The organism is Halorubrum sp. DM2 (assembly GCF_901686465.1).
GTDB lineage: Archaea > Halobacteriota > Halobacteria > Halobacteriales > Haloferacaceae > Halorubrum.
The window spans coordinates 1,227,830-1,285,500 of record NZ_LR594487.1 but is presented as its reverse complement, the minus strand read 5'-3'; the positions used below and the strand labels follow the sequence as shown (position 1 = coordinate 1,285,500).

44 protein-coding genes and 1 pseudogene (2 of these 45 running past the window's edge) are annotated in these 57,671 nt (G+C 55.8%); 19 read left to right on the top strand and 26 right to left on the bottom strand.

Annotation, left to right across the window (positions count from 1 at the left end):
• Window positions 1-692 carry the 5' portion of a helix-turn-helix domain-containing protein gene (locus QOL69_RS06525; protein WP_283402526.1) on the bottom strand. It extends 226 nt beyond the left edge of the window, so the window shows 692 of its 918 coding nt (coding positions 1-692); it begins with the start codon at window positions 690-692; the stop codon falls past the left edge of the window.
• Between the two features lie 138 nt (window positions 693-830).
• On the opposite strand from QOL69_RS06525, the gene QOL69_RS06520 reads away from it, so the two are divergent.
• Complete coding sequence (locus QOL69_RS06520; RefSeq protein WP_283402525.1) at window positions 831-1,154, top strand: DUF6788 family protein; 324 nt, start codon at window positions 831-833, stop codon at window positions 1,152-1,154.
• Between the two features lie 376 nt (window positions 1,155-1,530).
• Here QOL69_RS06520 and QOL69_RS06515 read toward each other — a convergent pair whose 3' ends face one another.
• From QOL69_RS06515 to QOL69_RS06505, 3 genes are all read right to left on the bottom strand, one after another.
• Window positions 1,531-2,937 (bottom strand): Cdc6/Cdc18 family protein, encoded by a 1,407-nt coding sequence (locus QOL69_RS06515; protein ID WP_345782495.1) that lies wholly within the window; start codon window positions 2,935-2,937, stop codon window positions 1,531-1,533.
• A 971-nt stretch (window positions 2,938-3,908) separates the two neighbouring features.
• Window positions 3,909-6,059, bottom strand: coding sequence for a type B DNA-directed DNA polymerase (locus tag QOL69_RS06510; protein ID WP_283402523.1), 2,151 nt, complete (start codon window positions 6,057-6,059; stop codon window positions 3,909-3,911).
• A gap of 288 nt (window positions 6,060-6,347) precedes the next feature.
• Window positions 6,348-6,950 (bottom strand): DUF7509 family protein, encoded by a 603-nt coding sequence (locus QOL69_RS06505; RefSeq protein WP_283402522.1) that lies wholly within the window; start codon window positions 6,948-6,950, stop codon window positions 6,348-6,350.
• A gap of 94 nt (window positions 6,951-7,044) precedes the next feature.
• On the opposite strand from QOL69_RS06505, the gene QOL69_RS06500 reads away from it, so the two are divergent.
• Window positions 7,045-7,500, top strand: a complete 456-nt coding sequence (locus tag QOL69_RS06500; protein WP_283402521.1) for a MarR family winged helix-turn-helix transcriptional regulator — start codon at window positions 7,045-7,047, stop codon at window positions 7,498-7,500.
• 32 nt (window positions 7,501-7,532) lie between these two features.
• On the opposite strand, the gene QOL69_RS06495 is transcribed toward QOL69_RS06500, so the two are convergent.
• From QOL69_RS06495 to QOL69_RS06470, 6 genes and pseudogenes are all read right to left on the bottom strand, one after another.
• The gene (locus QOL69_RS06495) at window positions 7,533-8,189 is read right to left on the bottom strand and encodes a ribonuclease H-like domain-containing protein (RefSeq protein WP_283402520.1); all 657 of its coding nucleotides are present in this window, start codon (window positions 8,187-8,189) and stop codon (window positions 7,533-7,535) included.
• The gene (locus QOL69_RS06490) at window positions 8,186-8,503 is read right to left on the bottom strand and encodes a DUF8156 family protein (protein WP_283402519.1); all 318 of its coding nucleotides are present in this window, start codon (window positions 8,501-8,503) and stop codon (window positions 8,186-8,188) included. Before QOL69_RS06490 ends, QOL69_RS06495 begins: the two co-directional genes overlap by 4 nt.
• Before the next feature lie 2 nt (window positions 8,504-8,505).
• Window positions 8,506-9,435: a hypothetical protein gene (locus QOL69_RS06485; protein WP_345782477.1), complete on the bottom strand. Its 930-nt coding sequence runs from the start codon at window positions 9,433-9,435 to the stop codon at window positions 8,506-8,508.
• Window positions 9,436-9,729: 294 nt separating this feature from the next.
• Window positions 9,730-10,389: a helix-turn-helix domain-containing protein gene (locus QOL69_RS06480; protein ID WP_345782494.1), complete on the bottom strand. Its 660-nt coding sequence runs from the start codon at window positions 10,387-10,389 to the stop codon at window positions 9,730-9,732.
• 131 nt (window positions 10,390-10,520) lie between these two features.
• Window positions 10,521-12,422 (bottom strand): annotated as a pseudogene (locus QOL69_RS06475) (DNA methyltransferase); the annotation flags it as partial.
• A 78-nt stretch (window positions 12,423-12,500) separates the two neighbouring features.
• Window positions 12,501-13,787 carry a tyrosine-type recombinase/integrase gene (locus tag QOL69_RS06470; protein ID WP_283402516.1) on the bottom strand — a complete coding sequence of 429 codons (1,287 nt, stop codon included), beginning with the start codon at window positions 13,785-13,787 and terminating at the stop codon, window positions 12,501-12,503.
• Window positions 13,788-14,131: 344 nt separating this feature from the next.
• Between QOL69_RS06470 and QOL69_RS06465 the strand changes: the two genes are divergently transcribed.
• Window positions 14,132-16,123, top strand: coding sequence for an Eco57I restriction-modification methylase domain-containing protein (locus QOL69_RS06465; RefSeq protein WP_283402515.1), 1,992 nt, complete (start codon window positions 14,132-14,134; stop codon window positions 16,121-16,123).
• A 55-nt stretch (window positions 16,124-16,178) separates the two neighbouring features.
• Here the strand turns inward: QOL69_RS06465 and QOL69_RS06460 are convergent, their stop codons facing one another.
• Together QOL69_RS06460 and QOL69_RS06455 are read right to left on the bottom strand one after the other, a co-directional pair.
• Window positions 16,179-16,844: a hypothetical protein gene (locus QOL69_RS06460; protein ID WP_283402514.1), complete on the bottom strand. Its 666-nt coding sequence runs from the start codon at window positions 16,842-16,844 to the stop codon at window positions 16,179-16,181.
• Between the two features lie 48 nt (window positions 16,845-16,892).
• Window positions 16,893-17,411 carry a hypothetical protein gene (locus QOL69_RS06455; RefSeq protein ID WP_283402513.1) on the bottom strand — a complete coding sequence of 173 codons (519 nt, stop codon included), beginning with the start codon at window positions 17,409-17,411 and terminating at the stop codon, window positions 16,893-16,895.
• A 65-nt stretch (window positions 17,412-17,476) separates the two neighbouring features.
• Here QOL69_RS06455 and QOL69_RS06450 point away from each other — a divergent pair, with 65 nt between their 5' ends.
• Window positions 17,477-17,638 (top strand): restriction endonuclease, encoded by a 162-nt coding sequence (locus QOL69_RS06450; RefSeq protein WP_283402512.1) that lies wholly within the window; start codon window positions 17,477-17,479, stop codon window positions 17,636-17,638.
• A gap of 39 nt (window positions 17,639-17,677) precedes the next feature.
• Here the strand turns inward: QOL69_RS06450 and QOL69_RS06445 are convergent, their stop codons facing one another.
• A complete protein-coding gene (locus QOL69_RS06445; protein WP_283402511.1) occupies window positions 17,678-17,980 on the bottom strand; it encodes a winged helix-turn-helix domain-containing protein in 303 nt (100 codons plus the stop codon).
• Window positions 17,981-18,364: 384 nt separating this feature from the next.
• Between QOL69_RS06445 and QOL69_RS06440 the strand changes: the two genes are divergently transcribed.
• The 4 genes from QOL69_RS06440 (at window position 18,365) to QOL69_RS06425 (ending at window position 23,310) form a co-directional block, all read left to right on the top strand.
• Window positions 18,365-18,664: a helix-turn-helix transcriptional regulator gene (locus tag QOL69_RS06440; RefSeq protein ID WP_283402510.1), complete on the top strand. Its 300-nt coding sequence runs from the start codon at window positions 18,365-18,367 to the stop codon at window positions 18,662-18,664.
• A gap of 222 nt (window positions 18,665-18,886) precedes the next feature.
• On the top strand, window positions 18,887-19,408 hold the full coding sequence (locus QOL69_RS06435; protein WP_283402509.1) for a DUF8112 family protein: 522 nt from the start codon (window positions 18,887-18,889) through the stop codon (window positions 19,406-19,408).
• A gap of 490 nt (window positions 19,409-19,898) precedes the next feature.
• Window positions 19,899-22,709 (top strand): MarR family winged helix-turn-helix transcriptional regulator, encoded by a 2,811-nt coding sequence (locus QOL69_RS06430; protein WP_283402508.1) that lies wholly within the window; start codon window positions 19,899-19,901, stop codon window positions 22,707-22,709.
• A complete protein-coding gene (locus QOL69_RS06425; RefSeq protein WP_283402507.1) occupies window positions 22,702-23,310 on the top strand; it encodes a hypothetical protein in 609 nt (202 codons plus the stop codon). The genes QOL69_RS06430 and QOL69_RS06425 overlap by 8 nt, the downstream gene beginning before the upstream one ends.
• Window positions 23,311-23,813: 503 nt before the next feature.
• Here QOL69_RS06425 and QOL69_RS06420 read toward each other — a convergent pair.
• Complete coding sequence (locus QOL69_RS06420) at window positions 23,814-24,755, bottom strand: metallophosphoesterase (protein ID WP_283402506.1); 942 nt, start codon at window positions 24,753-24,755, stop codon at window positions 23,814-23,816.
• A gap of 132 nt (window positions 24,756-24,887) precedes the next feature.
• Here QOL69_RS06420 and QOL69_RS06415 point away from each other — a divergent pair, with 132 nt between their 5' ends.
• Window positions 24,888-25,904 carry a helix-hairpin-helix domain-containing protein gene (locus tag QOL69_RS06415; protein WP_283402505.1) on the top strand — a complete coding sequence of 339 codons (1,017 nt, stop codon included), beginning with the start codon at window positions 24,888-24,890 and terminating at the stop codon, window positions 25,902-25,904.
• A 98-nt stretch (window positions 25,905-26,002) separates the two neighbouring features.
• On the opposite strand, the gene QOL69_RS06410 is transcribed toward QOL69_RS06415, so the two are convergent.
• From QOL69_RS06410 to QOL69_RS06400, 3 genes are all read right to left on the bottom strand, one after another.
• The gene (locus QOL69_RS06410; protein WP_283402504.1) at window positions 26,003-26,341 is read right to left on the bottom strand and encodes a DUF8153 family protein; all 339 of its coding nucleotides are present in this window, start codon (window positions 26,339-26,341) and stop codon (window positions 26,003-26,005) included.
• Window positions 26,342-26,743: 402 nt separating this feature from the next.
• Window positions 26,744-27,355, bottom strand: coding sequence for a hypothetical protein (locus QOL69_RS06405; protein ID WP_283402503.1), 612 nt, complete (start codon window positions 27,353-27,355; stop codon window positions 26,744-26,746).
• A gap of 913 nt (window positions 27,356-28,268) precedes the next feature.
• Window positions 28,269-31,814 (bottom strand): UvrD-helicase domain-containing protein, encoded by a 3,546-nt coding sequence (locus QOL69_RS06400; protein WP_283404217.1) that lies wholly within the window; start codon window positions 31,812-31,814, stop codon window positions 28,269-28,271.
• A 279-nt stretch (window positions 31,815-32,093) separates the two neighbouring features.
• Here QOL69_RS06400 and QOL69_RS06395 point away from each other — a divergent pair, with 279 nt between their 5' ends.
• The gene (locus QOL69_RS06395; protein ID WP_283402502.1) at window positions 32,094-34,307 is read left to right on the top strand and encodes a DEAD/DEAH box helicase; all 2,214 of its coding nucleotides are present in this window, start codon (window positions 32,094-32,096) and stop codon (window positions 34,305-34,307) included.
• Between the two features lie 91 nt (window positions 34,308-34,398).
• On the opposite strand, the gene QOL69_RS06390 is transcribed toward QOL69_RS06395, so the two are convergent.
• From QOL69_RS06390 to QOL69_RS06370, 5 genes are all read right to left on the bottom strand, one after another.
• Entirely contained in the window at window positions 34,399-34,767 is a 369-nt protein-coding gene (locus tag QOL69_RS06390; protein WP_283402501.1) for a DUF7344 domain-containing protein, read from the bottom strand.
• A 492-nt stretch (window positions 34,768-35,259) separates the two neighbouring features.
• Entirely contained in the window at window positions 35,260-35,691 is a 432-nt protein-coding gene (locus tag QOL69_RS06385; RefSeq protein ID WP_283402500.1) for a TRAM domain-containing protein, read from the bottom strand.
• Between the two features lie 497 nt (window positions 35,692-36,188).
• Window positions 36,189-38,564, bottom strand: coding sequence for a methyl-accepting chemotaxis protein (locus QOL69_RS06380; protein WP_283402499.1), 2,376 nt, complete (start codon window positions 38,562-38,564; stop codon window positions 36,189-36,191).
• Window positions 38,561-39,820: an ABC transporter substrate-binding protein gene (locus QOL69_RS06375; RefSeq protein ID WP_283402498.1), complete on the bottom strand. Its 1,260-nt coding sequence runs from the start codon at window positions 39,818-39,820 to the stop codon at window positions 38,561-38,563. The genes QOL69_RS06380 and QOL69_RS06375 overlap by 4 nt, the downstream gene beginning before the upstream one ends.
• A gap of 136 nt (window positions 39,821-39,956) precedes the next feature.
• Complete coding sequence (locus tag QOL69_RS06370; RefSeq protein WP_283402497.1) at window positions 39,957-40,736, bottom strand: transcriptional regulator TbsP domain-containing protein; 780 nt, start codon at window positions 40,734-40,736, stop codon at window positions 39,957-39,959.
• Window positions 40,737-40,991: 255 nt separating this feature from the next.
• Here QOL69_RS06370 and QOL69_RS06365 point away from each other — a divergent pair, with 255 nt between their 5' ends.
• Window positions 40,992-43,268: an Aq_aa27 family P-loop NTPase gene (locus QOL69_RS06365; RefSeq protein ID WP_283402496.1), complete on the top strand. Its 2,277-nt coding sequence runs from the start codon at window positions 40,992-40,994 to the stop codon at window positions 43,266-43,268.
• 552 nt (window positions 43,269-43,820) lie between these two features.
• Here the strand turns inward: QOL69_RS06365 and QOL69_RS06360 are convergent.
• The gene (locus QOL69_RS06360) at window positions 43,821-44,315 is read right to left on the bottom strand and encodes a hypothetical protein (protein WP_283402495.1); all 495 of its coding nucleotides are present in this window, start codon (window positions 44,313-44,315) and stop codon (window positions 43,821-43,823) included.
• Between the two features lie 116 nt (window positions 44,316-44,431).
• On the bottom strand, window positions 44,432-44,743 hold the full coding sequence (locus tag QOL69_RS06355; RefSeq protein ID WP_283404266.1) for a hypothetical protein: 312 nt from the start codon (window positions 44,741-44,743) through the stop codon (window positions 44,432-44,434).
• Between QOL69_RS06355 and QOL69_RS06350 the strand changes: the two genes are divergently transcribed.
• Window positions 44,633-45,460: a VOC family protein gene (locus QOL69_RS06350; RefSeq protein WP_283404216.1), complete on the top strand. Its 828-nt coding sequence runs from the start codon at window positions 44,633-44,635 to the stop codon at window positions 45,458-45,460. The genes QOL69_RS06355 and QOL69_RS06350 overlap by 111 nt on opposite strands.
• Window positions 45,461-45,683: 223 nt before the next feature.
• Here the strand turns inward: QOL69_RS06350 and QOL69_RS06345 are convergent, their stop codons facing one another.
• Window positions 45,684-46,136 carry an HVO_A0114 family putative DNA-binding protein gene (locus QOL69_RS06345; RefSeq protein WP_283402494.1) on the bottom strand — a complete coding sequence of 151 codons (453 nt, stop codon included), beginning with the start codon at window positions 46,134-46,136 and terminating at the stop codon, window positions 45,684-45,686.
• A 203-nt stretch (window positions 46,137-46,339) separates the two neighbouring features.
• On the opposite strand from QOL69_RS06345, the gene QOL69_RS06340 reads away from it, so the two are divergent.
• The 5 genes from QOL69_RS06340 to QOL69_RS06320 all read left to right on the top strand — a co-directional run bounded on the left by QOL69_RS06340 (window position 46,340) and on the right by QOL69_RS06320 (window position 50,481).
• Window positions 46,340-46,894 (top strand): winged helix-turn-helix domain-containing protein, encoded by a 555-nt coding sequence (locus QOL69_RS06340; RefSeq protein WP_283402493.1) that lies wholly within the window; start codon window positions 46,340-46,342, stop codon window positions 46,892-46,894.
• Window positions 46,895-46,918: 24 nt separating this feature from the next.
• A complete protein-coding gene (locus QOL69_RS06335) occupies window positions 46,919-47,203 on the top strand; it encodes an AbrB/MazE/SpoVT family DNA-binding domain-containing protein (protein ID WP_283402492.1) in 285 nt (94 codons plus the stop codon).
• 135 nt (window positions 47,204-47,338) lie between these two features.
• Entirely contained in the window at window positions 47,339-48,472 is a 1,134-nt protein-coding gene (locus QOL69_RS06330; protein ID WP_283402491.1) for a serine hydrolase domain-containing protein, read from the top strand.
• A gap of 380 nt (window positions 48,473-48,852) precedes the next feature.
• On the top strand, window positions 48,853-50,223 hold the full coding sequence (gene xseA, locus QOL69_RS06325; protein ID WP_283402490.1) for an exodeoxyribonuclease VII large subunit: 1,371 nt from the start codon (window positions 48,853-48,855) through the stop codon (window positions 50,221-50,223).
• Between the two features lie 42 nt (window positions 50,224-50,265).
• On the top strand, window positions 50,266-50,481 hold the full coding sequence (locus tag QOL69_RS06320; RefSeq protein WP_283402489.1) for an exodeoxyribonuclease VII small subunit: 216 nt from the start codon (window positions 50,266-50,268) through the stop codon (window positions 50,479-50,481).
• 63 nt (window positions 50,482-50,544) lie between these two features.
• Here the strand turns inward: QOL69_RS06320 and QOL69_RS06315 are convergent, their stop codons facing one another.
• On the bottom strand, window positions 50,545-51,381 hold the full coding sequence (locus QOL69_RS06315; RefSeq protein WP_283402488.1) for a hypothetical protein: 837 nt from the start codon (window positions 51,379-51,381) through the stop codon (window positions 50,545-50,547).
• 232 nt (window positions 51,382-51,613) lie between these two features.
• Here QOL69_RS06315 and QOL69_RS06310 point away from each other — a divergent pair, with 232 nt between their 5' ends.
• Together QOL69_RS06310 and QOL69_RS06305 are read left to right on the top strand one after the other, a co-directional pair.
• On the top strand, window positions 51,614-53,125 hold the full coding sequence (locus tag QOL69_RS06310; RefSeq protein WP_283402487.1) for a DUF8128 domain-containing protein: 1,512 nt from the start codon (window positions 51,614-51,616) through the stop codon (window positions 53,123-53,125).
• 29 nt (window positions 53,126-53,154) lie between these two features.
• Window positions 53,155-57,671 carry the 5' portion of a TraM recognition domain-containing protein gene (locus QOL69_RS06305; RefSeq protein WP_283402486.1) on the top strand. 439 nt of this gene lie beyond the right edge of the window, so only the first 4,517 of its 4,956 coding nucleotides appear in the window; it begins with the start codon at window positions 53,155-53,157; its stop codon lies off the right edge, out of view.

The window sequence follows — 57,671 nt, the reverse complement described above, 5'->3', positions numbered from 1 at the left end:
GTGTGACAGCAGAGGTCCGCTGGGGAGAGGATATCGAGTTCCTCGGAATAGAAGTAGTAGCGGTGGTCGGTGAGCAGAAATTGAAGGTCGAAGGCCGTAAATCGAGCGAGCCCGGTTTCGTGGAATGCCTCTATGCCGATCTCGGTCCTGGTCTGGGCGAGGAACACGTTGTAGTCCTCCCAGAGAATCGTGCCCTTCGAGGCGACGGTTTCGAGACGTTGGCGATGGAGATGGTGTGTGAGTTGACGGGCGAACTTGTGGAGGCGGTCGAAGTCGGCGTTGAAGTCATAGCGGCCGTCGTCCACCCCGACGAGGCCGCGGTCGCGAAACCGCTTGAGGACACGGTTGACCGTATTGCGGTAGTTGTCGCTCCGGTCAGCGATCTCGGCGACAGTTCGCGGCTGGTCAAGGTAGTAGAGCACCTCAAGTGTCTTCCCGGTCAACAGCTCGGGGAAGTCGATATGGGAGTACTGGCGGACGAGGTCCTGGTAGAGTTCGACGGCGCGGGCAGCTGACAGAACGACCCGCTTTCGGCGGCCGTCGCGTTCCGTGTAGATGAGTCTCTTCTCGACGAGGTCGCCGACGCCACGAGAGAGGTAGCTCTCGCTGTAGTCGAGCTTCGTCGCGAGCCCGGAGATCGTGTCGCCACGATCGACCGTCGCGAGGATCTCAAGTTCGATGCGCCGTAGCATAGTGTAACATGATTTGAAACTAACTTATAAAGAAATTTTGAGTGGTGTTGCAGCCAGCAGGCGCGGGAGCCGATCTCATCGGTTTAACCAACATGACTATGGTTTAGTGGGTTATGTTGGTTAACACGTGAACAGTCGATGTCTTACGAACCCCCGACCCCACCCGCGACCCTTACGACGGAGATCGTCAACACGCTCAACGAGTCGACCCCGGAGCAGCTCCGAGAGATTGCGACGTACGCCGAAGCACTCGCCGAGCACAAGGAACGTGAGGCCCGTCTCAAGGAGTCGGCTGACGAGAAAGCAGTAGAGGAGCGACCAGACGACCTTCCGGACGACGTCCCTGCCAAGGCAACGATCACGATCAAAGAGATCAACGACAATCTCTACTACTACTGGCAGTGGCGGGAAGGAGAGAAAATTCGCTCACAGTACAAAGGGCCGGTTAACCCGGACGAGTAAAACTCGAGGAGGGAAGACACCCACCCCACGTTTCCGTCGTAACTGGATGTTGAGGGAAGGGGGTGAGGAAGATTCCGAAGGATCCCCACCCCCCGCATTTCTGTCGTTTCTCTACGGTCTCCGCATCATCAATAGTACCGACGAGAGAAAAATCGCAGGGCACCCCCCGTTGTCGAGTTGTATATGGGAGAGGGCTAAGTGATAACACAGTTGATCTACCGAGCCGTCGAATTCTCGACTCACCCACCCCCCGTTTTCGAGTAGTAACGAGATATCCCTGCGACTGACACCCCCCATTTTCGAGTTGTAACGCATCACTCGATGTATGAACACTCCCCGTTTTCGAGAAGTAAGTGCGGAGAGAATACGGGTAAGATTAGTTCTTACTCCGGAACTGGTTCAGCCGTTCGCGGACAACCGCGCTGATAGTCGCCTCCTCCTGAGCTAGATCCTCGAACCGGGAATCCTCCCGAATCGTCTCCATGATCGTTTCCGGATCTTCAGAGAGGGAGAAATACATATGCACTCCTCTGCCTCGGCCTTTACCCCGTCGCTCGAAGTCCAACACACCGTACGTGCTTTGCTCGGTGACGTGATTGACGAACGTCTCGCGACTATACTGGTCCGCATCCATCGTATCAGCAATGAACTGGTACGTCTTGAACGCAGGTCCAGCAGGGATCCACTCAGGATGTTCTCTTGCGTAGCTGGCCGTCGCCGCCACGGCATAGATAGAGAGTTTCTTTTGAGTCGAAATACCGCTGATATGGCGGAGCTTGCGGTTTTCGGTATATTTCTCCTGAGCATCACGAACATCAGTCTCGGTGACCGTGTCAGCCCCACGCCGCTCGGCTAATTCGCCAGCCCATCTAAGGAGATCAATCGCTTTCCGCGCATCCCCGTGTGTTTGGGATCCGAACGCAGCAACAAGCGGAACAACGTCATCTGTAAGTGAGTCTGGCTTGAAAGCGTCCCGCCGATTGCGGAGAATACTACGGAGTTGGTTCGCATCGTAATCATCGAAGAAGATGTCGTCAGGGTTGTAAGAACTCTGTGCGCGGCTGTTGAGATCCTTCATGAAGTCGGCGTAGTTCGTAATCGTTGTGAGCGATATAGGACCATCAAAGTCGGCGAGTTTGCGAGCTCGTGAAAGCTGGTAGATAAGAGAATTGTACTCTGCTTCCTGATACGGCCCCTCGAGCATATCGATCTCATCGAGGATGAAGATGACACCATCGTAATACTCTCGCATGAGTTCGTACAGTCGCTCGAGTTTCTGATCCGTTGAGACGCCGGTTTGGGGAACGCCAGGATCGACACCGAGGTCGTCGGCAGCAGCTTTAACTAACCGGTAGACGGCCCGATCTGCAGTCTTCGGTCCCTCGCAGTTGATAGAGAGGACCCCGAAGGTCTTGTCTTGGGATTCACATAGTTCGATGATCTGTTTACACACTGCATGAATGATGAGCGATTTCCCCGTTCCAGATGGTCCGCTCAGGAGCATATCGGGGATCCCCTCATTCTGGAGGACCGGTTTTAGATTGTCGACGACACGGCCCAGTTGGTCGTCACGACCGACGATACGATCCTCGTCGATGATAGTATCTGACCGGACGAGGTCTTTGTTTGTGAAAACACCACCGGACGACTCAGTTTGTAGCCGATCACGAATTGAGATGCCGCCACCGTCGCCATTGGTTGCCTCCTGAGACGAATCGGCAGAATCTGATCCGTTTTCGAACGTCGTTTGTGACGTATCAGGAGATGCGACCTCCTCATCCATCGATTCAAGATTTTCAGGATCAGCAGAAGAAGATTCACGATCTCCCTCACCTTCTGGCTTATTCGATCCTGCTCTACGTCCCTCTCGTCCCATTATGAACCCCCTCGAACTCTGGGTATAAAAATATGGACCCTTGTGGAGTTGTATCCGGTCGAAAACAGGCAATCCAACGACAACAGCCTCGTATCTTCTGTATGAGTCAGAGACCGTTTTCGGAATCTATCACCCACCGTTGTCGAGTTGTAACGGTTCGACGAAGATCTATCGTCGATTGCCTCGATGACCCAGACCCCCCATTTTCGAGTTGTAAGGCGTTAAGGAGCGGTAACACACCTCGCTTGATTCTTCCATCTACCTCCCACCCACCCCGTTTTCGCGTTGTAAGGAGAAGTGAGCCAAGGTGGTCTCAGAGCAAAATCCTCATAATCCGGATTTCCTGAATGATACGGTCTTTCTCATACACCCCGTTTTCGAGTAGTAAGCCCCAGATCGGTCGCGAAAGAATGAGACTCGTAGGACCTGTTCACGAATGAGAAGAATAATTGGTGAGCTGCTTTAGTGATCTCGAATGTTTTACCCTCTCCCCCCTTTTTCGAGTTGTAAGTCGCTAGGAACAGGCTACCCTAGATGTAGTGTAGCGAGAGGTGAGGTGACTAAAGTGGGTATAGAGGCGGCGAAATAAGATAGTACACGGTATTAGAACTATGGATAACATGAAGAGCTTATTTACACTCAGATATCTCAATCCTCTAGCTAAGCTAGACGATATATTATCTTTCTCTCTAGTACGGCTATGGTTAGGTAATATATTATATAAATCTTCGTATTTTTAGTTACAAGTTAGCGAATTAGATCTTCAGGCTCTCTATCATGTGTATACGCCATAATTGGCCGTTTTACAGTTCCTCTTACTATTCGCCCCCTCCCCGGTGCCATGAGTTTACAACTCGAAAAAGGGGGGAGGGGGTTCGTCAGGTCCAGTCCGTGATACTGACCACACGTGTTTCGTTGAGTTCTCGTCGGATGTCGTCCCGATCCCAGTCAAGAGGTGCCAATATGCTCTCGACAGCTCGGACCAGCTGCGTCTCATAGTACGAGGCGTCGTAGGTCTCGATCTCCTCGTGGGCGAGGGCGACCCGCTCTCGTGAGTTCTTCTCGTCGTCGACGACCACATACTCAATCTCCTGCCCAGGGTGTACGGCGAGGTCCTGGTCGTGAGCCCGTTTCAGAGCCGCCACGTTCTGGGTGTTCTGCGTGTACCCCTCCAACGGCTTGGAGACGCGATTCCGTTCGACGAGGTCCTTGACTGGGACTGTTCCAGCATAGAGGCGCGTGACGGCGTCCCGAAGACGATCGAGTACCGCGTCAGGCGACCAGGTCGCATCAAATCGCTCGAGACAGTCCAACTGGACAGCCTCGATGAACGGTGGCGTTGAGCGTTGCCGTGCTTCGATACCTCTTACTTTGAACTCGTCGGCGCCAGCGACTTTCCCGAAGTACTTCGTCAATGCGCCGGCGTCGCTCTCGCGCTGTGGAACGAAGGCGACCCAGTCGTAGTGGGCTTCGTGTTCAAGCCGAATCTCGACGTCCTCCGTGATCTCTGTCGCGAGCGCCTCGAGGTCCTCGCGGGCATCGTTGTCGACGTCGGGATCGGGCGTCACCCAGATGGAGTCAACGATGCCATGAACGACACGCCAGCCACCGGCCTCCAAGCGTTGTTTTGCCGTCAACAGAATCTCGCGAGCAAACGCGTTGATCGCCTCGTGGCACTCGATCCGCCCGAACTTCGCGTTGCTGAACCCCTGATACCCGAAGCAGGCGACGAGGATCCATTTCAGCGCACCCGACCGTCCCTCGAGCTCCACCAGTCGGTCCTCGTCAGGATCGTCCTGTAGCTGTTCGCGACGGATGGCCGCCTTGATCTCGTCGCGAGCGTCGATGATGGGTTGGAGGACATCGACGAGATAGCCACGTTCGTCGCAGATCGAGTACCCGAGGCCGGGGACGTCCTCGCGGTCGCTATGGCAGTCACACCGGATAACGTCTGGCGAGACGTTCCGGGTACAGATGATGTTCGGATACAGACTTGAGAAGTCGAGTTCGTGGACGTCCTCATGGACGCCGACCTCGGGTGCGAAGATGAAGCCGCCACGGTCGGCGTCGTGGAGCGTTCCCATCGGTTTGTAGAACTCGTGCCGCCAGGAGTTCCATGGGACGAGCACGTTGCGGTCGTGGGCCTTACAGATCTGAATCGCGGTCAACACGTTGCCGATCGATGCCCATGCTAGCTCTTGGACGGGTTTCTTTGAGCGCGAGACGAGATCGAGGACACCGTCGAGGTTTGTCTCCCCGTAGAAGAACGTGTTCGACTCGTCGATGATCGCTCGGCCAGGCACGTTGTACCGCGCCGGCGAGTGGGCAACACGACCGTAACTCGCATACGTCGACTGGCCCGCGAGTTGCTGGTAGTCGATGTCGGGCCACCGGCTCAACGTGAACTCGTCGACGCCGGCGGCCGTAGCCATCTCGTACAACGTCGGGATGATCTCACTCGTTGAGCAGACCAGGATATCGGGGTTCTGATTTTCGAGTGCTGCCTGGACTGCTGTCAGGATGTCCGTTGACGAACCGGTGACGGTGTCGCCGTCAATGGACAATTCGGTGTAGGTATTGGCTCCCGTTTCGGTCACTGGGACGCTGAGTCGGAGTGTCGACAGCTCGCCCGCCGGCGTCGGATCCACGTCTTCCTCGAGGCAGTACCGAAACTCTCGCGAGAAGTCGACGTTGAAACAGGCGAGGTCCCCAACCGGATACGCGTCCACCTGCCGTGCCTGCTGTGCGAGCGGGGCAACGCGGTCGATGTGGGTGACGTCGACGGCGAGGACTGGTTCCTCGTTGCGACGGAATCCAGGATGCTGCGTCACTATCTCGGTTCCAGCGATGTGGGGATGTTGGTCGTAGAGCGACCGAAGTGCTGTGAAATCGATGTCGGCATCCGGATCGCGAGCACCGACGTAGAACCGTGGAGTATAGTCGTCGCGTTCGGTCGCAACGGCACCGTCGGCGGTGGCGTCCCACTCGAGGACGCGCCCGTCGTCTAGGAAGTCGATAGTGAACGGCATTTGCGTAAGTCACCTACTTCCTCTACACCGAAATCTCGCATAATCGCCGGCGTGTCTATTCCGGATTTCGGGAAACGAGGATCGTCTCGATAGAAGTAGCGTGTTCTCGTGGATTCACTCCTCTATTCCACTTTCCGGAATCATTTCCGAGTTTGTATCCGGATCTCCGTATCTGTGTTAACCAACAAACTGCCTGTACTACTGATATTCGTTGGTTAAATAGACCTATTTGGATTCTCGTTCGCTGGGGGTTTCAACACGCTCTGACAACCAAAACGGAGTCTCTCGCTAGGCAACTTGGCGGATGTGAGCTTTGATAGCTTGATAGAGCCCATCAAAATCATCGAACTCGTCTACTGTAACGTGCCAACGCTCCGAAATCGCATCGATCATCGAACTTTCGACGTTCTGTTCGCCAAGAAACAGCACTTCTTCACGGAGTTCCTGTGACGAGAGATGTTCACATACAGACCCGATCTCGATACCGACACCGAGGTTGTCACCCATCGCTGGAGCAATAAAGACAGTTGTAACGGATGCCTTGGTGAATTCGATACTCTGGGTGGCAGCGTCCATTTCGTAGAGCGGAATTTCAGGATCTGTCGCGAGGAAGGCATTGACGCCTCGCTCTCTTCGGAGTCGTCGGCGGAGTTCGATGAGGAGCCAGAGTGCCTCATCCGCGTCAAAGTCAGTTTCAGTAGCTTGGAGGTTTTTGACTGCTTCGTCAAGTGTCGTTCGCGTCGTTGCTACGCCCCGATCCGCAGAGAGTGACTCGTAGGGTGGATAGGACTTGTAGGGCCCCATCAAATAGACGAGGAGTCTGGGTTTGGAGATCTCTGTCTCGCTGATGTAGGGGCTTGTTTCGAGTGCCTCGATCAACCGCTCTTCCATTATTTGTTACTCAACTCGGTGGACCAAATAGCTGGATGGTCTTGCCGCAACCATAGTAAAAAATCTTAAGACGGTTGGGGACCAACTAACTTATATGACCAACTCACCCGACCACACGTCAATTCCTGACGGTGGGTCACTCCGACGGCGTGATGACTCTAATGAGGGTGATAACGAGTTCGACCTTGATGTCGAACTCCCTGAAGACAGCCTGTTCGATCTTGAAGATTACTTGGAGATGTACGAAGTGGCGTCGAAGCCCAAGCAATATCTGATCCTTGAGGCGCTTGCGGAGAATAATCAACTCAGTACCAGCGAACTGTCAATGGTACTTGGTGAGGAGGATAATGCGCTCCACTATCCTCTCCGGACGCTCAAGGATGTCGCACTCATCAAGAACCGACGCGATCCGAATACGGGGACTGAAGAGACCTATTCGTACTACGAACTGACGGAGCTCGGACGGATCGTGTTGACCGAGGGGATCCGCGAGGGTGTCCGAATACTGGCTCGACAAGAAGCTGCTCTCGAAGACAAATACAGCAAGTAATTGTGACCGAGCCCCTCGACAGTTTCTCCGATCTATCTTCCATTACTCACTGGTTCGAGCGATTTCATCGAAAAATCTGACTTCGAGCAGTACCGTTCGGCGACGTTCATCAGCGCTCGTGTGCGCCGAATGTCGGCAACGTTGTGGAGTATTACGGCTTCAAAATCACCAGTCTGCCATGCGTCGACAGCTTGGCTGCTATCTGTAAACGGATCGACTGTGCCATGACCGGAGGCCACGAGCTCGTCGTATACTCCAGTGAGGCTGTTTTCGCTCGTATTGAAGCGTGAGGTGAAGACCTCCATTACATCGATGTACGGCAGCTCAGCGAACGGCCACTCGCGTTCGTGATGACTGAGCCGTGTCCGAAAAAACGGTAGATCGAACCCGCCCTTCCAGGTTTCCCCGTTGTAGGCCACGAGTTTGGCATCGCGCTGTGCGATCGTGGCGTCGACGAATTTCTTGACGGCATCTAACAACGCGCCCTCATCGTCATGAACGGAGAGCGTTACCGGCGTCGTGAGGCGCTCGTTCACGCACTGTTCGATGGTTGGAGCACAGGTGCTGCCGTCTGTGTTGAGGAAAACCCGCGAACCAATCTCGGCGTCGAAGCCGACGACGGTCAGCTGGTCAGTAGTCGAAAACCCTGTCGTCTCGATATCGAATGCGATCGTGGCGAGTGTGCTCATCGGGTTGTCTCGCTGGTCCCCTCGTCGGGTGACTGTTCGATGTTGCTCTGTTCGTTGAGGCGATGTTCGAGTGTTTCGAGGCGGTCTTCGTGATCTTCTAGCTTGGCCTCCTGTTCGAGATCGATACTGAACAGCGCCGGGAGGATCGGGTTCTGGTGGTTCAACAGCCCGCTCGCGTCGGCGTGCTCACGAGCGTACTCGAACAGTCGATCGAATCGCGGCTGGTCGCGACGACGGAGCGCCAGCCGGAACTCCGTCCAGCGCTCTTCGATGGCCCGGAGCGCATCTCGGTACGTCGGGTTCGTACGCCCCATCGTTACCGACCCCCAGTTGCTGTCCACGCATCTAGTAGGGGATCTGTGGTGGCTGCGAGCGTCTCTCCCTTCGCTGTGACGCCCGTTCCGACACCCTTGGGTGTCGCCGATGCCGGCGTCGTCGGTTCGACGCCGACCTGCGTAGCGCGTGCCGCGAGCAGCTGCCGCCAGTAGGCGAAGGTTGTCTGGTAGTACGCGCCGTCGTCGACAGGGTACACGAGCGTCTCGAACTCCTCGCCACGGATTCGCGGTCCCATCCGTGTTTGCTCACACTCGAGGTGGTGGGCAGCGACCGTCGCGACGGACTCGGTGAATTCGTCGATTGTACGCCGAGTAACGAGTACTGGGATGTCGTACCCGTCGGCGTACGTTGCCAACCGAGCGAGCGTTCGGGCCTGGAGGGTGTTGGCGTGCCTGTCCCCGAGAGTGTCGTTGGCGCGGTACTGGGCGTCGACAGCCGGCGCGACGATGAGCGAGGGAGTGTATGGTGATTCACCATTGCCATCCGCTGGCTGCCCATCTTGTGCGTGGTTGTTTGCCGTCGACTCCTGGATGGACTGATTCACCGCCGCCGGGAGATCGCAGACAGCGCCGTAGTGCTGGTAGGCCGTGAACCCACGTGCGACGTGGATTCGATCGAGTAATCTCCGGCTCGGAGCGATCTGGGCGAGTGTTGTCGTCGTCGCGTGTCCGTTTGCGTCGACCCAGAAGGCAGGGCCGTCATGGAGGAGGAGATGATCGAGCACGAGCGACTGTAGGAGCGGGACACCACGGCCGCCGTCCACGTCGAGCAGCGTGATGCCGTTGTCAAGCTTCGGTAATAGCATCTCATCCGTAGCTGGATCAGCTTGATCGGCGAGGGACCGATTGTGGTCAGCCCCTCGTGTCGGCTGGTCCACCACCAATCGGTTCGCCGGTGAGTGTTCTCTCATACTCAACTAGTTGTCCACAGCTCCGATAAGCCGCGGCGTGGCGCTTCCGCGTTTCAGGAAAGACACGAGGCACATGGTGACCTCTACGACTGGCTGGATTTCTGTGACTGTCCGACTGCTTCCGAGAACGCTTCCAGAATCCCATCCGACTCGCAGTGGCTATTTAACCAACAGGTGACGTTGTACGTAGTCTGTTGGTTAATATCTCACCATCGTTCTTCGCTGCTCGGACGGGACCGACATGAGATTGTCAACCGTGTTTGCTGATAAACTCGGACTGTCGCTCGCGAAGACTCATTCTGTCGCACTGTGGTGTGACGCGTCGATGTCCCTGTCGTACTCGTTAGCGATAATCTCTAAGGCGGGCTCGTACGCTGGGCGATTCTCCATCATCTGGTCGACGGCGGTATCCAACGGGATGACGGGACTGCCGTCGACCCACTCGACCTCGATATTGTTGGTCTTCGGGAACAACACGTAGTGGGTGTTCCCATTGACATCACTGGCATCCGGGCGTTCGCTGATCGTTGTGTTGATGCCAAACTGCTGGAAGAACGCAATCCACCGTTCGACATCGCGGTCGTGAACTTCGATAAACACCGGATAGTCGTCGTGACTCCGTGCGATCTGATAGCCGCCGTGCGTCCAGACGTACGCCGCGTCAATCTCCGTGTACGCGAACTCCATCCCAGCGAAGTGTGGGATGACATACGCGTCTTCTTGGGAAATGGGGTCGCGGCTGTACAACGCAGCCATCATCTCAGCGTACTGCTGGCGCATCTCGTGGTCAACGATCTGGAGTCCATTATCGGTATTAACGATAATCTCCGCGTTTTCTAACCGCTCGATCCAGTCGTATACCCATGAGTACGAGACGTCGATTTTGCTCGCGATGCGGTTAATCGAATCCCCACGTTGAGTCGCTAAGACAATCTTAGCAGCTGTGGGGTCCATGAACTCGATCATTGTCTGAATCGCCTCTTGACCACGGTAGTAGTCTCGCTTCCAATTATCTCTAAGAAGATACTAAAATATAGAAATTCTGCCTAGATCGGCTACTACATCGGCGACGCAGCCGCCGCATCGACGAGCGAGTTACCAGCTTTGAGATGGTGGTCGAGAAACGCGAGTGGCTGATCTGCAGCGAGTGTCTCCAGCCACATCGACAACTTTGCCAGTTCGACGGCCATGTCGTTGAGATCCACGCCGTAGATACTCTCCTTCGAGATCTCACGTCGGATGTCCTGCTCATCGTACGACTGAATTTCTTGTTCGCGTACGACGGCCATCACCTGCTCCGTGAGGTATCCCGTCGCCTTCGTGAGGAAGTGACCACTCCCCATGGCGGGGTCGAGCACTTTTAGATCGGTCACACGGTCGTAGAAGCGCCGGAAGTACTCCGAGTCGGTTGCCTCAAGTCCATCAGCTTTGAGGTCCTCATCAATCTCATCTATCAACGGATCGACCGTCTCCTCGACAATGTAGGTGACAACATAGTCGGGGGTGTAGTACGCACCGGTCGCTTTTCGCTCGCCCTCATCGTTGACAACGTAGAGTCCGCCGGCGTCGACCGTCTCGACAGCGTCAGCGACCGATACCTCGTCTCCTTGCTTCCACACCTGTCCGCCGTCCTCTGAGACAGCAGCCATCCCCTCATTTGGAGCGATACGGAACTCGTGTTCGAGGAGACCCTCGTATATGGTCCCGAGGTGGCGCGTGTCGAGGTCAGCGTAATCCGCGAGGACGTGCTCACCCTCCTCGTTAAGTGTTGTCGAGAGTCGGAAGATCACCTCGGCGATGTACGGATCCGACACCTCATTGTCGGCGAGGAATGTGTGGTCGTCTGTGTCAAACAATCCGCCGTTATACGGTGGGATGTCGAGGTCTTCCTCACCTTCGTCAACGAGATCGAACAGTCGAGTGAGTCGGTTCCAGATGGTTGTCGAATACTCGCTGTACTCACGGTGGAACGCATCTCCGCCAGTGACATCCTCACCTTCCAAGTCATCGAGTATCTCCGACCGCTTGGCGTCGAGACTGAAGTTTTCGTGGTATTCGGCATTCCGTTTGGGGTCGTCTGGATCGATCAGCCCGCGGGACTCCGCGTACAACACGAACATGAGCCGGTACAACAAGACGAGCGACTGCTCTTTGAGTTCGTCACGCGCAGCCTCGTCGTCCGGATCGATGTCGAGGTCGTTCGACTCAACGAACCCCTCGCCGAGGACCCGAAGCGCAGTGAAGACGTTATCTTGAAGATCCTCACCGAGTTCTTGTGCGGCTGTCTCCGACTCGTTCCATACTGTTTCGAGGAATGAGGTTCCGGCGATCTCGACGAACGCTTCCGGCCGGAAAAAGCAGTAGAAGTATTTGAACTGCTCAAGGTCGCCCGACTCTAGTAGCTCCGGAAGGTCAACTTCATAGTAAGTTTGCGTCTCGTAGTCTTTGGTACCATAGAGCCGCCATTTCCGACCATTAGTGAGGATGCCCCATTTGAGATCGGGAGGAGTGCGTTCGAGATAGTACTTGACTTGATGAGAGGCATCCCGGTATGACCGATCCTCGCTGAATCGCTGGTCAAAGTCATGTCCCCACTGTTTGGCCTCAACGAGCGCAGCGGCCTTCGCGAACATTCCTTCGGTGTCGTCTTGGAGTTTGCGCTCGGCGGCCTCTCGGCGTTTCTCATCGGACTCGTACAGCAGGCGGTCGACGTACCCGCCGCTGTCGGGGAGCGTTCCCTCGGAAATCGTGTCGAATCCAAGAACTGAGCATACCTCGGTGATCCACTGGTCGAGAAGCTCATCCTCGTTGTAGGAGCCAACGAGGTCCTTTTCGAGAGCCCACAACTCACTGAGGACCTCGAAGGCCGCCTCGGCTTCGTCGTCGCGCTCCCAGTCTTCGAGGTCGTTGACGCGTTCATCAAGGTAATAGCCGGAGAAAAGATCGGAATTCCGGTAGGGTGCGTCCCCGAGAGTTGCCTGACTCATTGAATGATATACAAAATCCCTGTGACTGTATAAAAACCTGATGTGAAGTCGTGAGAGCGAGTTACCTAAGATATGGGTCTAGTCGTACAGATTGAACTCGTAAATCCCTTCTAAGTACGGCCGTTTGATGTAGCGTTCCCAGACGTTCCAATCATCATGTCGATACGTCTGTTCTCTGACCGAATCACCTTCTGGAGCGTCACCACGAATATACGCGATGACACCCTCCGGCATGTACTGATCATGTACACCTTGGTTATGCCGATGATTGTGAGTGAAGTAGTGGCGGAAGTAGTGTGGAGTAACTTTCTCTTCTGTTGGTAATCCCCTAGACCACCAGCCGTACTGTTTCAACACGCCTTCTGAGGCACCGTTTTTTGTGAGAATCCCATAGACCGACTGCCGTGTGAGACGGTCGTTATCTCCTGATCCTTGGCGGTTGAGAAATACCGGTCGGGCCTGTTGAGGATGAGAATAAGCACATCGTCGAGTAAGCAGATACTCTAGTAGTGCTGTCTTGAGTTCATCATCTATCGGAACAAGGGTCCCACTCGGTCGTTGACGCTTATTTCCTACTGTTCTTGCCTCACCGCGGATTTCTGTGTTCGATTGATATCCACCCTGTAAAAAAACGGTATCTGGGGATGATCGAATAGCAGAATCAAGCGAGATTCCACGTCTCTCAAGTAGGGATTGGTAAATTGGATGTGATAGATTGAGACAGCACAAATCTAAGTTCACCATTTCGCCGATCCTTGCTCCGGTTTTCAGGAGAAACAGAATGATCGCTCTGTGGATCGGTGTCGATAGCCATTGTACAAATGCTCGCATTTCCGGCATCTCAATACGCGGACGCCCCGGTGGTGATAGATCGAATTCCGACTCAGGGAGGTCATTCAACGCCTTCTTTGCGGGGTTCTGAGTGAGTACACCTTCGTCCTCAACGAGCCAGTTGTAAAATCCGACAAGCTCACGGAGGTATTCGTGTCTCGTCCGGTCTATCAGATCAATTTGCTTCGGTTTTTTTGACTGTGCCCCTGTGATCGTATAGTATTGCCCTCCTGTACGGAGATGCTCATTAAATGCCGCAACATGAGTATCATCGATGTCGCACAGATGGGACCCAAAGTCTTTGAACAGGAAAGTCTCAAACTCCCGTAAAATCGCACGTGTCTTCTTGATATACTCCGCATTTTTCCCATACCGACGTTTTCGCCCGATGTACTCCCGGATCGGTTCCCGCTTGAGTTCGAGTATATTTGTTGAGGTACTAGTGTCCATTTCGAGGATTTGCTCATCAGACCATATTTGAGAGGTACTTTTATCTGCCATTTTCAGAGGTCCGATAACCACTACCAGGGACATTCTCTACCTTCTCGTCCTGTAGTAATTCATAGAGAGCATCGATAACTAACTCCTCAAATACGGCTTCTTGTAATTCGTCTAGAGTAGCGATATCATGAGTAGACAGGTGGTATACTATACAACGTTTAATCTCGGAATCCGACCTCGGTACAGTATTCTCTGACTGCTCGCTATTCTCTACAAGTTCATTTACTGATTCAAGATCAATTCGTCCGTTACAGTCCCATAGGTGAATCCCAGTGCGCAAACGCCAGCGGAGCCATTCTGAACGAGATTCTGCCCCTGATTCCTCTGCCAAACTAGTGTACTTCGCCTTTTCTTGCTCTGGTATCCCAGAGATGTTGATGTTAGCCACATTCCGCCCACTTATACCGAGTCTATTCATACCAGAAGATCCCGTCGGGGTACACAATCCTAAGGTGTTCCTCCATTGGGAACTGGAATATCCCGAAGTCTTCTTCGATCGTGACGGTGAGAAGCTGGCCGGATCCGGGTTCGATGCGGTGGTCGGGAATCCGCCGTATATTCGTATTCAAGAGCTCCGTGGTTCAAACCCTACCCAGTCGGATTATTTGCTTCAAGAGTACGAGTCTGCTCAGCGGAACTTCGATATCTACGTGAACTTCACTGAGAAGGGGTACCGACTCCTCTCCGAGGACGGCATACTCGGATACATTGAGTCGCATAAATTCTTCCAGAATGACTTTGGTGAAGGCATTCGCAGATTCATATCACGACATAAGAGTCTTCGAAGGGTACTCTCATTTGGACGGCATCAAGTGTTTGAGGGAGCATCTGTTTACACATGTGTTCTAATACTTGAGAAAGCCAAACGTGAATCATTTGAGTATGCGGAAGAAGACCCGAATGTCCTCTCAAACAGTGAAAATCTGAAATATCACACGTTGGACGCTAATTATACACAAGAGCCCTGGGTCTTTCGCTCACCGGATGATCTTCAAGTACTGGAAAAGATCAACGATTCAAAGCAAGATCTCGGTCAGATCACTTCCAAAATATACCAAGGTGTCGTCACTAGTGCTGACGACATTTATCTTGTAAGTGTTAAAGAGAAAAATGGTGAGAAGAGCCTCATAGAGAACGGAAAGGGCGAAACGCATGAGGTGGAATCATATCTTCTCCAACCATTTTTAAAGGGTCAAGATGTGAAACGGTATGCTCCGCTCAATCCACCACAGTCAATCCTTTTACCGTACAGAGTCTCAGATGGTTCTGAGCCAGATTTCATAGAAGAAGAAGACCTGAGAAGTAATTTTCCCGAAGCGTACGACTACTTTAGCACATATGAAAAAGAGTTGAGAAAACGAGACGGAGGATCGATGGATTCCGATCGGTGGTATGATCTAACACGGAATCAAAATATGGCCGAATTTGGTAAAGAGAAAATAGTAACACCCGAAATAAGCTATGGGGGTAATTTCACGTATGATTCGTCTAGAATGTTCCATAAATCGAAGGTATACGGGCTTCTGTTCCAGGACGGCTGGAATGACCTCGAAAAGTCGCTACTAGCAATTTTGAATAGTGACCTTCTCTGGTACTATCTGAAGAATACAGGATACGTACTTCGCGGCGGTTATTTCACATTCAAAACGGACTATCTCTCTTCGTTTGGTATTCCAAATAAATCCGATTTTAATACGAAATTAAACGGGCAGCCCATTCAAGAAAGGTTACCAGACGAAGTTGAAACAGCTATTGAGGCCCGGAAGGCACGCCAATCACTCAATCTCAATCTCCTCGACTACTTTGTAAACTACGATGACGGCCCAGCGATCGAAGATGCTGGACTATGGCAGCCAACTTCTACAAATGTTCTTTCTGAGACCAGTGAAGAACGTTCTAACTCCCGCGTCGGAACTGCTCGCGTTAAGCGGGAGTCCCCGAATACGGTCCTGATTGAGGCGACCGCGCGCTACAAACCTGGCGACGAGGATGCTCACGAAACGGACCAGTGGGGCTACACCGAGACGGACCTCCTGCCCGCGTTCCGGATCACGGATCTCACAGAGACGGAGGCGGACCTGATCGAGCACTTCGTACCGGTCGCTGTCGACGTGGCCAGCGGCTTCGCGAACTTCCGCGAGATGGCCACGAAGACGAACTCGCTCGTCGATCGGCTGAAGGCGATCGAATTGCCCGACGTCGACGACGTGGCCGACGACTTGGAGAACTACCTCCTGACAGTCGAACGCGCCGAAGAGCTCGACGACAAGATCGAGAAGACCGACGACCTGATCGACGAGATTGTCTACGAGCTGTACGACCTCACAGAGGAGGAGATCGAGATAGTCGAAAAGGCTGTAGGGGAATAGAGTATGGAAGAATTCGTCGCGGCGTAGGCGGTTTAGTGCCTTAGAACGGAGCTATCTAACTTTGTTCTGATTCAACTGACCTCCCAATCTCTTCGGCACCGAACGCGGTCACAAAATCGTAACAACGCTTTCGCAACTCTGACCGATCGCGACGTGACGATCTGTCTTTAGCCTGTTCGCGGGTGATATCTCTGATAACCTTACGGAGGGAACAATGATCGCTGAATGTCGGCTTTCCATCCATCGGTGCCGTATATTTGATCCATGTCCACCCATCAGAGGCGATTCCCACGAGAGGGCGGTTTTCTGCCCGATGAAGGTAACTGATGGACTCAGATTGTGCTTTCTCAATCTTATTTGGGGCTTTGAGTTCACCGATTACTGTCACGCCGACGTTCGTAATCGTGAAGTCGGGAGTGTCGTCATCGAGTCCCTCGAATCCCTTCGGTTGTGGACGATACTGATATCCGAGAGCCTCAGCAACGTCGCGGATTAGATGTTCCTCAATGAATCGTTCCGGCCCCTGTCGGATCACGGCTCCTTCGAGCGGTACAGACTCGTAGAGGACCTCATTGGCGTGTTCTCTCGGGACACGTCTATCGAACTCGGTGGCGAATCGTTCGATCGACCGTATAACCCGTTGAGCACGTGGATCGTTCTGTGGTCTGTCAAAAGCAGACTGCCCCATATTTTCACCAGTTTCTCGGCCATTCTCATTCATTTTGACAGTCCTATCTCGTCAGATTGTTTCGGAAAGAGATTTCTTTGGTCACTTTCCTTTGAAGCGTTCATAATTAAGGCTCGTATCTGATTTATTATATTTCACTTGGCAAAGAATAACGACCCTCTTGTCCGGAGTTGTCGGCTGAGACAATCCCGTCGTACTCTCCGGATTTACCTGTTCTGCTGCCAATTTCATCGCCGCGAGTTGGCTCCCTTCAGGCCGGGAATCGCCCGTTTTTGTTTCAATGAAGATACGCTGCCGAATTTTGTGGTCAGGCAGCGTCACCTCAAAGCTAAAATCTGGCTTCCACTGTACTCTTTCAGAATCGGTTTTATTGGTATGTGAATCATCATTAAACGTTATTTTTTGGACTACAGTCGGTCCATTAACGTGTGAAATCCAGACTCTTGGATCCGAATCATCGATATTAGAACCAACAGTGAGCGTCGGATTTTCTCTGATTTGACTTTTTAGATAGGTGCCACTGAGTACTTCTCCAAATGTTCCTTTCTCCTTGTGAGGTAGATCATTAATAGAGCCAAAGGTCAGGTTTCTCTGTAGCATTCCGTATCACTGGTCCCTCAACCATAGTAAAACAAGAAGGTCTGTCTGTCTCGATCGTCAACGACGTGGCCGACGATCCCGAAAACTACCTTGAAACTGTCGAGCGCGTTGAGGAGCTTGACGAGAAGATAGAGCAGACAGACACGCTGATCGACGAAATTGAGTACGAGCTGTACGGACCCACCGACGAGGAGATCGAGATAACGGAGGAAGCTACTACCGAATAAGTAGTTTCCGTGGTTGTGATTATTGCGCTAATCACGAACTCAGTCCGTTGACTCGTCGAGGTCCACACTGTCGGTGTTCTCCTCGATGTATTGCCAGTTTTCTGTATCGAGACGGCCGTCAAGATACGCCTCACCCTCATCAGTAATCATGTAGACTCCATTTCCGAGGTGTTCAAGCAACCCCTCTTCATCTAATCTCTTACACCTCCGATCAACATGCTGCCGAGAGTAGCGCATCGGTGCTTCTTCCGTCATCTTCGTCGGCGTTGTCGGCTTATTTTCATGTAGAAATTCGAGAATCCGATCGTCAAGAGAAGTCATCCACTTTCCCGAGTGTCTCATGTAGCACATATACAATATCGTGGTGTATATTACGGTCGGATAGCACTTTTTAGTCAAATAAAGCTCCCATATAGTCTTCCCGTAAACTATATGTGACTAAGAGCGTATTGATGAGATACGGAGCCCGAGTGACGAACTCTCGGCTCGCGATGAAACTGTAGGAATCCCGGCCACGGTGTTGGAGCACCCAGCCGGGTCGGGTTCTGTGACCTGACACAGAACCATGCCAATGATGGCAATTGCGGGGATACAGCCCCGCACGACGGGAGAGGAACCGCCCAGTAAAAACGCCAGCGACTGCGTCTGCTGTCACGCCAGTGCCGATGGCATCGACGCAACCACCGGTAAACCGATCTGCCGCGACTGTGCGACGGGGGGTGACGCATGAGCGCGACCACCGACAGCAACATTGTCGCTGGCCTAACGGCTTTTCAGCGTGATATTCTCCGCGTTCTTGCGAAGGCGGACAACCCTAAGGGCCTCGCAGTGATGGTGGACCTCGCCGACTACTACGGCGAAGAGATCACCCATAGTCGGCTCTACCAGAATCTCGACGAGCTTGTCGACAGCGGTCTTGTCGACAAACATCCTCGCGATCAGCGTACCAACGAGTACGCGCTCACCGACAAGGCACACACCGCACTCACGAACCGTGACGCTTGGGTCGCGGGTGATACCGAGTGACCCACCCACGCCACCGTCACGTTCGCTTTGACGCCCGTACCACCCTCCAAGGCGCACTCGACGATGTGACCGTCCGCCAAGCAGTGGAGGCTGACGCGTGACGAAGAAGCTCTGGCGATGTCGCAACTGCGAGCGGCTCGTCAACCGCTTCGTGAACGGCTGGACCTGTCCACGCTGCGGGTGGTACTGTGGTCGGACCATCGCAACGGTGAATCGGGGTCCATGAATCAAGATTCAGACTCTGCGTCCCGTAGCAACGCAGGGGCCCACAGCGCTGCCGATGTCCAGTTAGTCACCACTGTCAGCGAGCTCGACCACATGTCGCTGGCGGAAACCAGCATAGAGTGTCAACACTGCGGCCGGTCGCTCACCGAGGGTGACGATGTCGTCGTACACGTTTCCAAACCCGCCGACGAGTGTACCTACCAAATCGGTGACTGCGTGTGCGCTCGTCCAGACCACCGCCAGCGGGAGGTGTTCACGCTGGGTGTCCGCGAACTCCTCGTCGTTGGCCGGATTGGGAGCGCTGCCGATGCCGCGACCCAGTCAACGTGGTCAATCCTCGTTGACCCGGTTCCAGTCGGCGTCAGCGCCGCCGCCACGACGACGCTTCGATGGCTGCCGGCCGATACGCCGGTCGCCGAACGCGTCACCCCAACGTCCACACAGCACCGACAGCGGCACGTCACCCGGAGCCAGGTAACGGTCGGCGATCATCCGGCAGTCTCGGGAGGTGACGATTGATGGAGTCGCCAGCCCCGCACAGAGATCAACGGGACGCGTCACCGAGCGGTCACAAGCGACGGGCCACGACATCTCCGGATCCGTCATCCGAGCAACGGGGCGTTCGCTCGACAATCGACCATCTCCGACGCGTACTTGTCGCCAGCCGTGCCGATGCGGCGTCGGCAGTCCGCGCTACACTCACCCGGGCAGCGATGGCGATCGACGAAAGCTGTCACCCAGAGATTGCGGCAACGATCCGAATTGCCCGCGGCGTTGACCCACTCTCGACGACGATACGGTGCTACATTCGGCGGACGATCCAGCGACTTGTCGCAGTGGTGAATCTCTGGGAGGCGACCGAGTGATGGCTGCACCCAGTACACGAGACGCCCGTTCCACAGCACCGCCAGCAGGTCGCGAGCGAGGTGTCCACCTCGTTACTCCCACAAGTACCATCGATACCGATGGACTCGTCTGTCCGGAGGTGACGCCACGCCTCACGGAGTGGATGCCTGAGCTACTCGCGTCGCTCCGTGAGATGACTGTCGAGTCGGTTCAAACCTACACGTCACACACCGGTCCGTGGCGAGCAAGCGCCGCGATACTCGACGACACCATCCCTGAGTGGAACACCCTTGATGACACCTGGGACGATGCGACAGCCGAAGCCGTTGCGTACACCCGGGCGATCGGCACGCTCGCACTCACGTACGATGACGAGCAGGACCTGTCGACGTATCACGACCAGCGTCGAGCCTCGTTGGTCGACACCGTCGAATCTGTTGGAACCGGTCGCGGTGCCGTTAACGCCAATCTCGGCGCACTCGCGAAGGGCCCGGTCGCACTCCATCGCGAACTCGATGACCAGCCGCGGTCGGTCACGTTGCTTCTCGACGGGCCTGCGTGGACCAAATTGACCGACCGGCGCACTGGGGTCCGCGTGCTCGCTGCGATTGCGGTGCTTGCGAACGGGTTCGATGTTCGAGTCGTCGCAACGCCGCGGCTCCAAGGGGAACTCACACGTCGGTATCCCCAGTGGAGTGAGGTCCATCTCGGTCTTACTGCTGACCGGGATCGGTCCCACCCGTCAGGACACCGCAGTTCCGATGAAACAGCTGGGCAGCCGAGTCCGACACAGGCGGCTTGGGCGGCACTCGACGGTCTCGAAACCGAACCCGGAAAACGCCGCCTGCTTGGGGCGATCCCGCAGAATTCGGGCTGCCACTACAGCGAGCTTGCCGACGATCCCACACTCGATATCGAGCGCGGGACGGTCGGCAGATACGTGCTCGATTTGGAGTCCCGCGGGCTCGTCACAATTGACCGCCGTGGCCGACACAACACAGTGACACTCACTACCCTCGGTGAAACAGCCGTTAGTGAGTGTCTCACGGCAGCAGGCGAACTTCAGCATCCGGCTCAGGCCCAACTGTCGGACCGTCTTACCGCGACCACTCACGATTCATCAAGTACAGTGTCGCCCCCGCGAGAGGCCACAGCTCCCACCCCGACGACGGTGGAGCCATGGCTCGCAGCGACAGGGGACGTTGACGAGGAGTACGTCCGATGGATCGACACCCACGATGCGGCGGCGCTTCACCGGCGGTTCACGGTTCCAGCGACCACTGGAGCCGTCACACTCGTCGATGACCCAGTCAAGCCGTTCGACGACGGCCGGGTGAGTTACTTGAGCCACGTCGACGGGGAGTGTCTCGCGATCGTCGAGTGGGGTGGCCCGCTGGCCACCTTGGGACGTCTCGCGGGTTCCTTACTCAGCGATCAGGCACTCGACGAGATCCTCACGCCGTCACGGCTTGGCCCGGAGTTCGCGAACATCCACGACGGGACCGGCGAATTCACAACAGATCCGGGCCGGATTCTCCGACGCGGTCAGCAAGTTGGCTGGTTCAGCGACGATGAGGAAGCCTACACCGCATGGCGTGACCGGATCGAGATCGTCCGTGACGATCACCTCGCGCAACTCAGCGAGCTCGTCACAAGCGACGACAGTGCTGCTCGTGGCGAGTTGTTCGAAGACCTCCACGGACTCATCGCGACAGCAACACAGCTGTATCACGCCGCTGGCGTCGATCTGACGCTTACTGTCCGGCTGCCGGACACCGAGTCCCTTGCTCGTGACGAGTCACGGCGGGCCGACCTGTGTGACTTCATCCGATACACGGTGCCGAAACAGTCGGTGTACGGGATCCATTCGGGCTATCGAATGTTGTTCGAGGATCGGCCGCCGAAGCTCAAGCGACGGTTGCCGTACGATGTCGAGACAGGCGCTTCGATGGACCTGACGGCGTCGTGGGTCCTTGCGGGCCCAACGGCGACAACACTCCAAGCCGACATCGCAGAGGCGCTCTCAGCCGAATTGGGCGACCTCCGCGAAGCTATTGAATCTGGGACTGAGTCAGCACCGACGCTAACCGTTCCAGTTCGTGATGGCACGACCTACGCGTCGGTCCGTGCGGTCGTCGACGAGATCGCCGCGGAGTACGAGACCGAGTGGTTGCCCAGCGATCGGCGCGAGATCGTAAGGTATTGTCTCCAGTCGTTCGGTCGTGACGTGCCACACCGGAGTAACCCGTACGATGCGGTCACCTGTCTCGTCCGCGCCTGTGAGGAGTCACCCACCAGCGGGTGGCGGCCAGCAGTCGATCAGGCGGCCGCAACGCTGCCAAGCAAGCGCTTCCGCCCGGACCTCTCGCCAACGGCCACGAAGCTCTACACGACGCTGTTGACTGCGCCTGAGCCGCTTGGTCGAGAAGCGCTCATCGACCGCGCCGACATTTCGGCGAGTAGCTACGACCGTCGTATTGGGACAGTCGGTGATCTCCCCCGAGTCCGGCCGACAACGGTAGACGGCCACCGGAAGTGGAACGCTGTGATCCAAACGACTGGGGACGATAGTCCGCCGTCGCTACAGGTCTCTCGACGAATCCCCAGCAATCCGCGCTCAATAGGGAATCGCAGCATCGCATCGACAGTTGCGATCGACTTCCCGATAGCGGCTCAACTATCCAGCGAGCAGGCAGTAGCGGTCCAGGCCACTCCTAGGTCGGGTCTGAGGATACATCGGCACAGTAGGTGCCAACGACGCTGGAGTGCCAGTTGGCAACTGAGAGGCCACAGCAGCAGATCGCAACGAGAACCGCACGCAGTGCCGACTGTATGTCCGCCAATTAGTCTCAGACATGACCTGAGAGCACCAGCCGCCGTAATCCTACAAACAGGGTCCACGACGCTCGGTGAGAGAAGCATCGCTCACACAATTGTCAATCAGGCAGCTACACACCACGCAACCAATGATTAGAAGCCACATCGGTGACGGCCCCGTATGGGAAGGCGCAGAGTACGACGACAGTGAAGTGATCAATGGAGTTCCCGACCTCACTGCGGTCGAATACCGGAAAGAGCGGGAATTCAAATCACACCTCATCGCACTGCTTGAAGCACACGACTGGAATGTCGAAACAGAGGTGTTCGATGATGACCGGAACGGTCGTATTGATATCGTGGCAGAGCACCCGTCTGTCGGGTGTGTTGGGATCGAAATCAAACGAACATACAGATGCAACACGAAACATATCGCTGAGGGATTCGGACAGATACTGAACTATCGGTCTTACACGTACAGTGATCATGATATCGATTATTGGGCCTTAGCACCAGGATTTGATGCCAGCGCTAGTAAACGCAAGAAGCAGGTGCGGAATATGTTCCGGCGGACACTTGCTGAGCTCAAACTCGGGATGGTTTCACGTCACCGAGAGGCTATTTGCTTCGGAAAGCAGCTGGAATACTGTATTCCGCTACGCGACCCTGAGACTGTGACCCAAGCAGATCTCGACACGATTAACGGTGAGATCGCCAAACGTGAGTGGGAGGTAAGCGAGTACGAGCCTAATAGATAAGTTAGGCTCTGTTGAAATCCTATTCTTCAGACATAAGACCATGTGAAACAGCCGGTCGATGAAGACTGCGAGTTGACTGGTGAGAATTCTATCCGTTTGAGACGATGTTCAGAGTACCGTGTAAGATGTAGGGCGCGTATCTTTCAGGAAATCACAACTGACTGAACGATACAGATAAATGAACTCGTATATAAAATTACTTTATGGTTTCCCGTGAAAACAAGGTTATTGTCGGTTTCATCGCGTTGACATTGCTGTTACTTGTGCCTCTCAGCATAGTACAACCCCCATTGTGGGTTATGTCTGCTGTGGTACTCGGTGTTGGAGTGGTCGCTCCGACGTTGATTAATGAATATCTTGATAGACAAGAACCTCCTTGATTTGACACTATCGCTACTGAAACAACCAATAGGTGTGTGTATTGTACTGAGCGATTAGGGGTATAAAACTATCAACTTCTGAGGATTTCAACAAAGCCATAAGTTACCAACGCGCCGCCGCTGTTAGGCTCCCTCGCGCGTCCTACTCTCCTCGGGAGTCACGAGCGAAAGCTCAGTCATCTCACTGTCGCCGTGACGGATGAGCGCTGATAGCGAGGTTGGGGTTTCGATGAAGACCCCCTCGCCTCCGGGGCTCGCGAGATTATTCCGGAGCACATTCTGGCAGAACACGTTTCCGTTCTGCTGCGGTTCGTCATGTCGCGTATGACCGACGATTTGCGGCGGCGCATCACTTGGTAGATACTCGAAATCCAACCAGACTAGGCCCGCTTCGGGACCTTTTGGATGGGCGTCTCCGACTCCAAGAACCCGACTGTGTGTATCGAGGACCGTCCGCTGTGACGCAGCATCGTCAGGGGTGCCTGCGGTCGCCGTAAGAACGTCGACGGCATCGATGAGTGTCGTGTTGACGGCGTCAGTCTCGTACGGATCAGGGGAGCCTGCGTGTGCGTAGGTGTAGTTGTACCCCTCATACGCCGCGATGACATGCCCATCAGCAATTGCGTCGAAAAACGTGAGCCGATCAGCAGTCGATACCTGCCCCGCAAACCATCGCTCGAAGTTGAAGTGATCTGGAGAAAGGATAAACGCCTCGTGATTCCCCAATGTCACTCTCACACGGCCAGGGGGTGCTTCCTCAATGAGGCGACGTACCAGTGCGAGGACTCCCTCGTTCGCTGGCCCCCGATCAACGAGGTCCCCATTGAAGACGAGAACATAATTGTTCCCAGCCCAGTGTAAGCGCCCATCATCGTCTTGGCTAACGACAGGATCAAACTCAGGATGATCTGTGAGCGTTAAGAGAGCACTTTTCGCTTCGGTGAGGTATCCATGAATATCGCTGAGACTCACGATGGGTGGTGGGGTCTCAGACTGCTTCGCAAGGCCAGATATCCCATCCCGAAATTGAGGTGGCGTTGACGGTCCGTCTATTGACAGTGGCATTGGTCTTGGTTTCAACAGTTACTAATTTGGGTGTTCCGCCTTCAGGACTCAACTCACCGCGCTCAGTAGCTCCGTTTATGTCTATTTTTCTTCTAGTCATAATCTTATCATGGTTGGTGGAAATGGGATGGTATGCGGCAACCAACGAGGCTGATTCGTGACTCGGTCGATCGGCTGAAGTTAGAGGTCTCTCTCCCTGGCGGGCGGTACCAACTATCGCTGGACGATAGGGCCATCATCGTGCTTACCGATAAGTTGGGACTCACTGAACGTGACATCGTTCCCGAACCGTTTGTCCCGCTTTTCGTGGCAATGGGAGATGCGTGGTTCCCGAACCAGCGTGACGCAGATGCGATCATTGAGGATCTCTCATCCGATCAGACACTCAGTTCCAGCGAACGGTCGGCGTTGATATCGTACGTCACCGAATCTAATATCGCCGAACGAAACGCTGAGCGAGTCCGATCAGTGCTTGAAGATTCCCCGATTGCTGATGATGTTTCTTCGGAGGATCTCAAAGTCGTTGACCTTCCCTCTCTACCTGATTCACTGAAGCCCGATGAGCCTACGTCATCGACAGGCAAAGCCAGAGAGGTTGAGCCGGATACCACGGAACCAGAGAAATCCGAGCGGTCCACTTCCGAGATCGCATCCGAATTAGAACGCATTCCAGGTATTGGACCAAAGCGGGCGGGCCAACTCGTTGATGGCGGTGTGAAGTCCATCGAAACACTTGCTGATTCCCGGCCAGGATATCTCGCTGACATCGATGGCATCACTGAGGGCGTTGCTGCCGTCGGCGTTGAGGGCGCTCGGGAGATTGTTGGACGAACAAAGCCCGCTAACGAGCGACTTCGGGATCAAACAGGTGTTTCAGACCCCGTGTTCGATCCGGCCCTCGCGTCGCTTGCGGCGTCCGGTGTCCCAGCTTCCGAAGCGATCCCGAAACTTCGGGTGTTGTACGGACCGACCGTTGCTGATATCGACGCCGTCACCGGTCAACAAGCCTACTATCTCCATGAAGCCGGATACGAGACTCCGTACGATATTGTACAGGCGTCCCAAGAAGAACTAACGGACGTGTATCAGGTCGGAGCGACAACGGCAGAGAATATCCAGACCGCCGCCAATGCCATGCTTGAGTTGTAATAGAGATCCCCGGCTCTGTTGAAATCCTCAGCAGATGATAGTTTCACGGCCGGGATCGCTCAGTACAGGAAGGTCACGAATCGCTCAACACAATTGATCTACAACCGCTCTACTTCTGCGATAGCTCCAGCCATGCCAAGAATCAGTAGTCCATACCCAGCAACCCCCACAGGAACTGATGACTGGAGAAGGAGAGACCCAGTGAACGCTCCAACACCACCAATAACAGCCGCTCGCTTCCTTGCCGACCAGTTAGTATTGCGACGAGAAATGGAAAGCCACTGCTGTTTATACGCCAGAATCATCGACGTTACTACACCATAGAGTGGAAGGAGTGAAAAAGTAATCAAGCGGTCTGTTGTGGTGAACTCCCATGTGAGGGCTGAAACCACTAATCCAACACCTATCGAGATCGCGTATCGGAGGGCAGGGCGCATACGCTGATCTATACAGCTGGAAAGAAATACGCTACGGGATTTGATTATAAGATGCGCACTCTTCATCGACCAGCCGTTTCAGGCGAGAATGTGTCTGAAGAATAGGATTTCAACAGAGCCAGATCCCCGAGTAGTGGCGTTGTTGAGCCTCTCAGGTAGGGCTGATTCCTAACTCGCCTGTAGTCAGTATAGAAAACACAAGAACCGTCGAATTCAGCGGGTCTCACACCGACACAGACCACCCCTGTCATGACTATCGGAGGTGCTGCGTACAAGATATAGAGTATGTATCTCCCAATATGTAGACTCAAAATTGGCGGCTGCTGAATCGGTTGAGGCGCGTTCGAGAGGCAGATCTAGTGTATCCGTTTTTTTATACTTGATTCATATGTACTGGCTAACTCATTCTAGAACCGTGATGTCGCCGTTAGCTTGAGCAGTAATAATTCGTCCGTCAAGCACTACGAGATCAGTTACTGAGGCTCCCACCTTGGTTTGCCATCGTTCGCGGCCATCGGGCCAGTACGTCCGCAGGTTACCACTGTACCCGCCGAAGACAGTACAGTTGGCTCCGGCAGCAACCCGCCAGAACCAATCGTTGACTGATTGTCTGAACTCGACGCTACCGTCTTGTAGATTTATTCCGGCAATAAACGTCGTTTCTGAGTTGTCGTCGCCATCGGAGACATGGATCGCAGTAAGACCAGTATTACCGAACTGTACAGGAGTAAGCATCCGGCGTCTAGTGGCCGTTCTTGGACCAGCTCCCCACTGTCGTTCTCCAGAAGTGAGATCGAAAGCGTGGACGACCGGATCCTCGGACTCAAACGTTGCCTGCTCCGTTCCCATCACAAGATTGCTACACGCAACGGTAGGTGGTTTGGGTCTGCTCGTGTCGCTTCCCCGCCAGCCGACATCGGGCGGAAAGCCGAGAAGCAGATCAAGATGCCGGCGGTGGCGATACTGGCGGACGTATCCTGGGAGGCCTGCGTAGAGCCTGCCTTCATGGATCATCGGATAAACATCTCCACTCCCGGGCACCCTTTCGGTCCAGTGGCGGTGGCCGTTCCGTCCGACAGTCAGAAGCACCCCGTGACAGCCAACCACGACGCCAGTCTCTGTCGGTACGAGATCGTACGCGGGGGTTGGAATCTCGTGTCGCCAGCGTTCAGTACCGTCGGTAGCGTCATATGCTCGGAGAGTGGGGGAGCGTCCGTCATGATCGTACGATCCGATCCCGTGAGCGACGTACAGCGTCGGTTCATTGGATCCGGTATCAACGAGCGCCAGTTTGTTTCCGTCAGCGTCCTTGTGCCATCGCTGGCGGCCGGTGCTTTTGTCAAGCGCCGTGATCCCATCACCACCCGCGAAGACGGTTTGGGTCCCAGCTACGAGCGAGGGGAAAGATTGTCCGACCGCACTCCGTGACCACGCGACTGTGGGTTCGCTCGGGACCGGGAGGTCGGAGCGAGCAGTGTTGGAGGCATCGTAGCGATGTTGTGGCCACGAGTCTTCAGGTTGGTCGGGAGTCTGGATCGGACCACTGCGAACGGTAAATAACGTCCCGAGAGAGAAGGTGGCTACTACTCCGGTGCCAAGTACCGTCCGTCTGGAGGGCATTAATCAAGATTGATCGTTGATAATTGTAAAACTATCCGTACACAACCAAACTGCGGTATTTGCGTACAGAAACCATCCAATACCCCGTAAATGAGTAAGTGGACGATTACATAATATACGCTCTGTACCTTACACGGCTCTCCTAGTATTATCTGCAGTTGTTAGGACTCACAACAGTCAAGTTACACTGGATAATCGTTGGCCGTTTCAAGCGAAAATACATCTGAATAGTACGTTTTGGCGAAACGGAATTCGTGGACATGGTCACAGTAATCGTACGAAACTCGTCTTCCGAACGAGATTGCTATCAGCGATGTTGTGACGCAGACCGGGCCGTAACGGTCGTCTCTGAATCAATTTGAAGCTGAGGTTGCCCGTTGTACTCACCGATCTTCACGTCTTCTAATCGATACTCAGCCCCATCGTCAAGGAGAGGTTGCTCCGTCGCATCATCGGCGATGGCGAAGTTGACCGAATACTCTTTGTCGATCGTCACTTCCCCAACTTGCCGGGTCTCCCAGTACGGTTCGGCTTCACGTTCATCCGCAACGGTGACAGTGACTGTTTCCCGATCAGCAGTCCAATCGGCACCCGCAGACTCCACGGCGACGTGGTCCTGAATCTCACCCAAAAACGGAGATTGCTGTCCAGCCCGTGATTGAATATCTAACCGCTCTTCCGCGCGAGTAAGCGCAACATAGAATAACCGTCGTTCCTCGTCGAGGTGCGATCCGGTATTCATCTCAACCAACGTCGTCAGATTTCGGTCGCCCTCCGTTGGCGGGAACCCGTCACTCATATCGCCAGCAGCGTTGGCGATGATGACGTGTTCAGCCTCTTTCCCTTTTGATTGGTGAGCGGTGGTTACCTCAACACCGGACCCCGCACCGAGCTCGATATCACGCTTCTGGAGCTCTCTTGAGACATCCCGAATGAACGGCGAGCCCTCCTCGTTCCGGGCGAGGACCATGATGTCCGATGGATCACGGTCTGGGTTGCGACGAATCGAGTTAGTCACGAGTTTGACCAGCCTTGTGACAGCGTTCTGCTTGTACTGGAACTCAGTAGAGCCGGGAACAAGATGTACTTGCGGCGTGGTCTCCAGCGACTTGTTCGCTCTAACTGTCTTCGACGTCTTCGCGTCGTTGTTCTGAATCAGGGTGTTGCCGGCCTGAACAACACTCGGAGGGCACCGATAGTTCGTTTCTAATTCGGTCTTTGTGTCGTGCGGGAAGTGTTCTTCAAAGTCGATGAAGTAGTCGGGCCGCGCTCCTTTGAATCCGTAGATACTCTGCCAGTCGTCACCGACTGCGAACAGCCTGGCATCCTCGTGTTGGGTGAGCAGCGCTTGGATGAATTCAATCTGGACGAGATTGAGGTCCTGGAACTCGTCGACCATGACGTGCTTGAACCGGGCCATCTCGCCCGCCTCTCCGCTTTCGATCGCCGCTGTCGCCATCACAATCATGTCCACGAAGTCGTACGCGTTGTACTCCTCGTACCGGTCGTTGTACACTTCGAGGACCCGCGTCGCAGCATGGCTAAAGTGGTACAGCTCGGGGTCACGCTCGCGATCAAGCGCCTCAAGATGGTCACGAGGATTCTGTTGGTTGGTCTTGGCCTTCTTGACGAAGTCGGCGAAGTGGGATTCGATTTCTCGTGTCAGAATGTTGTGTTCGTAGACCGCATCTCGAAGTTCCGCTCCACTGAGCGGGCTCGCTGAATCAATCCCACGCGCTGAGAGTTGGTCAGCAAGATAACGGGTAACTTGGTTCGGTGCGACCTCGTCACCATCGATTACGAGATAAGTTTTGTCAGTCCCTTCGAAGATGGTCGAGATTTCATCGGCTGTTGGGCATTGCTCGTACCACCGCTTCCGCTGTCGGGTTGCTTCGGAGGGGATGTACTCGATGTAGAGATCCAAGCTAGGCAGTGTGAAATCGGGAATATATGCTTCGTTGTTCGGATTCCCCGCCCACGCCGCATACTGACGGTATCGGTAGTCGAGCTCGTGTTTGAACAGCCAGTCGGCGATACTGGTGTGGACATCTTGTTCTTCATCGAATCGAGATTCAACTTCCTCCCCCCGAAGCGTCGTCCCAGAGCTATACCGGATGGACTCGACGAAGTCTTTCCGTGTATCGGACTCATCGCTGAGATTCTCTTCGGCATAGATATCGAGAAATGCCTCATAGTGAGACTCGAACTCAGCATCATTGGCCCGCAGCGCACGGATGAACCGACTCACTTCGCGGAGTCGACTCTGATCTTCGATCTGGACGAGCGTCGGGTCGACTTCATTGAGTGTCCGATTACCGAACGAATGGAGCGTCGATGTCTCGACACCAGTGATATCGAACATCTCGTCCAGCCGCTCTCCCATTTCATCGGCTGCCTTTCGCGTGAACGTCAGCGTGAGAATATCGTCTTCGGAGACACCCTCTTTGACGAGATACTTGACCCGACACGATAGCGAAAACGTCTTTCCAGTACCCGCGCCGGCAATCACTTGGTTGTGGATATCGTTCCGGTATACGGCGAGTTCCTGCTCCGAATTGAGGGCGAGATTCTCCTCGCCAAAGCCACTAAACAGGTCCGCGTACTGCTCCCGCTTGCGCTCGACAAATTGCTCGTTGACGGTTTCGATCCGATCTTCTAACCGCGAAACCCGCCGCTTAAGCTTATTTAGACGGGTTATTTCACGTTCTGCGAGCAACTCCAAGGAGACTTGCTTGTCGAAGCTGAGAATAGCTGTTGTAATCTCCTCTATCGACGAGGTGAGTGCGTCTTTCTCAAGTGTCGTGAGATACGACTCCCGTGTCTCCGGGTCTGTCACGTCCGAGTCTATCTCAGTAACCTGGGCTTCCAAGTCGTCGATCTGCGAATCAAACGTGTGCTTTGAGTTGATGAACTTATGGTAGCTCTGGAGACCTGACTGAACAGAATCGAGGTTCTCCACCTGCTCACTCGTCAGCACAGCTTCAGCTTGCGGCCCTCTAAGCTCTGTAATCGATTGGAGCATAGCGCCAACCCGATCGAGTAGTTCGGGTCCGGGTTCGGGGAGTGGGTCGCCCTGCTCTTGAGACGCTGCTACATCTTCCTGAAGATCCTTGTAGAGCCGGACAGCCTTCCGATACACCGTTTCATAGCGGTCCGAAACGTACGCCGAATTGTACTCTTCAACCTGTGACCGGAGTGAGTCAAGCCGATCAGCGATATTGCCAATCGTTTGGAAATCCGGTTCGGTAAGCGGTGTCTCCGACGAGTCCGGCTTGACCGGCGCAAGCAATTGTTGGGTTTGAGTAATCCGTTTCAGGAGGTCCTCCTCAGCATCAGCAGACAAAATCGAACTACCATCGCAAGCTGCGTCGACGTCGGTTTCGAGTGTAGTCAGGTTATCCCGAACTTCGGTCACCCCCGCATCAAATTGCTTCTTCGATTGGAGATATGCGACGTGATCGTCCAAATCAGCCTGTAGCTCACGCAGTGTAGATTGCTCAGCCGCCGTGAGAAATCGTGTGTGCTCTTCCAGCAGGCCACCTATCTGGGCACGAGAATCCCGAATATCTGGGACCGCATTCCGTGCTTCTTCCGGGAGAGGTTCACCCCGGTGGCGACACGCACGAAGGGATTCCTCAAGATTCGAGGTTAGAGATCGGGTTTGCTGTTTCAGCTCTTTGAAGCGCTGCTCGGCGTTCGTTCTCCGTTCATCAGCGTGCGCGATCTCAGTGACAAGGTCTCCATAGACGGCCGTTTTCAGCGGACCGGGCAACAACGAAAACAGTGTCTCATTTTGCTTCGACTCAAGGCTACGCTGGTATTCGTCCCATGAGGATGCTTGATCGGGGTCCATATTCACTGAGAATTTTCAACCCTATCTGGGTGATATACTATCATACTATTCACTCACTGTATATGTTGTGGAGGAAGAAAAAGCGAAGCTGAGTACGACGTTGAAGGCAGGTGAAATATTGATCTGGAGGAATCTCACAAACACCATTACAGCGAGGGAATTTGCTCCGTCAGCGCCTCACGAGCGGATTCATGAACCTCCCCACTATCTCACTGTAAATAGCGGAATACAGTCGGGTGATCCGCCAATTATATCAAATGCTGTATAATGTAAGCAAATATGGAATACCTCTCTGCCTCGTCAGTCTCTGAATCCGATCCTGGAGGCGAAGCTGAACTCAAAGTGTGGAACCGCCTCAAACGAGCGTTTGATAAGAACGAGAGAGGCGTCCTCTACCACCAGTATCCGATTATCCAGAAAGGCGGGAACCGATTCGATCGCAAGCCGGATTTCGTACTGCTCCATGAGGATATGGGGCTAGTTATACTCGAATGTAAGGGGTACACGATAGACCAGATCGATCGGATTGAGGGTGATACGTGGATTCTAGAAGGTGTTACCCAGAAAACCGCAAGCCCTCTTGAGCAAGCACGCGATCAAGGGTTCCACCTACAATCGTATTTCCAGCGGGAATCCCAACTTCGGTCGGACGGAGAATGTATCGTCTCGATGACGCCGATCGTCCTACTGCCGAACATTGAGCGGTCTGAGTGGGAAGAGCGAGGGTTCACCGGGCCGACTGCGCCGAGAGTCGTTACTGGTGACGAGTTGGGTGCCCAAACCCTCCGTGAGCGGCTCGACGAGCTCCCGAGCTTCGATTCACTAAGTAAAGAGGAGTATGAGGTCGCCAGAGCGGTCCTCAGTTGTGGCCAGCCAATCAGCGGCTCTCACGGCAGTCCACCAAAGGATCCCACCACGCGAGGCGAGTACTACGACATGGTGACCACCGGGATTCGTGAATTAGATATGCGGCAACAGGAGATCGGGCTGCGGATCCCGCCGGGCCCACAACAGATTCGAGGGATCGCTGGGTCAGGAAAAACGGTTCTCGTCGCGATGAAAGCAGCTCGGATGCTCAGCGACCCCGATGAGTGGGCACCGAACGTCGAAACACCACGGATCGCGCTGACATTCAGTACAAAAAGCCTTTACAACCACATCACCACCCTCACGGAACGATTTTATCAGCGCTTCGGTGGTGAGTCACTCGACGAGGCTGACGCAGAGATCGATATCCTCCATGGGTGGGGCGGCGGCCAAACTGGGGATGGAGTCTACTATCGCGTCGTCAATGAGGTTGATGGCGTTCACTATCGGAACTATTCGGATGCCAAGTCGGCATTCCCGGACGCTGACGATGAACAAGAGGCTGTTGCGGGAGAGATACTTGAGGCAGCGGAAGGAGAGATCCCGGATCTCTGGGATGCGATTTTGGTCGATGAAGCGCAAGACTTCGGACCACAGTTCCTGAATCTGTGTCTGGAATCGCTCACAGACGCTAATCGACTCATTTGGGCCTATGATGAGGCCCAAGATCTCGGAAGTTTGGAAGCACCGAGTCCGAAGAACCTGTTCGGGACCGATGACGACGGGAATGCGCTTCTTGATCTGAGTGGGACCTACAAGAACGGCCCACAGAAGACCTACATTATGCGGAAGGCGTACCGGTCGCCCCATCAACTTCTAATGACTGCCCACGCACTGGGGATGGGGCTCAAGCGGGACGATGGGCCGGTCCAAATGATTACTCGGCAAGATGGTTGGGAGAACCTCGGCTATGATATTGACGGTGACTTCCGTAAAATCGGGAGCGAAGCTGTTCTGACGAGGCCACCAGAGAACTCTCCACACCCTCTTCAAGACGAGTACCCACCAGAGAAGCATATCACGCACCGATCGTTCGCATCAAAAGCAGATGAAATCGAGTGGGTCGCTGAGCAACTCCGTCGGGATATCTTCGAAAACGGACTGGATCCCGAGGAGCTGCTCGTAATTCCACTAAGCGGTCAACGGAGAAACGGGACGGGCAATCGAGAGTTCTGTAAATCAGAGCTTGAACACGCACTCGATGAGTTCGACATTGAACTGAACGTAGCCTGGCCCGAGGAGGACTCGTCATCAAGTGATGATGAAAAAGCGTTCAAGCAGCCTGGCGAGGTCACACTATCCGGCATCAATCGGGCGAAAGGCAACGAGGCAGCTTCGGTTTATGTTATGGGTGCCGATTCGACGGCAGAGGAGACATGGCGTGGCTCCGAACTACAACGGCGGAATCAGCTCTTCGTAGCTCTGACGCGGTCGCGTGCGTGGTGTACAGTGACTGGCACAAATCCGGGGTCTCCGTTCCACAGGGAGGTTGAGACAGTGTTAGCGGAGGTCCAGAAGGATTCACCGACGATCTCATTTGAAGTTCCGGAGAGCCGGGACTTAGATCATGAACTCGAAGAAGACACGGAAGACTTAGTCGACACTGGAATCGACGATTTCCTCTAGTTTGGCTCTGTTGAGATCCTCAGCAGGAGACATATTCAGGCCCGATTGCGGTCAATACAGACAGTACGTTATCAGCAGGGTCAGTGGCCGCCTACGGCCAGCCGTCGGGAAGTTCGTCTTGGTGGTCCTCGATGAGGCGGAGTAGTGGCGCGATATCGTCCCAACGTGGACCTTTCCTGATTTCGTTCTCGTCGGGGTCCCACTCGATGAAGCCGAGGTCCGCCAGTTTGGGGAGGTGACTGTGGTACATTCCCATCTGGAGCTGTTCGACGTTTTCGTCGGCTTCGCCAACAAGATCCAGCGGGTCAGGATCTTCGTCGTCTTGGGGGTTGTGCCGGAGAAGCGCAACAAGGGGCTGATGCCGATATGGGTTCGAGAGCGCATCGAAAATTGCTCCCCACTGGCTGGTGTCCTTCTTTAGAGGAGTACTTTCGCCCCGGTCGCCCGAAGTATAAGTCATAGAGTTTGTAATGTGGAGGTGAGGGAGCAAAGCTGAATCGGTCTCACTGACCGAACCAGCTCCAAAACAGTGTCACACGCTCCCTCTCCCCCTGAAAAGACCTGCCAATTTCGTGAGAATGATCCCCGATAATCCAGAGGTGGTCCGTGGAACCTGCTCATTCTGCGGCGAGACAGTGACCGATCGACACGCGATCATCGAGTATGAAACAGCTACAGTGAACCAGGCGTGTGGGCCGAATGCCCCGGCTGTGGGGAGATTGTCGATCCCATCAATGGTCAGTAAACAGTTCATCCAGCAGATCGTCAGACCTGAGCCGTCATCGACAGTTCACCACGAATGCCGCCACTGTGGATACAGCGTCAAAAAGGATGTCGATGAATGCCCACAGTGTGGCTCTCACGAGATTGCGGCCTACGATCTTGAGTAATCGCAGAGGCGGTCAGAGTCTCAACGACGCCGGCCCTACAGACGGTCGCTAATAAATCGACGTTAGAGCGCCCGTGAGTCGTGTTCGACGATGCTGGCAAACGCAACGTTCTCTTGGACTTGATCGATCTCGACCGTTGGCTCATCACCTGGTTGTCCACCAGGGACGATCACGACGTAGCCGCGTTCAACCTTCGCGATCCCGTCTCCTTGATCGCCGGTCGTCTCGATCGTCACGTCACGGACCTCACCCTCATCCACAGGAGGACCGTCCGACGTCGGAGGTGTTTCTTGAGCAGCCGAGTGGTGTTGCTCTTGCTGAGTCTTCTGGCCTGTCGAGGATTCTGACGCCAAGATCGCGACGCGGTACGTTTCGTCGGCAGCAAGCGCATCATGTTCGATTTCACTCGCGGGAACGTCCACGACATATGACCCGTCACGTTCTTCGATTTGAGCACTGAACAGAGTACGAAGCGAATCGGAGATCTCGATCATCAAGTATCAGTATATTAGGATACTAAAGTACGTAAATCCCGCGTTTCACAGTACTCTAAGATGGTAATCTAGTGCGTGCTGAAGCGAACGCACATATCTCGAATAGGAGCTCTTCAGAAAACTAGCAGGTCGGATCGGTCAATACAGAGAATATTTCTTGGAGTTACGTATCTAGAAACAGACCGTAACTGAGCATCCCAATTCCCAGTACGACATAGACGACTGGAGGAACCGTAATCACAACCCACCCTAACCGTTGGATAACCCCACTAAGCACCAGCCCTGACCCAAGAATGAGGAATGCGGCAGTTCGGATTTTTCGATTATCCATAATCAGTTGGCTTGATTTCTGTTATTTCTCTATTGAGTATAAAGATGCTACATACGCAATTCCAATCGACTGGCTGTTCCAGACAAATATATGTCTGAAAAATATGATTTCAACAAAGCCGAAGCGGAGTGACTACTTGGGGTAGTTCACAACGTGTATAGCGGAGTTAACCGCGTCCGCTTTTCCCTCCATCGGCGGCTATGGGTTGGTTAGAGCCCAATTCAGTGTTTACTGCTTGATCTAAGTCTGCGTCTGTCTCGAATCTGTCGAGAGTTGCCGAGAGCTGAGTGGCCTGTTCGGAGAGTGAGGAGATGGACTTCGAGACCTCTGTGAGCGAGGTGGTCTGCTCCTCTGCGGCCGCGGCCACATTGTCTGCCTCGGACGCCGTCTCTTCGCTGATTGTCGCTACCTCGTCGGCCATGGAGACAACTTCCTCGGTGGAGGCGGCCTGCTCTTCGGTCACGTCGGAGATTTCTTGGACTCCGTTGTTGGTCTCGTCCGCCAAGTCGGCAATGTGTTCAAGATCGTTGACGGCAGCCTCGACGCGCTCTGCGGCATCATCGATCTGCTCGCTCGTCGATTCGACTTCGGATGTCGACTGATCCATCCGCTCTCGGATCGCGTCGATGCGGGACTCTGCGGTCTCTGCCGTATCTTTCACCTCGTCAGATAGCGTCTTGATCTCTTCTGCCACTACCTCGAATCCCTTACCGGCCTCGCCGTCGGAGCGGGCTGCCTCGATGTTGGCGTTCAACGCGAGGATGTTCGTCTGTTCCGCAATCTCTGTGATCCGGTCTATCAACTGGTCTACCTCGCTGACCTCGTTGTCAAGCGCGTGGATTGCTGTAACTGCTTCTTCGACAGTTTCCTCGGTTGCTTCCATCTCGTTGATGGCGTCTTCGGCGGCATCCTGCCCGCGGTTGCCCGCTTCCGCTGTCCGTGCGGCGGCCTCAGCGACCTGGTCGGACGAGGAGGCGACCTCCTCGATCGTCGCGGAGAGGTCGCTCATCTCGCCGCTCACCTCGGCCAGCGACTCGCTCTGGTCTGCGGCTCCCTGTGATATCTCGTCGACCGATCCGGCGACCTCGGAAGCCGTCTCGGCTACCTCCTCGGCAGAGGCCGTCGCCTGCTCTGACGCGGCAGCAACCTCGTCAGCGAACGCGGTGAGACGGGCGTACGTCCGCTCGATCTCCGCGATCATTCCGTTGAATTCTTCGGCGATCGCCGTCATCGCCTCGTCGTCTGCGTCAGTGTGCATTCGTGCGGTGAGGTCGCCGTCGGCGGCCTCCCGCATCGTCTCGCCGTAGTCGTCGGCGGTCGACTGTAAGCGGTCGTTCCGCTCCGCCATCCGCTCGCGCTCGGCCTCGGCGGCCTCCTGTGCGGTCTCAGCCTCGTCGATCTTGCTGCTGAGAGAGTCGCGCATTGCGCTGAAGGACCCGTACAGCCGGCCGATCTCGTCGATCCGGTTCGTTTCCAGATCAACCGAGAGGTCCCCGCTCTCCATGCGCTCCGCGCGGTCGCGGAGGTCGCGCAGCGGCCCGACCGTCTGGCGGCTCAGCGCGAGCCCGACGACGGCGAGCGCGAGCAGCCCGGCACCGATCACCGTCAGGACACTCGTGCCGACCGCGTCGCTCGCGGCGAAGGCCTGCGCGGTCGGGACGGTGGTGACAGCGACCCACTCCTTGTCCCCAGTCGAGGCGTACGCCGCCACCTCGTCGTCGCCGCGGTCGAAGGCGGTCCCGTCGCGGGACGCGCCAAGCTCGGCGACGACCTCGTCGTCGGCGTTCAGCGCGTCACCGCCGCTGGAGAGGATCGTCTCGCCGTCCGCGCCGACGATCATCGTCTCCTGGTCGGCGTGGAGCTGTCGGAGGTTATCGACCCGGTACTCCAAGGTCCCGACCAGCACAACGATGCGCGACTCTTCGCCGGCGACCGGGCTGGCGAACGCCATCACCTGATCGCCCATGGCGCTTGACTTGTAGGCGGTCGGCGAGTTCCACACGTCGTTCGATGAGGTGAGGTCGACGCCCGGCTCGACATCGCTCCACGGAGCCTCGACCCCGTTGACCGACTCACCGCGAAGGGCGGGCGACGTACTCGTGACGACCTCCCCGCTGGCTGTGTCGACGAGGTGGATCGCTCGCACGTCTACTGGGAGCTGTGCCTGCTTCTGTATCAACTCTCCTTCGGCGGTGCCGGCGTCAGTCCCGGAGAGTGCTTGCGTCGACGAGACGGATCTGGTGTGCGTCTCCATCGAGACTGCCCACTCGTTGATCGAGTCGGCGTGCATGTCTACGGTCGAGGTGAGCTGCTGTTCTGCGTCTTGCTCGACTGTGGCTTCGGCGCTCGCGTAGTTCACACCGCCGACGGCCGCGAGGACGACCACAACAAGGAGGATCGAGATGACGAACTTCGCGCGGTAGTTGCGTCGGATCACGCTTGGTGTGATCCGCTGCGCGACGCGGCTGATCGCCGACTCTTCGGTATCGGGTGGTGCGTTGTTCGAGTTGTCGGTAGGCCGCAGCGGTTCCTCGCTGCTCATGCGTCTACCTCCGGGGAGACCTCTTTGATGACGTTGATCCCGCCGGTCTCGTACCGGAAGTACTCGTAGTCGATCCCGGAGACATCGCCGTTCTCGTCGAAGGCAACCTCACTCGACGCGCCCCGGTACTCGACGGGGTCGCCGGCGGCGGCGCGTCGAACCCCCTCGGCGAGGGTGTCGGGCGTGACTTCGGTGCCGCCTTGTGAGACGACAGAGTGCATCTGCTCGCGGATCGCGCCGCCATCGTTCTCGCCTGCGGCGGCGTTCGCGAGGAGAAGTACTGCTGCGGCGTCGTACCCGTTTGCGGTGTAAATGCTCGGTGGTCGCCCGTATTCAGACTCGTAACGGTCTGTGAAGGCGTCGTATCCTGGCCCGTTTGAGGATGGGGCTGTCCCGTATACGTCTTCCATCGACTCGCCTACCTGTTCTGGGAGCGATGAATCCATCATCCCGTCAGTAGTGAACACGGTCTCGTCGCCGGCGTAGCTGTCGTAGTAGTGGCTGAATATCTCGACGCCGTCTTCCGGGTAGCCGATCACGAAGAGCAGGTCGGGGTTGTCGGAGAGCGCGGTTGCGAGCGGCTCCTCGTAGGTGTCTGAGAAGGAGACCTGTTGCTGTATCTCGCCGTCGAACGATGTGGCGAACGCGCCCGAGAGCTGCCGTCCGTAGTCGCCCGAGATGTACAGAGTTACAGCTGATGACGCGTCGTGTTCGTCGCTTGCGAGTCTAGCGGCGACGACGGCCTGTAGCGAGTCGGACGGTGCGGTCCGGAAGCTGAACCCGCGGTCGTTGAGAATGGAGAGGGTCGGCGTCGTGCTTGCTGGCGAACAGTTGACGACCTCTTCGGGGATAGATGCCTGTTGGACAGCCTGAAGTGTCACGTCGGAACCGAGGGGGCCGGCAATTGCCGGGTAGTCTGCATCGATGAGTGTCCGCATGGCGTCGATCCCGCCACGCGCTGTTGTCTCTGAGTCCTCGATTTGCCACTCTACGTCGGCTTCCAGGTCTGAGGTGTCGAGCTGCTTCCCCGGAAGCTTGGCTGCGTCAGCGATCGGTGTCCCGACTGACTCTAACCCCCCGGAAAGCGCCATCACGCCGCCGTATCGGAGGGTGCGCTCCGAGAGGGGCGTGCGGCTCTCTTCGGTCTGTTCGGTGTTCGATCCGAGACAACCGCTGAGTCCGAGGGTAGCGGTCCCAGCTGCCGCGGCTAACAACCCGCGACGTCTGTATTCCGATGTCCGTCTATCAGGATACATATCTTGTCGAAACCGGATGGGGATTTTATATATTGAGTTCCGATTTTCAGGGGTGATACAGGGGTTCAGGACTTACCGCAGTCTGGATTCATATTCCAGCGAGGCTGAGAATTCCCACTTTTTAGCGGGAGGAATGTCAAAACGGGGTGGAAATCTCGGTAGAGAGCGTTTTCAGGTCTGCCGTAGCGATCGTTTCGGTTGCGAGAAGCCGAAGGCGGGGCCGACCGACGTCGAGTGGAACTTTTTCAGTCTTGATGAGGCCAGTATCTTCAAGTGCCGATTTGGCTCGCGAGAAGGTTGCTTTCGAAGCGATCCCCGTATCCTCGCCCCATTTCGAGATATCGTAGAGGAGGACCTCGTTGCGAGCTGCGAGGATGAGCATGATCTCAACGATACTGAGATATTCGTTGCTGTTGGAAATCTCTTCAGCGTGTGCGAGGACTTCGTTGAGTTCGTCTGCGGTAGCATCGCCGATCTCCTCCCGGAGAGTCTGGTTTACTACCGAGAGGGCAGGTGTCCGGAGGTGATACTGCTCGGCTGCTTCGAATCTGGAGTCGAACTCACCGTAAACTGATGAGACCAGTTCGGGGTCCGAGCTCGAAATACTGTACTTGCCCATCACAGGAACTACAGCCTCAGATTCGGTTGTGAAGATGGTATTCTGGACTGGCTCTGCAAGTGTTCGGAGACTGAGTTGATCTCGGTGGATCAGTTCAGCTATCTTCGAGGCCGTGAGGAAGCTGTAGAGGGCGTCTTTGATTTCATCTGAGTCTGCGAGCAGCCGGACCCTAGGCTGGTCCTCAACTGTTACTGCTTCCTCTGCGAAGGCTGCGATCTGTTCAGAGTTGGGATTGATATACAGTGCTGGCTCGTCTCGTTCGGGAATCATCTGAGTGGAAATGTGTTGCTGGGTCATGTTCTGTAACTTTGCGTACATATACTTAATAGATAGGTATCTGAGAGGTGTTGAGAAAAGATTAGGTCTATCAGACAACGGTCACAGGGAGATCATCCCAGTCCCGTCTCGCTCCACCTACACAGAATAGTTCCGTGGTAGTGTCATAGACGCTGGTTTCTTTTTCGCTGAAGAACACAATTCCAACAGAGTCTCTCTGATCACTTCCGCCGCCCTTGGCGCAGTTTTTATTCATATTAGCCGGTTGCCACTACTATGGACGAAGTTACGGCAAACGTGTCATTCGACAAGTACCCCGATATGCCTGAGTTCTACGGGTCAGGCGCGGCAAAATATCGTCTGGCGATGGTGAAAGACCGCAGTGACTTCTTAGATTTGTTCGAAGGAGCTCAGCATGTGGATGCGGTCACGTACGCAGAAACTCCAGATCTGATGGTGAAAATGCTGACTGAGTATGATATCGGCTCTTTGGATGTGCTTATCGGCAATTCTGATGACTACGCAGAGCGGGTGAACGAAGTGGCGACCGCAAAGTCACTCGTTCAACTTCGGGAAGACGATCGCCTCACAGTCCGATTGAAGAACCAGAAGACCGTTCATTCGAAGATCTACCGGATCGTCATGCCAGACGAGACGGTAAAACTCGTTCACGGGTCAGCGAATCTCTCTCGAAACTCCTGGGAATACCACACAAACCAGATCGCTGTGTTGACGACCGAGGTGGGAACGGAGTTAGATTCGGAGTTCAAGCGATTCATCGACGAATACCGTGAGGGGTACAGCGATCAAACACTCCTAGAGGGGTTAGTCGACGCATTAGAGCAAGCCGACTCGCCAGAAGAGCGGGAGAATCGGATTGAGTACTGGGTCGGCGCTGGTGACCTCGATGTCAGTGACACAGCCGCACTCAACCAAGACGCCGTCGAGGATCTAAAAGACGTTGCTGATCAGGTTACCGCCGTTGTCGATGACCCAAATGAGGCAGACGAGACCGTCGCGTTCGTCGAGGAACCTGAAAACGCTGACCGAAGCATCGTGGAGCCCGACGATGTCGACAAACGAGAGGGTGAGAAGGAAGAGACAGCAGATGAGTCACCAGATGTTGGACTCGTCGAGTCAGATCACGAAACGGGACTGACTGACGCCCTTGACCGACCGCGCGTCCGAACCACAGACGAAAAGATCCGGATGGGGACCAGCAAAGTCGATAAAGACACCGCAGACAGGTTCGGATCGAGACTTCGAGATAACGGAGCGACGATCGAGGACCACAGTATCACGGCCCCGATGAGCGCGTACAACAACCAAGTCAAGGAGTCGACATCGATCCCGACCATGTCTGTCCTCCCGGAGGCCGAACAGGTCGTCATCGGCGAAGACGATGAGATGATCCTCGTTGCCACCGATGAACCAACATCCGAAGTCCTCGATCACTGTCTCAAAACGATTCAAGATTACATCGAGACAGTGGAAAAGCACGGCCACACGCAGTCTGAAGAAGCGGTGATGGCCCAGATGTACGAGGCATTTCTCTACGGCTTCTGGGCCCCATTTGCGAACCAGTACGCTGAGGAATTGTCATCGCCGTCCCGAACCCTTGATAACGTTCTCCAGCACCTCTACATCGAAGGCAAAAGCGACGCGGGGAAGGACAAACTCACAGAATATATCCTCCGGCTCATTTCCGATAACACGGTCATCTCCGGCGTCGATGCTGACGAGATCGGCGTCAAGGAGGTTCGTGGGATCCGTGAGTGGGATACATGCTTCCCGTACGCTATCATCGACGCAGAAAAAGAGAAAATCCAGCGGTGGAGTCCGATCCGCAACTACTGGGGTGACTGGACGCCAACGAGTGTAGATCAGCCATGCCTGATTTTCACCACGAACGATGCGCTCCCCAAATCCGAGTTCCGCAATCGGATGAAGATCCTCAGCATGGACGTGTCGTTCCCTTCGAACCCTGAAGACCCAGGATTCCGCGACGCACAGGAGGACCTATCAGAGGTATTGGAACGGCAGAATCCTATCTTCAGTTACATCGCTCGCCGGATGGTCACCGAGAAGCCGTGGACCGATGGGACCGGCACGATTGAGGATGTCCGCCAGATCATGTGTGACTTCTATGAGGAGGCAGGCCGGGATCCGCCTGAGTACTTCCCAGCTGATGAGCCAGCAGAAAAAGAATACAATACAGGCCGGTTGATGTGGCAGCGAGATATTCAGGGCGACCGTGTCACATTCGAGTCAGAACCAGGGGCGATCACAGCCAATTTCGATCGAGAAGGCTACGAGGTCTACGACTACGAAAAGCGACTTCCAAAACGATTCATGTCAGAGAAATCAGCGACGAGCGTGTATATTGGAGCCCCTGAGGAGTTTGCGGAATGGGTTGGATTCTCAGTTGAAGAATTGCTGCGTGACGAGACAGCATCCAAGATGGACGAAGATGATTCCAAATCAAACGACAGGGAGTCCAGCGAACCGGAAGACGAGTCCAGTGGGTTCTTGTCTCGGTTACTTGGGCGATGAGATCCAGACCAGTCAGAGCGAATCTCAATAGGGACGGTGAGAACTCACAAATAGACTTCTTCACCAAGACTGTCAGGTGGTATCCGACGTACGAAAAGTGTAGAGACCGGCGTGTTGGTACTCAACGCACGAATACGGGAGTCGTGTGCCATACCCCCAAGTAGAGATTGTGGCCAGATAATATAAGAGTATAACCGAATTATTCCGTCAATATCCCTCACATCAGATTACGGAACAGGCACACGGTATGCTGCTCTAAGTCCTGTGCGCCGTTGACCTCCGCTATGCTGGTCATAAACGTCAATTTGGAACGCTTGGTCACCATTGATATCAAAAGCTCTGTTGAAATCCTCAGAGAGTGATATGTTTGCCTCCCCCTGCGGTCAGTATAGGAGACTTACAGATCGCTGGCTCTGTTGAAATCCTCAACAGGTGATACGTGTTGACCCGGTTGCGCTCAATACAGGGAACTCACGAATCGCTCAAAATACACTCCTCAGTGATCGGCTGCTTCAGGCGAGAATCTGTCTAAAGAAGGGATTTCAACAGAGCCTATTCCTCCTCTTTGGATGTCTGGAACGATTCTTTGAGTGCGTTTCGAAGAATACTGTTATCTAACTCATTTTCTTCAATACTAGTACTGGTTGCTCGAAAACCGATTCCCTCATCATTTAGAAAAGCAACAATAAGCGGGTATAGTTCATGTATATCCATTTCTAGGTCCTGAATCTCGTCCAACTCCTCTATCATATCATACGATACCTCACCGCTGTCGACTTTTTCAGGGTCTAGGCCGATCCACGTGGCTATCGCTCGGTTGTCCTCGTTAGTATAGTGGCGGATAACTTGATAGAAGTCAAATGGATCCTCCGAACGTATGCCACGCTGAACGATGGGTTCTGTCCCTTCGTATCCTCGTTCGCGTGTCTTTTTGTCGAGATCTGCGAACTTTGTGGTGTCGTAGACTCTCTCCAAGAGCATATCTCGTTTCTGCCCAACCACCTGCTGCCTCAGATTTTCACGACTATTTTCGTTATCTTTGCCCATTTTGTATCGCTATTCTAGAATCATGAGTGGCAGATACTAAATTAATCCCCGTATCTAGTACGCTCGCAGATTAGCATACAAATCTACCAGATGGACGTGCGGTCAGCACGCAGTCTTCATCGACCAGCCGTTTCAGGCAAGAAACTGTCTGAAGAATAGGGTTTCAACAGAGCGATATCAAAGAAAACCGACGTTGAGCTGGCATCAGTGGTGTAGATCTCGAGTGTCGTGTTTGGATCGCTGAGCTTGCTGATTGGCTCTTGTGTCGTCGAAATCACTTTGATTGTCGGCACACGCCCTGTGCCATGGATCACAGAATCGACCACGTAACCGTCGCAGGCCGTGATCTCGACCGTCTCACTGAGGCGTTCTCGGCAGCCGGACTCCCCGTTGAATATGGCGGTCACCACTCGAATGGGGTCACTCATATGGCGATTGTCGGCTTCCCAGATGGCAGCTATATCGAGCTCATCTCGAAACACACCACCAACACTCACTCGCCGTGGTGGAACAATGCGATTGATAACAACACCGGCCCGTGTGCGTGGGCTATCGGCGTCGACGATATCGAGAGAACGACCGTAACGCTTCGCGATCGTGGCGTTACCGCCAATGGTCCCACAGCCTACGAGCGAGAGCGTGAAGACGGAACACTCGTTGAGTGGGATCTCACGTCACTTGAAGGCAGTGACCCCGGGACTCGCCTCCCATTTCTGATCGAAGACCGTACGCCACGGAAACGGCGCGTTCAGCCCACAGGTGACCTTGCTACGTCGCCAATACGGGGAGTCAACACAGTAGTCATCGGTGTACCGGACTTGGCGACCGCGGTTGATGCGTTCACGACTGCCTTCGACACCCACGAACCAACGCGAACCACAAGCGCTGATCTCCACGCTAACATCGCATCTTTCCCTGACCTGCCGGTGGTGCTTGCGGAGCCTACCGGGGACGGGTGGCTTGCTGAACGGGTTTCCCGGATCGGTACATCGCCGGCCGCATATCTTATCGGATATGAACGCGACGCCAACCACGGATTTGAGAATCTCACTACAGAGTCAATCGCCGATCGGTCAGTTGAGTGGCTCCCAGTAACCCATCCTGTCGGCCACCGGTATTTCGGGTTGGTTGTAACGGACGAGTAATCACAGCGGGCAATCCAGCGGTGGTCAATCGCTACAATAATGCTCCCGCTAGCAAGCAGATACGAGCAATACAAACATCAAGCACTGAAGTACAGTCTAACCAGCCTTAACCAACAATATTCAGAATGCCTTGCGTTTGTTGGTTAAGAGCGATTCCACTTTGCCGTGACATTATGGACCTCTGACTCAATGGGTGTCGGAGATAGATCTTAAGATGAGGCAGTTAGCGAGAGGGATCTTGGCTATCTCCCGCTCGACCGGGGGACAGCACAATCCCAATCTCGACTCTGTCATATGGAGCGAACAATTGAGATGTAGTCTCGGCCTCCCGCCACTTGATAATACCAGCATTGACCAACACCTCGACATCCTCATGAACCACTGCGTATGGCTGGTCAACTCGCTCAGCCAGTTGTGTGATGCCTTCAGTTGGTGCGGCTAGTAGGGACTCAAGAAGTTCGATTCGACGAGCAGTAAATACCTTCCAGAGTTGGCCGATACTTTCGAACGTCAGGACTGCCTCAGTAACTCCTCGTGACTCAGTCTCTCCAGTCTCAAACGCTTCTGCGGTCGCGATCGCGTCAGCAAACATTTCTTCGGTGGAGCCGACCTCGACCCGGAGGACTTCAGGATATTCTACTCCATCGCGTTCCGCTGTGGTGGAATCGTCTGTCATTGACGTCGGTCACCTCCTGTTGGGACCGCCTCATGTGGGCCGCAACCCATTGTACTAGATTAGCTATCGGCGATACCCGTAATAGCGGTGGTGGACGCTCTCCTCACAATTGTGACTAATATCGTACTAGAACCCTGACCATCCGATCACTGTGTCAAGCACCTCGGAGGTAGTTTTATTGAGACGACATCCCCGAAGACGGTATGGACAGTACGAGTCGGGGTGTTGAGACATGGAAAGAACACACGACCGCCTTCGAGCGAGTTCAGTCGGTGACACAAACGCTCGATCAACCCCGAACGGTATCGTACATCGCGACAGAGGCTGCGGTCGCAGAATCCACTGCCCGTAGACATCTCAAGCGCCTTGTCGAAATAAATATCGTTCAGTCGGTGGCTGGCGAGAGCGCGACACGGTACGAGCCAGATCCGCTGTATTCCCGATTCCAAGCAGTTCGAGAACTCATCGAAAACGAGAGCTACGAGGAGCTGGTCGAACTGAAGACAGACATACAACAGCGAATCGAAGAGTTCGCCAAAGACAGTTCAGCAAACTCACCCAGCGACCTCCGAGCGCAGGCTGCGACCACTGAGACAGCAGCGACAACTCGGCACGTCAGAGACCGAGCTAATGAGTGGGAAACACTCCGCCACCGGATTTCGATCGTGAATACCGCACTCGACGCGTATCAACGCTACCCAGACAGGGCCGGAGCAAACCACTCTGAGGATCCCATCGATACGCGTGAAAATGATTAGGTAGCAAACACGCAGTAAGTAATCATGGAAGAGAACACAGATCCACAGAGCCAAGACAAGGAGGCCGTAGTAGTCTCTGAAGACGGCCAAACACAGATTCCTAAACGAATCCGTGAGAAGTTGGGCATCAAGGCTCCCGGGCGGATCATATTCTGTGAGACAGAATCGGGTGATGTAGTGGTCGAAGCCGTCCGTTCACCAAGTGAGATGAGAGGATTCGCCGCAGAAAAGGAGGCGTCAACCGACAAATCTGCTACCAAACTCCTTCATGAGTTCCGTGAACGCAGCCAGAGCAACAACCTCGACTAATACAGTCACAAACTGAGTTGTTCCGCATAGACCTGCCGACAACGGTCACTGGGAAGGATGTAACACGGTCGCCATGCCGCGGACATCAACTCGGTTGGGGCGAATCTTTAATGATTGTTGTCAGTAGTGTCAACCATGCCAGCACTGTCCGAGACAGATCGCGAGCAGCTTCGTGCTGAATTTGACCGCCAACTCGACGTCGGACTCCATCACGGGAGCCAACTCGCAGTCTACGTCGACGGCGAGCTTGTGGTTGATTTCGCCGGTGGGACGACAGCCCCCGAAGGCGAAGCGACAACCCCTGAGACGCGCCATCTCATCTTCTCGTGTACAAAACCCTATGCCGGCGTCGGGCTCCACCAACTCGTCGAAGAGGGCGAAGCCGACTACGACGACCAAGTTATCGACCACTGGCCAGAATTCGCTGACCCCGGCACCACAAAAGCCGAGATCACGATCAGACACGTCCTCAGCCACACGGCCGGAATCCCCTACGGCGAGTTCGACGACCAAGCCGAAGACTGGGGCGACTGGGACGCCGTGGTGGAAGCAATGGAGGCAATCGAGCCAGTGTTTGAACCAAGTGAGCAGCCGGCCTATCACACGTTCAACTACGGCTGGCTCGTTGGCGAGCTCATCCGCCGGCTTAGCGGCCAACCAGTCGACGAGTACGTCGCCGAACACGTATTCGATCCACTCGAAATGGAGCAGACATCGATCGGGCTCGACGCCGACGAAGAAGACGACGTCGCCACCCTCGCCGGCTTCGAGATGTACGACCGGTGCCGAGATCCCGGAGAGGGGCTGGGCATCCCGGCAGCCGAGTCAGCGGCTGCCTTCAACGACGAGGCCGTCCGTCGGGCCGTGATTCCAGCTGCTAACGGAATCAGCACCGCCCGAGACATGGCGCGGTTTTACGCGTGCCTCGCAAACGGTGGGACGCTTGACGGCATCAGACTCCTCGACGAGGACACTGTCGCCCACGCAACGCAGACCCACGCGGAAACAGAGTCGGACGGTACCCTCTCCCGGCCGGCCCGCTACGGACTCGGCGTCTGGACCGGCGGCCTCGCAAACGACATGTTTGGATCGCTCAGCCGCGAGCGGATGTTCGGCCACGCCGGACTCGGCAGCATCTTTGGGTGGGGTGACCCAGAGCTGAACGTCGGCTTTGCGTATGTCACCAACGGGATTCGCGAAGAATCCTGGGAACACGCTGCCCGGGTTAGTGGGTTATCCGACGCGGTCCGGCTTGCGTTGTGTGAGTAAGATGTGATTGCTCTGAGGCTGACTATAGAAATCGAGTCAACAACACCAATTCCGGTACCCATGTAACAGCGGTAGAGGGTGGACTATTTCAGGTCTTGCTAGCTGAACAGTGGTGCTCGTTTATACCTCGTTGTCTGGATTCAGACAGTGTCTGAAATAACGGAACAGGAAACGAGTACCTGTATCGAGGTATACCCCGGGCCTGACACCGAGCAGTAGCTTTAACCTACATAGAGTGCTCTAATCGGATATTGTTGGTTAAGATTTACAGTCCCCACCGAGAGCTGGAACCACATGCCGACTCCCGTCGCATTCTGACTGCCAACGGCCGACGCTCAGAGCCGACAAACTAAACCACCACCTGCCATACACCGATTTGAATGGCCGTCGATGACGATAGCGGAGCAGATCAACTCGATCCAGACGAGTCCGCGTGGTCGGTCTCTCGGCTCAACGACGAGATCGCGAACACACTCGAAGATGCTGCCAGCCGGTTCCCCACGTACGTCGTCGGTGAGGTGTCCGAAGTAACCGCGAAGCCGTATGGAACGTTCTTCAAACTCAATGACGTCGACGGCTCCGAGACGATCCAGTGTATCGCGTGGTCATCGTTTCGAGACCAATTTGCCGACAGCATCACAGCGGACGAGGAGGTCATTGTCCGGGCTGATGTCGACTTTTACACTGATGGCGGCCGCACCCAACTCAACGTCAAAGACTACTGGGCAGTGGGTGATTCCGAGCGTGCCCAAGAGCTAGAGGCACTGCGAGCGGCACTCGAGGCTGAGGGCCTATTCGATGCTGACCGAAAGCAGGCGCTCCCCGAATACCCATCGAACATCGGCGTCGTGACCTCACTGACGGGATCGGCGCGAGAAGATTTCCAAGAGGCAGCACACACTCGGGCCCGAGGAGTGACGATCACCATCTTTGGAGCAACCGTCCAAGGGGCAAACGCAGCCCCATCGCTCGTCAGCGCGGTGCGGCGCGCAAACGCTGACCCCGATATTGACTTGATTGTCGTCACCCGTGGCGGTGGCGCTGACGACACGCTGTGGTGTTTCAACGAGGAACCAGTCGTGCGAGCGATTGCTGACTGTAACACCCCAACGATCGTCGCTGTCGGCCACGAAGACGACTCCACTCTCGCCGAGGATGTCGCCGATCGAGTAGCAATCACACCTACAGACGCCGGGATTGCGGCGACCCCAGACATGGCGGGCGTCCGTGAGCGAGTCCAGACAGTTGAACAACGCGTCGGGCGAGCGTACCAGACTGTTGTCGCCGATCAACTCACCACGCTTGAGCGGCGTCTCGAGACGGCCATGACGGGACTCGAGCAGGCGTCGGAAACACGCCGCGCAAAAATTCAACGCGCAGCCGACCTCGAACAGCGGATCGAGACCGCCTACACGACACTCACCGCAACCCGCCTCACCGAAGTCGATGATCAAATCGACAGTGGGCTCCAAGAGATAGCACACGCCGCAGAAACAGAGGCACTCACGACCCAAGCCGCGAGAGACCGAGTTGCTGGACTCGAAGCCCGTGTTGACCAAGCATATACGACCAACGTTCGCCAGGAAACCACTGCGCTTGAGCAGCGAATTGAGAGTGCCTATCAGGACATCGAATCGGAGGCCGATGTCCAGAAAGCAAAACAAGAAGCACAGCGGCTTCGGATCGTTATCCTTCTCCTCGTGGTCCTACTGGTGATCGCCGCTGCTGCGTGGGCACTCGGAATCGTGTGATGAGAGCAGGGTATTCAAGAATCCGCCCGACAACTACGCGGTATGAACGAGGGAGACATCGATATCGCGGACACGATTGCCCGACTCGAGGAAATTGCTGAGACCCTCGAAGAGGGAGATGTCGGGCTCACGACCGCCAAGGAACTTCGGGAAGAGGCTGATACACATCTCGAAGCGCTTCGGAGTGCCCTGGATGTTGGAGATGGAGACATCATCGAGATCGAAGAAGGACAGAGGCAGACCAGTATCGAGGACTGATTGCCACTCCCGGCTCGTCGAGGTCGGTCTCAATGGGCTATGTCGGCCATTCGTGGTGCGGAATCAGGACCCAGAGAGATGGTCCCCAATGAGGGTGAGCGCGATGCCAGTGAGCATCCCTGTTCCGTGGCCAAGCACACTTACGAACCGGCCAGCGGGGCCCAGTTCGACACGGAAAAGTGTCGCCAGAGACAGGCTCACGATGACGCCGCTGGTTCCCACAAGGATCAGTGTCTCCCGGTTGGCGACGTCCCAGTAACGGAACGGATCCAACGTCAGGTTGGAGAGAGCAACCACGATGAGTCCAGCGATGCCAGCCACAGCTCCGACGACGAGCACCGACTGGCTTGCGGTCAGAAACCCACTCTGGAAGGCGGCCCCCGCACCGCCCGCGGTAATCATCGCGACGGCAGCGACAATCGCATAGTGTCGATTATACCAGTCCTCGACAGCAGCAACCGTTGTGAGCAGCAGCATTCCGACAAGCGCGCTCACCACACCTGAAAATCCGAAGCCGACAGTCTGTGAACTCGCGAGGTTCAGATACCGGTACAACACTAGATAATCGACAGCGATCGTCGCCGGCGGCGTGATGAGACAAATCCCGCCGAACAGCATCCAGAATCGACGTCGGGTCGCAACTGCGAGTGACAGCAGATAGGTCGGCACGAGAACGATGCCGTATCCGACCAGATTTGAAGTGAGGTGATCGAGACTGTCGTGAATCAGGACTGCCGTCCACGGTGTGTATGCCGTCGGCTCTCCGTAGTAAAACAGGAGTTCAAACCGAATCTCGTCAGGAACAACGACGTGGACAATCCCCAAGAGAACGACAATCGCCACGAGGATTCCCACATCACGCAAGGGGACTGACTGGTTCGACGTCGCTGAATCAGCCACATTTGTGCGTCCTAGCGCAGGAGTAAAATCGTTTCACTAGTGCCGGCACATCTGACGTTATTCTATCTCTCCTACAAAAATGACCATACAGTAAATAATAGAATATTTTTTATGGTTATGTCTAGTTATTAAAAGTGATTACACCAAAATCAGATATTTATGCCACCCAGATGGAGGACGGGGCGATGGCCTCTAAAACGGGTATCCGCCGTGAAAGTCAGACACAAAACCGATGAACAGAATACTGAACTCAATCCTTGATAGGCTGGTTACAGAGGGGTCACGATACCCGGCGATCCAAGTAGATGAAGACCTCTACAGCGAGTTTAACGAAGGGATTTCGACCGCCGAATCCGACTCCGGCCCACGGCTCCGTATCCGACCACCGCGGGAGAACCCCGGGATGGACGCCAGTATCAACCTCTACGAGACCATCCACGAACCCCGCGAGAGCAAGATCGGACTCGGCCGCCACCAGCTCGTCTCTACCGACTCTCACATCCACAGTCACGAGATGGTCTACGACGAGGGGAAACTACAGTTCTTCTTCAAGCCCGAAACCCGCGTCGACGCTAATCAGGTCGAACGGCAGATTCGGAAAAACTACCCTGACGCCCAGATCACCGAGGCCAACAAGCAGTTCCCGACCATCGATCGCGGTGACCACATCGCGATGGCGAAGATGCGGCTCAAGCGGCCGTTCTACTACCCCATCAAGTGTAAAATCGCCGAGGAGGACTTCGAGATGGACCCCTACGGCGACATCACCTCAGACATGGTCGTCGAGGAGGACCAGACCTCCAGCGGCGAGCGCGTCCTCGCCGAAGACTGTCGCGTGATGGTCCAGACCGTCTTCGAGCCTGCGCGCGACGTGTGGACCAAGCAGCGCCCCTACGGCATCAACGTCACCGAGGCCGCTGCCAAGATCAAAGAGGGAGAGCTCGTCGGCAACATGGCGAAAGGATACGAGGTCCGCGACCCCGGTTCCAAGCGCACCCGAACCGCGAAGATCATCGACAAACTCCACGGGGCCAAGGGCTACTACTTCACCGTCCGCGTGCTGGCTATCTCCCCCCACAAGGAGATCGCCGAGCGCCGGTGTAACACCGTCGCGAGCGACTTCGAGAAATACTACAACTCGTTCACCGAGCAGGGCCTCACGCCCGTCTCGATTGAACCTGAGGAAGTCCCCAACCATCTTGAACAGATGGCCGAGCGGACGCACTCGATCTCATGGACCGACCGCCTCAAGGTCGGCCCCGCGGGAGGAGCGCCACTCCAAACGGTCAGCGCACTCGGGTCGATCGCCCACATCCCCAACGAGAGCATCAACACGCCCGTCGTCGATTGGGCGAAACAGCAGACCGGTCCGGGGATCCCAGCCGAATCCCGCCAGTCCGACGACGTGGAACGGGCAGTGGGAGAGGACGGATCCGAGGGCCCGGAGAAAAGTACGTTCGGCGGCCATAAAACTGGGCCACCCACAAGCGCCGACCCCTCGCCGGTATCAGAACCGGCCGCCGAAGCAGGCGGTGTCCCGGAGAGGAACACGCCTGATAACCACACAGGCGAGTCAGAACCGGAAGGGGCCGACGGCAACGCTGACACCCCGCCCAGCCACGACGAGCGCGACAGCGGGATATTAGACCCGGACCCACTCGCCGCTGACAACGGCGAGAGAGAAGATGAAGAAGACGAAGACGACCAGAACCCGTTGGGGAACAACCGCCGGAGTGGCGACTAACCCCCACACCAAGCAGATACCGACCATCAATGTTTGAAAGCATATTCGGCGGCGGCGACGATGAGGACGAGAACACCGAATACGTGAACGAGAAGCATCTGGGAACACTCTACCAGAAAATCGAGAGGACAGCGGAGACCGTCGAGAGCCGGAAGCTCAGTATCGATCACCGCGATGAGCTCTCCGGCCACGTCGCAAACTTGCTCACTACGGTCGATGAGCTGACCCACAACGACGAGTCACCGGTGTGGACCCACCCAGACCAGAATCCAACGACAGACCACATCGCGGACGACCTACGCGACCTCAAGGACTTCATCACCCTCGATCGACTCCCGAAAAGCACCACCAGAAGTCAGATACAGGCCATCCAACGGGACCTCGTTCAGATCGAGAACGCGATCAGCGAGATGCCCGAGTTTGGCTACGCATACGAGGAACGCGATCGCCGGACCGAGTACGGCGCGGAGATACAGTCTATCGGCATCCCAGATCACGTCGATCCCGACGAACTCGATGCGGGAGAGAGTGGGAAAGAGGTCTACGCCGCCGGCGAGTCGCGGAAAGTCCTTGAGGACCTCCCCCGGAACTACGACGACGTGCCCCTATTCGTCGGGAAGGGGACGCGAAACGGTCGCGACGCGTCGATCGAGAAGGACCACCTGTTCCGCCACCGCGCGATCTTTGGCGTCACCGACTACGGGAAGTCCACGCTACTGACGAACGACGCTCGCCAGCTCATCGAGTCCGGTGCTGGACTCTGCTATATCGACCCGAAGGGCGACGACGCTCGCCGGCTCATGGAGGTCATGCCCGAACACCGGCTGGACGACGTCGTGTGGATTGAGCCGGGGGCGACGGGCGACTACCTCTCTGGGTTCAACTTTATCTCACTCAACATGGACCCCGATGAGGACGGGTACAACGCCGCGCTCGCGTCGCTCGTCGAGGACCTGAAGCAGATGCTCGCTGCGAACGACGACTACTGGGGGCCACGGATGGACCGAGTAGCTCAGTCGATCATCACGGGGATGAACCAGTACAACGCCATGACCCCCGACGATGCCCCCGAGATGAACTTCGTGGATATGTACTACGTCCTCAAGTCGGAGGCCTCTCGCCACGAGTTTACCGCCCGACTGAAAAAGGCCGGGATGCGGTTCATTACGCCGCACATGGAGACGGTCGCAGAGATGCCCGAGGACGATCTGGAGCCGCTACTCGGACGGTTCCTCCCGTGGATCCAGAACCCCGTCGCCCGCCGGATGATCGGCTTCCGCTCGGGTGGAGTGTCCATCCCCGATGCGATCGACAACGACAAGATCATCATCGTGCGGATGGGGTCAGAGCCGAGACAACTCAAGCAGATGCTCGGTATGTCGGTCATCCGGCGGATCTGGTCTCATATCCGCGGCCGGGCAACCACCTCCGAACACGAGCGGTCGCCCTTCTACCTGTTCTGCGACGAGTTCGACAACCTCGCGCTCGCCGACGAAACGATCCCGTCGATGATCTCCGAGAGCCGGTCGTACCGGCTCGCCATGACGCTCGCCAACCAGTACCCGGACCAGCTCCCCCAAAAGGTCATCGACGCGATCACGACCAACTGCGATACGATCATGTCGTTCAACCCGGGCGACAAGAAATCCGCCCGGACCTACTGTACGCAGTTGGGGCTTGACCCCGAGGATCTGACCGAGGAAGTCAACTACCACTACTGGATGCGGACGACGATCTCCGAGAACATGGAGCGGTCCGAGGCGTTCCGTGTGTACGCTCATCCTCCGTTCCCGCCCGTCCGTGACGTGGATGCCCGCGAGGAAGCGATCGATGCGAGCCTTCAGGAAGTCGGTCGCGAACGGCGGTCCGACGAGGAAGTGTACCAGAACCTTCTGTTCAACGAGGGACAGGGCCGGTGGGAGACCGGTATCGGGCAGAAAATGGCGATGGTCGAGGACAAGGATGAAAAGCTGTTCTACGCCCGTGAACTCCAAAACGCCGTCCCGGGGCCGGAGAACCCGGGGATAGGCGGCGGCACGAGCGGAGACGCGACCGCGGCGTCGACGACGCCCATGTCCGGCGGCGAGGGCAGCGGGAGCGCCGGCGAGACCCCCGGAGCGTTCGGGGCATCGACGGCAGACGACGCCGAGAGCGTCGTCGAGCGCCATCTCGATACGGTCTTGGAGTCCATCTTCGCGGCACGGCTCCGCGCGGGCAAGCAGGCCGACCAGTATGTCCCCGTCGACGACGCGAAAGACGAGCTCGTTGCTCGCCTTGAGGATGCGACGATTGACAGCCTCTCCGAACTGTCGAACATCTACGAGCGGGTCAACAGCAGCTACGCCGAGACAGAGCGCGAGGGCGGCGAGTCGGTCATCCGGCTCACACCCGAGGGTCGTGGGGTCGTTCTCCAACAGGACACAGGGAGTGCCGGCTCCGGCGGCGGCGACGACCACCGGTGGATTCTCGGCCAATGCTACGTCGCGTTCACGCAGATCGGCTACGTGTCGTGGCTCCCCGAACAGGAAGGCGAGGAGATGCCGGACGGCGTCGCAGAAGCGCCGATCGACGTAACCGACGTGGATGAAGACCAGTCGCGCTCGGAGATGCTGGACGCGATCGACGAACGTCGCGAGCAGCTTCGCGAGGAGTACCCCGGCGTGTGGAACTTCGCCGGCGCGGACGACGTATCGATCGAGGCGGAAACGTCGACGATCAAGTACCCCTTCCAGACGTTCACCAACCTCCGGAAAGCGATGGAGAAGGGCGAAAAGTGCGTGTTCGCGGTGAAAGACGGGAGCGCCAACCACGGCAGTTTCACCTACTGGGGCGAGCGCGCCGAGAAGGTCATCTACGAGACAGAAGGGCAGCGACAGAACACCGAGGTCGTCAGCGACGAGATTGCCTTCCGCAAATCACCCGGTAAAGACGGGAATCTCCGGTACTACAACGACGGTGGAGGCGACTACCGTGTCGGTGACGAGAAGGTCGCTGTTCGCGAGCGACGCGAAGAAGACGACGAGGGGAACGGAACGATGAGCATGATCTGGTATCGTGACACCGATACCGGAGAGGTCGTGGCCGCGGTCGGAGACAAAGAGCCGGCACCTGACGGGGAGATAGCCCGGTTTGACGGCCCGGAGGCCGCACATGAGGGTGACAAAAACGCCGTCCCAGCCTACTACGAGTACGACCAGAGCGAGGGCGAGTACGTCGTCTACCACGACGGCGAGAAGCTATACTACCCGAGCAAAGAGGAGCTTGAGGCGAACTGGGTCACGTTCAGAGGGCCGTTCATTCCCGAAGCCCGCTTCCCGGAGTGGCCCGACCACGAGGACTTCGAGATCATCATCTTCCCGGACGGGGACAACGACGAATACGACCAGCCGCAACTCTACCACCGCGGCGAGTGTACCCCGCTGTTCGACCACCTTGGCGTCGAGTCTGTCGACGACGTCGACGCCGGCGAGATCGAAGGCCCCGGCGAGGTCGAGGACGCGACCGCTGACGAGCCTGCGGATGAGGAAGAAACGGCGGGCGACGGTGAACCCGACGAAAGCGGCGAGAGCCCGGCGGAGAGCGGGTCGAGTGGCGACACCCCCGCCAGCGACGCCCCGGCAGTTGAAGGCTTCGAGGAAGCGCCCACACCGGCGCGTATCGCGAGCGACGATCGAGTCGACCTTACCGTCGAGGAGATCACCGCCACCGCAGAGGGCGAATACACGCCGCCCACGCAGCAGAAGACTGTTCTCCTGACGATCGTGAACTCTCTCGCCGCCGACCCCGATTACATGGCGACAACGCCCGACGAGGTGGCCGACCTAATCGTGCTTCCCGAGGAAGTCGACGAGGGAGGCACAACCGAAGAAGCGACAACCGGTGAGAGTGACGAGTCGGCCGAGGCCACGGCAACGGGTGAGGCGTCATCCGAAGCCGACGAGCGCGGCGAGGAAGGCGAGAGAGCGCCCGATGAGAACGACGAGACGATCGGTATGTCCCCAGAGAACCCCGGCCTCTCGCACCCGGGATACAACACGGCACCGACACCGACAGAGATCGCGAAGGACGACCGATTAGAGCTCACGCCCGAGGAGATCGCGGCGATCGCCCGGGGTGAACGGGACATGACCGTCGACGAGGCCGTGATCCTCCAATCGATCCTCAAGCGGCTCGCAAAGGGGACCCCCGAGTACCCCACTGAGGAGATTCCCGGGGAGATCGTCATCCCCGTCGACGGTGTCGGCGCGTACGCGACTGACGAGGAGGCGGCTGGTGAACCGGCAGATGAGTCTTCCCGCGACGAAGGGACTGACAGCGGGATTACGCCGGAGGAGGCCGCGGAGATCGTCGAGGAGCAGGGGGAAGTGACCTACAAGACAGAGCCGACGCCCGTGAACATATCGTCCCACCCAGACGTGTCCGTATCACCCGGGCTTCTCCGGGCCGCGAGAGACGGAGATGCGACCCTCTCACGCGAACAGGAGGGAACCCTGCGAGCGGCACTTACCGACTTCTCAGTAGGCGAGGAGCCACCTATCGGATTGGA

Excerpts from the sequence above, each read along its gene's own strand:
- QOL69_RS06520 (WP_283402525.1), top strand. The coding sequence starts at position 831 with ATGTCTTACGAACCCCCGACCCCACCCGCGACCCTTACGACGGAGATC.
- QOL69_RS06515 (WP_345782495.1), bottom strand. The coding sequence starts at position 2,937 with ATGGATGAGGAGGTCGCATCTCCTGATACGTCACAAACGACGTTCGAA.
- QOL69_RS06510 (WP_283402523.1), bottom strand. The coding sequence starts at position 6,059 with ATGCCGTTCACTATCGACTTCCTAGACGACGGGCGCGTCCTCGAGTGG.
- QOL69_RS06505 (WP_283402522.1), bottom strand. The coding sequence starts at position 6,950 with ATGGAAGAGCGGTTGATCGAGGCACTCGAAACAAGCCCCTACATCAGC.
- QOL69_RS06500 (WP_283402521.1), top strand. The coding sequence starts at position 7,045 with ATGACCAACTCACCCGACCACACGTCAATTCCTGACGGTGGGTCACTC.
- QOL69_RS06495 (WP_283402520.1), bottom strand. The coding sequence starts at position 8,189 with ATGAGCACACTCGCCACGATCGCATTCGATATCGAGACGACAGGGTTT.
- QOL69_RS06490 (WP_283402519.1), bottom strand. The coding sequence starts at position 8,503 with ATGGGGCGTACGAACCCGACGTACCGAGATGCGCTCCGGGCCATCGAA.
- QOL69_RS06485 (WP_345782477.1), bottom strand. The coding sequence starts at position 9,435 with ATGAGAGAACACTCACCGGCGAACCGATTGGTGGTGGACCAGCCGACA.
- QOL69_RS06480 (WP_345782494.1), bottom strand. The coding sequence starts at position 10,389 with ATGGACCCCACAGCTGCTAAGATTGTCTTAGCGACTCAACGTGGGGAT.
- QOL69_RS06470 (WP_283402516.1), bottom strand. The coding sequence starts at position 13,787 with ATGTCCCTGGTAGTGGTTATCGGACCTCTGAAAATGGCAGATAAAAGT.
- QOL69_RS06465 (WP_283402515.1), top strand. The coding sequence starts at position 14,132 with ATGTTAGCCACATTCCGCCCACTTATACCGAGTCTATTCATACCAGAA.
- QOL69_RS06460 (WP_283402514.1), bottom strand. The coding sequence starts at position 16,844 with ATGAATGAGAATGGCCGAGAAACTGGTGAAAATATGGGGCAGTCTGCT.
- QOL69_RS06455 (WP_283402513.1), bottom strand. The coding sequence starts at position 17,411 with ATGCTACAGAGAAACCTGACCTTTGGCTCTATTAATGATCTACCTCAC.
- QOL69_RS06445 (WP_283402511.1), bottom strand. The coding sequence starts at position 17,980 with ATGAGACACTCGGGAAAGTGGATGACTTCTCTTGACGATCGGATTCTC.
- QOL69_RS06440 (WP_283402510.1), top strand. The coding sequence starts at position 18,365 with ATGAGCGCGACCACCGACAGCAACATTGTCGCTGGCCTAACGGCTTTT.
- QOL69_RS06435 (WP_283402509.1), top strand. The coding sequence starts at position 18,887 with ATGAATCAAGATTCAGACTCTGCGTCCCGTAGCAACGCAGGGGCCCAC.
- QOL69_RS06430 (WP_283402508.1), top strand. The coding sequence starts at position 19,899 with ATGCCTGAGCTACTCGCGTCGCTCCGTGAGATGACTGTCGAGTCGGTT.
- QOL69_RS06425 (WP_283402507.1), top strand. The coding sequence starts at position 22,702 with ATGATTAGAAGCCACATCGGTGACGGCCCCGTATGGGAAGGCGCAGAG.
- QOL69_RS06420 (WP_283402506.1), bottom strand. The coding sequence starts at position 24,755 with ATGCCACTGTCAATAGACGGACCGTCAACGCCACCTCAATTTCGGGAT.
- QOL69_RS06415 (WP_283402505.1), top strand. The coding sequence starts at position 24,888 with ATGCGGCAACCAACGAGGCTGATTCGTGACTCGGTCGATCGGCTGAAG.
- QOL69_RS06410 (WP_283402504.1), bottom strand. The coding sequence starts at position 26,341 with ATGCGCCCTGCCCTCCGATACGCGATCTCGATAGGTGTTGGATTAGTG.
- QOL69_RS06405 (WP_283402503.1), bottom strand. The coding sequence starts at position 27,355 with ATGATCCATGAAGGCAGGCTCTACGCAGGCCTCCCAGGATACGTCCGC.
- QOL69_RS06400 (WP_283404217.1), bottom strand. The coding sequence starts at position 31,814 with ATGGACCCCGATCAAGCATCCTCATGGGACGAATACCAGCGTAGCCTT.
- QOL69_RS06395 (WP_283402502.1), top strand. The coding sequence starts at position 32,094 with ATGGAATACCTCTCTGCCTCGTCAGTCTCTGAATCCGATCCTGGAGGC.
- QOL69_RS06390 (WP_283402501.1), bottom strand. The coding sequence starts at position 34,767 with ATGACTTATACTTCGGGCGACCGGGGCGAAAGTACTCCTCTAAAGAAG.
- QOL69_RS06385 (WP_283402500.1), bottom strand. The coding sequence starts at position 35,691 with ATGATCGAGATCTCCGATTCGCTTCGTACTCTGTTCAGTGCTCAAATC.
- QOL69_RS06380 (WP_283402499.1), bottom strand. The coding sequence starts at position 38,564 with ATGAGCAGCGAGGAACCGCTGCGGCCTACCGACAACTCGAACAACGCA.
- QOL69_RS06375 (WP_283402498.1), bottom strand. The coding sequence starts at position 39,820 with ATGTATCCTGATAGACGGACATCGGAATACAGACGTCGCGGGTTGTTA.
- QOL69_RS06370 (WP_283402497.1), bottom strand. The coding sequence starts at position 40,736 with ATGACCCAGCAACACATTTCCACTCAGATGATTCCCGAACGAGACGAG.
- QOL69_RS06365 (WP_283402496.1), top strand. The coding sequence starts at position 40,992 with ATGGACGAAGTTACGGCAAACGTGTCATTCGACAAGTACCCCGATATG.
- QOL69_RS06360 (WP_283402495.1), bottom strand. The coding sequence starts at position 44,315 with ATGGGCAAAGATAACGAAAATAGTCGTGAAAATCTGAGGCAGCAGGTG.
- QOL69_RS06355 (WP_283404266.1), bottom strand. The coding sequence starts at position 44,743 with ATGAGTGACCCCATTCGAGTGGTGACCGCCATATTCAACGGGGAGTCC.
- QOL69_RS06345 (WP_283402494.1), bottom strand. The coding sequence starts at position 46,136 with ATGACAGACGATTCCACCACAGCGGAACGCGATGGAGTAGAATATCCT.
- QOL69_RS06340 (WP_283402493.1), top strand. The coding sequence starts at position 46,340 with ATGGACAGTACGAGTCGGGGTGTTGAGACATGGAAAGAACACACGACC.
- QOL69_RS06335 (WP_283402492.1), top strand. The coding sequence starts at position 46,919 with ATGGAAGAGAACACAGATCCACAGAGCCAAGACAAGGAGGCCGTAGTA.
- QOL69_RS06330 (WP_283402491.1), top strand. The coding sequence starts at position 47,339 with ATGCCAGCACTGTCCGAGACAGATCGCGAGCAGCTTCGTGCTGAATTT.
- xseA (WP_283402490.1), top strand. The coding sequence starts at position 48,853 with ATGGCCGTCGATGACGATAGCGGAGCAGATCAACTCGATCCAGACGAG.
- QOL69_RS06320 (WP_283402489.1), top strand. The coding sequence starts at position 50,266 with ATGAACGAGGGAGACATCGATATCGCGGACACGATTGCCCGACTCGAG.
- QOL69_RS06310 (WP_283402487.1), top strand. The coding sequence starts at position 51,614 with ATGAACAGAATACTGAACTCAATCCTTGATAGGCTGGTTACAGAGGGG.